This window comes from Amphritea pacifica, assembly GCF_016924145.1.
Classification (GTDB): domain Bacteria; phylum Pseudomonadota; class Gammaproteobacteria; order Pseudomonadales; family Balneatricaceae; genus Amphritea; species Amphritea pacifica.
The window spans coordinates 104598-147234 of sequence record NZ_JAFFZO010000008.1 but is presented as its reverse complement, the minus strand read 5'-3'; the positions used below and the strand labels follow the sequence as shown (position 1 = coordinate 147234).

45 protein-coding genes and 3 other RNA genes are annotated in these 42637 nt (G+C 52.7%); 27 read left to right on the top strand and 21 right to left on the bottom strand.

Annotation, left to right across the window (positions count from 1 at the left end):
- The 6 genes from JW499_RS06155 to JW499_RS06130 all read left to right on the top strand — a co-directional run.
- A partial coding sequence (locus JW499_RS06155) for an IS630 family transposase (RefSeq protein WP_205209769.1) occupies nucleotides 1–548 on the top strand: 548 nt, incomplete at its 5' end.
- A gap of 196 nt (nucleotides 549–744) precedes the next feature.
- The gene (locus JW499_RS06150; RefSeq protein ID WP_416135398.1) at nucleotides 745–969 is read left to right on the top strand and encodes a type II toxin-antitoxin system RelE/ParE family toxin; all 225 of its coding nucleotides are present in this window, start codon (nucleotides 745–747) and stop codon (nucleotides 967–969) included.
- A gap of 67 nt (nucleotides 970–1036) precedes the next feature.
- On the top strand, nucleotides 1037–1342 hold the full coding sequence (locus JW499_RS06145) for a HigA family addiction module antitoxin (RefSeq protein WP_205209768.1): 306 nt from the start codon (nucleotides 1037–1039) through the stop codon (nucleotides 1340–1342).
- Nucleotides 1343–1609: 267 nt separating this feature from the next.
- The gene (locus JW499_RS06140) at nucleotides 1610–2239 is read left to right on the top strand and encodes an alpha/beta fold hydrolase (RefSeq protein ID WP_269814539.1); all 630 of its coding nucleotides are present in this window, start codon (nucleotides 1610–1612) and stop codon (nucleotides 2237–2239) included.
- A gap of 537 nt (nucleotides 2240–2776) precedes the next feature.
- Nucleotides 2777–3142 (top strand): hypothetical protein, encoded by a 366-nt coding sequence (locus JW499_RS06135; protein WP_205209766.1) that lies wholly within the window; start codon nucleotides 2777–2779, stop codon nucleotides 3140–3142.
- 55 nt (nucleotides 3143–3197) lie between these two features.
- On the top strand, nucleotides 3198–3785 hold the full coding sequence (locus JW499_RS06130; protein WP_205209765.1) for a CBS domain-containing protein: 588 nt from the start codon (nucleotides 3198–3200) through the stop codon (nucleotides 3783–3785).
- A 233-nt stretch (nucleotides 3786–4018) separates the two neighbouring features.
- Here the strand turns inward: JW499_RS06130 and JW499_RS06125 are convergent, their stop codons facing one another.
- Complete coding sequence (locus JW499_RS06125; RefSeq protein WP_205209764.1) at nucleotides 4019–4879, bottom strand: AraC family transcriptional regulator; 861 nt, start codon at nucleotides 4877–4879, stop codon at nucleotides 4019–4021.
- 140 nt (nucleotides 4880–5019) lie between these two features.
- A complete protein-coding gene (locus tag JW499_RS06120; RefSeq protein WP_205209763.1) occupies nucleotides 5020–5514 on the bottom strand; it encodes a hypothetical protein in 495 nt (164 codons plus the stop codon).
- A gap of 505 nt (nucleotides 5515–6019) precedes the next feature.
- On the opposite strand from JW499_RS06120, the gene JW499_RS06115 reads away from it, so the two are divergent.
- From JW499_RS06115 to JW499_RS06105, 3 genes are all read left to right on the top strand, one after another.
- Nucleotides 6020–6391: a YacL family protein gene (locus JW499_RS06115; RefSeq protein ID WP_205209762.1), complete on the top strand. Its 372-nt coding sequence runs from the start codon at nucleotides 6020–6022 to the stop codon at nucleotides 6389–6391.
- Nucleotides 6392–6652: 261 nt separating this feature from the next.
- Nucleotides 6653–7399, top strand: a complete 747-nt coding sequence (locus JW499_RS06110) for a substrate-binding periplasmic protein (RefSeq protein ID WP_205209761.1) — start codon at nucleotides 6653–6655, stop codon at nucleotides 7397–7399.
- Nucleotides 7400–7450: 51 nt separating this feature from the next.
- The gene (locus JW499_RS06105) at nucleotides 7451–9889 is read left to right on the top strand and encodes a putative bifunctional diguanylate cyclase/phosphodiesterase (protein ID WP_232846258.1); all 2439 of its coding nucleotides are present in this window, start codon (nucleotides 7451–7453) and stop codon (nucleotides 9887–9889) included.
- Here JW499_RS06105 and JW499_RS06100 read toward each other — a convergent pair.
- Nucleotides 9884–10846, bottom strand: a complete 963-nt coding sequence (locus JW499_RS06100; RefSeq protein ID WP_205209760.1) for a DUF6635 family protein — start codon at nucleotides 10844–10846, stop codon at nucleotides 9884–9886. The genes JW499_RS06105 and JW499_RS06100 overlap by 6 nt on opposite strands.
- Nucleotides 10847–11206: 360 nt before the next feature.
- Here JW499_RS06100 and bufA2 point away from each other — a divergent pair, with 360 nt between their 5' ends.
- The 3 genes from bufA2 to JW499_RS06085 all read left to right on the top strand — a co-directional run bounded on the left by bufA2 (nucleotide 11207) and on the right by JW499_RS06085 (nucleotide 13430).
- Nucleotides 11207–11668 (top strand): BufA2 family periplasmic bufferin-type metallophore, encoded by a 462-nt coding sequence (gene bufA2 / locus JW499_RS06095; protein ID WP_205209775.1) that lies wholly within the window; start codon nucleotides 11207–11209, stop codon nucleotides 11666–11668.
- 83 nt (nucleotides 11669–11751) lie between these two features.
- The gene (bufB, locus tag JW499_RS06090; protein ID WP_205209759.1) at nucleotides 11752–12615 is read left to right on the top strand and encodes an MNIO family bufferin maturase; all 864 of its coding nucleotides are present in this window, start codon (nucleotides 11752–11754) and stop codon (nucleotides 12613–12615) included.
- Nucleotides 12612–13430 carry an HvfC/BufC N-terminal domain-containing protein gene (locus JW499_RS06085; RefSeq protein WP_205209758.1) on the top strand — a complete coding sequence of 273 codons (819 nt, stop codon included), beginning with the start codon at nucleotides 12612–12614 and terminating at the stop codon, nucleotides 13428–13430. The genes bufB and JW499_RS06085 overlap by 4 nt, the downstream gene beginning before the upstream one ends.
- A gap of 45 nt (nucleotides 13431–13475) precedes the next feature.
- Here the strand turns inward: JW499_RS06085 and JW499_RS06080 are convergent, their stop codons facing one another.
- The 4 genes from JW499_RS06080 to JW499_RS22630 form a co-directional block, all read right to left on the bottom strand.
- Complete coding sequence (locus JW499_RS06080) at nucleotides 13476–14612, bottom strand: GGDEF domain-containing protein (protein WP_205209757.1); 1137 nt, start codon at nucleotides 14610–14612, stop codon at nucleotides 13476–13478.
- A gap of 190 nt (nucleotides 14613–14802) precedes the next feature.
- Nucleotides 14803–15309 carry a hypothetical protein gene (locus JW499_RS06075; RefSeq protein WP_205209756.1) on the bottom strand — a complete coding sequence of 169 codons (507 nt, stop codon included), beginning with the start codon at nucleotides 15307–15309 and terminating at the stop codon, nucleotides 14803–14805.
- Between the two features lie 420 nt (nucleotides 15310–15729).
- Complete coding sequence (locus tag JW499_RS06070) at nucleotides 15730–15900, bottom strand: hypothetical protein (RefSeq protein WP_205209755.1); 171 nt, start codon at nucleotides 15898–15900, stop codon at nucleotides 15730–15732.
- A 495-nt stretch (nucleotides 15901–16395) separates the two neighbouring features.
- Nucleotides 16396–16518, bottom strand: a complete 123-nt coding sequence (locus JW499_RS22630; protein ID WP_269814538.1) for a hypothetical protein — start codon at nucleotides 16516–16518, stop codon at nucleotides 16396–16398.
- 618 nt (nucleotides 16519–17136) lie between these two features.
- Here JW499_RS22630 and JW499_RS06065 point away from each other — a divergent pair.
- Complete coding sequence (locus tag JW499_RS06065) at nucleotides 17137–17394, top strand: hypothetical protein (protein WP_091361132.1); 258 nt, start codon at nucleotides 17137–17139, stop codon at nucleotides 17392–17394.
- Between the two features lie 447 nt (nucleotides 17395–17841).
- On the opposite strand, the gene JW499_RS06060 is transcribed toward JW499_RS06065, so the two are convergent.
- The 4 genes from JW499_RS06060 to JW499_RS06045 form a co-directional block, all read right to left on the bottom strand.
- Nucleotides 17842–18312, bottom strand: coding sequence for an FKBP-type peptidyl-prolyl cis-trans isomerase (locus JW499_RS06060; protein ID WP_205209754.1), 471 nt, complete (start codon nucleotides 18310–18312; stop codon nucleotides 17842–17844).
- Entirely contained in the window at nucleotides 18313–18996 is a 684-nt protein-coding gene (locus JW499_RS06055; RefSeq protein WP_205209753.1) for an alpha/beta hydrolase, read from the bottom strand.
- A 20-nt stretch (nucleotides 18997–19016) separates the two neighbouring features.
- Entirely contained in the window at nucleotides 19017–19670 is a 654-nt protein-coding gene (pdxH, locus tag JW499_RS06050) for a pyridoxamine 5'-phosphate oxidase (protein WP_205209752.1), read from the bottom strand.
- A 65-nt stretch (nucleotides 19671–19735) separates the two neighbouring features.
- On the bottom strand, nucleotides 19736–20620 hold the full coding sequence (locus JW499_RS06045) for a fructosamine kinase family protein (RefSeq protein ID WP_205209751.1): 885 nt from the start codon (nucleotides 20618–20620) through the stop codon (nucleotides 19736–19738).
- Nucleotides 20621–20656: 36 nt separating this feature from the next.
- Between JW499_RS06045 and JW499_RS06040 the strand changes: the two genes are divergently transcribed.
- From JW499_RS06040 to JW499_RS06025, 4 genes are read left to right on the top strand one after another with little or no spacing between them, the layout of a single operon-like run.
- Nucleotides 20657–21292: a paraquat-inducible protein A gene (locus tag JW499_RS06040; RefSeq protein ID WP_205209750.1), complete on the top strand. Its 636-nt coding sequence runs from the start codon at nucleotides 20657–20659 to the stop codon at nucleotides 21290–21292.
- A complete protein-coding gene (locus JW499_RS06035; protein WP_205209749.1) occupies nucleotides 21285–21950 on the top strand; it encodes a paraquat-inducible protein A in 666 nt (221 codons plus the stop codon). The genes JW499_RS06040 and JW499_RS06035 overlap by 8 nt, the downstream gene beginning before the upstream one ends.
- Entirely contained in the window at nucleotides 21947–24589 is a 2643-nt protein-coding gene (locus JW499_RS06030) for a PqiB family protein (RefSeq protein ID WP_205209748.1), read from the top strand. The genes JW499_RS06035 and JW499_RS06030 overlap by 4 nt, the downstream gene beginning before the upstream one ends.
- Nucleotides 24586–25287 (top strand): hypothetical protein, encoded by a 702-nt coding sequence (locus JW499_RS06025; RefSeq protein ID WP_332874413.1) that lies wholly within the window; start codon nucleotides 24586–24588, stop codon nucleotides 25285–25287. The genes JW499_RS06030 and JW499_RS06025 overlap by 4 nt, the downstream gene beginning before the upstream one ends.
- A gap of 48 nt (nucleotides 25288–25335) precedes the next feature.
- On the opposite strand, the gene JW499_RS06020 is transcribed toward JW499_RS06025, so the two are convergent.
- From JW499_RS06020 to JW499_RS06010, 3 genes are read right to left on the bottom strand one after another with little or no spacing between them, the layout of a single operon-like run.
- Nucleotides 25336–25983, bottom strand: coding sequence for a DUF2959 domain-containing protein (locus JW499_RS06020; protein ID WP_205209747.1), 648 nt, complete (start codon nucleotides 25981–25983; stop codon nucleotides 25336–25338).
- Between the two features lie 20 nt (nucleotides 25984–26003).
- Nucleotides 26004–27002, bottom strand: a complete 999-nt coding sequence (locus JW499_RS06015) for a hypothetical protein (RefSeq protein ID WP_205209746.1) — start codon at nucleotides 27000–27002, stop codon at nucleotides 26004–26006.
- Nucleotides 27002–27868: an alpha/beta fold hydrolase gene (locus JW499_RS06010; protein ID WP_205209745.1), complete on the bottom strand. Its 867-nt coding sequence runs from the start codon at nucleotides 27866–27868 to the stop codon at nucleotides 27002–27004. The genes JW499_RS06015 and JW499_RS06010 overlap by 1 nt, the downstream gene beginning before the upstream one ends.
- Nucleotides 27869–28018: 150 nt before the next feature.
- On the opposite strand from JW499_RS06010, the gene JW499_RS06005 reads away from it, so the two are divergent.
- Together JW499_RS06005 and JW499_RS06000 are read left to right on the top strand one after the other, a co-directional pair.
- The gene (locus JW499_RS06005) at nucleotides 28019–29344 is read left to right on the top strand and encodes an efflux RND transporter periplasmic adaptor subunit (RefSeq protein ID WP_205209744.1); all 1326 of its coding nucleotides are present in this window, start codon (nucleotides 28019–28021) and stop codon (nucleotides 29342–29344) included.
- Nucleotides 29345–29347: 3 nt separating this feature from the next.
- Complete coding sequence (locus JW499_RS06000) at nucleotides 29348–32494, top strand: efflux RND transporter permease subunit (RefSeq protein ID WP_205209743.1); 3147 nt, start codon at nucleotides 29348–29350, stop codon at nucleotides 32492–32494.
- A gap of 68 nt (nucleotides 32495–32562) precedes the next feature.
- Here the strand turns inward: JW499_RS06000 and JW499_RS05995 are convergent, their stop codons facing one another.
- On the bottom strand, nucleotides 32563–32916 hold the full coding sequence (locus JW499_RS05995; protein ID WP_205209742.1) for a PilZ domain-containing protein: 354 nt from the start codon (nucleotides 32914–32916) through the stop codon (nucleotides 32563–32565).
- Nucleotides 32917–33094: 178 nt separating this feature from the next.
- On the opposite strand from JW499_RS05995, the gene dapC reads away from it, so the two are divergent.
- The 7 genes from dapC to JW499_RS05960 all read left to right on the top strand — a co-directional run bounded on the left by dapC (nucleotide 33095) and on the right by JW499_RS05960 (nucleotide 38501).
- Nucleotides 33095–34312: a succinyldiaminopimelate transaminase gene (dapC, locus tag JW499_RS05990; RefSeq protein WP_205209741.1), complete on the top strand. Its 1218-nt coding sequence runs from the start codon at nucleotides 33095–33097 to the stop codon at nucleotides 34310–34312.
- Between the two features lie 10 nt (nucleotides 34313–34322).
- The gene (locus JW499_RS05985; protein WP_205209740.1) at nucleotides 34323–34667 is read left to right on the top strand and encodes an ArsC family reductase; all 345 of its coding nucleotides are present in this window, start codon (nucleotides 34323–34325) and stop codon (nucleotides 34665–34667) included.
- A gap of 30 nt (nucleotides 34668–34697) precedes the next feature.
- Nucleotides 34698–35729, top strand: coding sequence for a 2,3,4,5-tetrahydropyridine-2,6-dicarboxylate N-succinyltransferase (gene dapD / locus JW499_RS05980; protein WP_205209739.1), 1032 nt, complete (start codon nucleotides 34698–34700; stop codon nucleotides 35727–35729).
- Nucleotides 35730–35822: 93 nt separating this feature from the next.
- Nucleotides 35823–36962: a succinyl-diaminopimelate desuccinylase gene (dapE, locus tag JW499_RS05975; RefSeq protein WP_205209738.1), complete on the top strand. Its 1140-nt coding sequence runs from the start codon at nucleotides 35823–35825 to the stop codon at nucleotides 36960–36962.
- A 5-nt stretch (nucleotides 36963–36967) separates the two neighbouring features.
- Nucleotides 36968–37804, top strand: a complete 837-nt coding sequence (locus tag JW499_RS05970; protein WP_205209737.1) for a putative RNA methyltransferase — start codon at nucleotides 36968–36970, stop codon at nucleotides 37802–37804.
- A 3-nt stretch (nucleotides 37805–37807) separates the two neighbouring features.
- Entirely contained in the window at nucleotides 37808–38122 is a 315-nt protein-coding gene (locus tag JW499_RS05965) for a hypothetical protein (protein ID WP_205209736.1), read from the top strand.
- Nucleotides 38115–38501, top strand: coding sequence for a hypothetical protein (locus tag JW499_RS05960; protein ID WP_205209735.1), 387 nt, complete (start codon nucleotides 38115–38117; stop codon nucleotides 38499–38501). Before JW499_RS05965 ends, JW499_RS05960 begins: the two co-directional genes overlap by 8 nt.
- 54 nt (nucleotides 38502–38555) lie before the next feature.
- Here the strand turns inward: JW499_RS05960 and JW499_RS05955 are convergent, their stop codons facing one another.
- On the bottom strand, nucleotides 38556–38990 hold the full coding sequence (locus JW499_RS05955) for a hypothetical protein (RefSeq protein ID WP_205209734.1): 435 nt from the start codon (nucleotides 38988–38990) through the stop codon (nucleotides 38556–38558).
- An 84-nt stretch (nucleotides 38991–39074) separates the two neighbouring features.
- Nucleotides 39075–40001 (bottom strand): LysR family transcriptional regulator, encoded by a 927-nt coding sequence (locus JW499_RS05950; RefSeq protein WP_205209733.1) that lies wholly within the window; start codon nucleotides 39999–40001, stop codon nucleotides 39075–39077.
- 114 nt (nucleotides 40002–40115) lie between these two features.
- On the opposite strand from JW499_RS05950, the gene JW499_RS05945 reads away from it, so the two are divergent.
- Nucleotides 40116–41102 carry a YeiH family protein gene (locus tag JW499_RS05945; RefSeq protein WP_205209732.1) on the top strand — a complete coding sequence of 329 codons (987 nt, stop codon included), beginning with the start codon at nucleotides 40116–40118 and terminating at the stop codon, nucleotides 41100–41102.
- Nucleotides 41103–41139: 37 nt separating this feature from the next.
- Here JW499_RS05945 and greB read toward each other — a convergent pair whose 3' ends face one another.
- The 4 genes from greB to JW499_RS05925 all read right to left on the bottom strand — a co-directional run bounded on the left by greB (nucleotide 41140) and on the right by JW499_RS05925 (nucleotide 42539).
- Nucleotides 41140–41616 (bottom strand): transcription elongation factor GreB, encoded by a 477-nt coding sequence (greB, locus tag JW499_RS05940; RefSeq protein ID WP_091361083.1) that lies wholly within the window; start codon nucleotides 41614–41616, stop codon nucleotides 41140–41142.
- A gap of 463 nt (nucleotides 41617–42079) precedes the next feature.
- Nucleotides 42080–42212: non-coding RNA, RtT sRNA (locus tag JW499_RS05935), on the bottom strand.
- 51 nt (nucleotides 42213–42263) lie between these two features.
- Nucleotides 42264–42384, bottom strand: a non-coding RNA gene (locus tag JW499_RS05930) — RtT sRNA.
- A gap of 41 nt (nucleotides 42385–42425) precedes the next feature.
- Nucleotides 42426–42539, bottom strand: a non-coding RNA gene (locus JW499_RS05925) — RtT sRNA.
- Nucleotides 42540–42637 lie beyond the last annotated feature (98 nt).

The following is a 42637-nucleotide window of genomic DNA, read 5'->3' as shown; positions in this document are numbered from 1 at the left end:
CGCTGGACCGCACTCAACCTGGGCTGCCGCTAAAGAAAGGTCGTGCGGCCACGATGACGCACGATTACAAGCGCAATGGCACAACCACCCTATTTGCCGCACTCAACGTGCTCGATGGCAAAGTGATCGCTCAATGCCAGCAGCGTCACCGCCACATCGAGTGGTTAAAGTTTCTGCGTAAGATCGACCGTGAAACGCCCAAGGATAAGGTGTTGCACCTGATCGCCGATAACTATGCCACCCACAAACACCCCAATGTACAGAGGTGGCTGGCCCGGCATCCGCGATTTCACATGCATTTCACGCCCACGTCTGCATCCTGGCTGAACATGGTTGAGCGATTCTTTCGTGACATCACGGTGGAGAGATTACAGCGTGGAGTATTTGCCAGTGTCCCAGATCTTATCGGCACTATCGATGAATACATTGCCCATCATAACAGCAATCCGAAGCCATTTATTTGGACTAAAAGTGCCCGAGACATTTTGGAAAAAGTTATTCGTGCCAACAGTCGCTTAAGCTCTAAACAGAATGCAACACTACACTAGGTGCTAGAAAAATCAAAGAGACAAACCTCATATCTCGAACTACTGCTTTTCCCTAGCAAGCGACGCAGTCGCGTCTAGCCACTAGCAGGAAACGAAGTTTCCGTTCTAGCCACTCTCGCGCTCTCTGCGAGCTTTAGGTTGCAGGCATTTAAAACACCACCTATAATTGTTACCAGATTGGTTACAGGGATTCGTAATGGCAATCAAGAGTTTCAAACATAAGGGATTAGAGGATTTCTTCTATGACGGTACGACTAAAGGCATCAACAGCAAACACGCGGACAAACTTGCCAACCGTTTAGACAGATTAAATGCAGCGCTAAGCCCTGAAGATATGAATCTTCCCAGCTATCGGTTACATAAACTGGAACCCAAAAATCTAATCGCTGGGCGATCAATGTTTCCGGGGCATGGCGGCTAACATTCAAATTCGAAGGCACAAACGCCGTCATCGTCGACTACCAACAATATCATTAAGGAGCAAAGGAATGAGTAGAGTACGCAATCGTAAACCCACCCATCCGGGTCAGGTGTTCCTGAATGATGTGTTGGTTCCACTGAAAACCAACATCAGTGATGCCGCCAGAAAGCTTGGGGTGTCTCGTAAACACCTGTCACTGTTCATCAATGGGCACATCCCCTGTTCCAGAGATATGGCAACCCGTCTGGGCAAAGCCACCGACACAAGCATGGAAAGCTGGCTGAACATGCAAACAGCACTGGATGTCTGGGAATCTGAACAAGAAGGCGTTGATGCAGAGAAATATGCAGGAATTGAAAAACTAACCGCATGATTCAGCTCTTACTTTTGCTTTTTTGAGCCACGAACAAAGAACAAGTCTTACAGCGATGTCCGAACCACGGCTCTTCCCTAGCAAGCGACGCAGTCGCGTCTAGCCACTAGCAGGAAACGAAGTTTCCGTTCTAGCTACTCTCGCGCCCTTTGCGAGCCCTTTGCGAGTCCTTTGCAAGCCCCCGCCGTGACGTTCGAGCTACTTGTCCCGCCCCTCCCTTAGTGCAAGAATACCGGCCCTGTTCATTAATCTATTCAGTGCCATTCGATGCCCACTATCCAGTTCACATCCCAGAATTCCACTCCAAAAGCCCTTATACTGATGTTTCACGGTGTGGGTGCCAGCCCTGAATCACTGAAGCCGCTGGCTGAGTTTTTGCACCGCAGTAACCCTGATCTGGAGATCCGTATTCCTGCCGGATTCTCTCCCTCTACAATCTCTCAACGGGGGTTTCAGTGGTTTGATGTGATCGGCGTGACGGAAGAGAACCGGCCAGCCAGAGTGCAGCAGGTGATGCCTGTATTTGATCAGTTGATTCGGCAACAGGCGGAATCAGCGGGCGTACCACTCGACAAAGTCGTGTTACTGGGCTTTTCACAGGGCACGATTATGTCACTGGAGTGGCTGAAACAGAGCCCTGATGCTGTGGCCGGTATTATCGGCATCTCCGGCCGCTTCGCCGAACTGCCACAACAGACACCTGCCTGCGCGATCCCGGTATGCCTGATTCATGGTGAAGTCGACCCGGTCATCAGTGTTTTCGAATCACAACAGAGCCACCAGCGATTATCAGGACTTGGAATCGACAGTGAACTCCACCTGATGCCCGACACCCCACACACCATTACCCAGGCGATGTATCCGCTGATTACAGATTTCCTTCACAAGGCTATCTGACCCACTCGACAACGCGGCAGGCTTTTGCCTGTCCGGGCCATGAACAACGCGCAAGCCTCGCAGCGACAATCAAGCTACTCTGCCGTTTTCCATCGCGGCGAGACGCCACTCCCACATAACCAACAAACAACAAACATCCAACAACCAGCGCGGCAGGCTTATGCCTGTCCGGGCCATGAACAACGCGCAAGCCTCGCAGCGACAATCAAGCTACTCTGCCGTTTTCCATCGCGGCGAGACGCCGCTCCCACATAACTAACAAACATCTAACAACGCGGCAGGCTCTTACCCTTTCGAGCGACAAAAAACGAGCTACAGCTCTTCTGGCAAGCGACGCAGTCGCGTCTAACCACTAGCAGGAAACGAAGTTTCCGTTCTAGCCACTCTCGCGCTCTTTGCGAGTCCGTTCTAGCCACTCTCGCGTTCTTTGCGAGTCCGTTCTAGCCACTCTCGCGCTCTTTGCGAGCGCCCCCAAAGCGATTCAAAATGCGAACCTGTTGATAATTTTTTTGTTGCAGGATTCCCCCGCTTCAGATTTTGGCCTACACTGAGATCATGAAGCACGCGGTCAGTATTTCCTCATCCAGCGCTATGCGCCACCCTCATCAACGGGGGGTTGCGTTATTACTTTTGCTGGTGCTGATGGCGATGCAATCACGGATACTGTTGCTTGAACCGTTGGCTGAACAACTCATTTCAGTCAATGACGGTATTGGCTATGAGCAGCTCTTGCTGACCAATAGTGCTGATAGTGGCGACCAGCCCTGTGACCTGCTGCCTGTCACTGAGATTAATACCGCTCTGCAAAGCCCCGGATTCTCCCTGCTTTCGATTGAAGCCCCCCTAACTTCCAGTGCTCGCTGGACAACCCCATCAACCAGAGCACCACCCGCTGTTAGCTAATACTCATCGTTTTTATATACCTGATGACAGGTCTTTTTTGAGACAGGATTATGCTATGAATAACTATAATGAACTAAAAACTATTCTCCTGGACGCTTCCGATCATATCGCCCGTCCGGAAGAGCTACTAGAGTATACGCTGGACACCCCGGCGGTCGAAGTGATGACCGACTTTGAAAAGGTTCAGCCGTTGATGATGGAGCAGGATGTATCCATCGATGAAGCCCGGCAGATGATGCGCAAGGTTCATGTGCGCTCAGTTCTGGTGATCGATAAAGATGAAAACTTTCGTGGTCTGCTAACCATTGCGGACCTGGAAAGCCGCTCGGCCATGAGTATTGCCACTTCCGCTGGCCTCAAACGTCACGATATCTCAATCAAAGAGGTGATGACACCCCGGGGAAAGTTGCATGCTATCCCCCTCTCTGAAATCACCCATGCCAGTATCGGCGACCTGTTGCGGACACTTCAGCACGCCGGGACCCCTCATATGCTGGTGGTAAACCCGCTGAATCACGAAATTCGTGGCGTCATCTCCTCCAGTGATATCGCCCGACGACTGAAGGTGCCGGTAGAGATTTCCAAACGGGCATCCAACTTCCGTGAAGTGGTGGATGTGCTGTTTGCCGGACGGGATACTTGATAAAGCAGTGGCAAGATCGTTGCTACGCGACTGGCCAGACGCGGCCTCGCCGCTTGTTAGTAGCTAGAAAAAACATAATAGACAACGCAGAAGACTCGCTTTGAAGGGGCTACTGTTCGGGGTGATGTCCGGACAGTAGTATAACGGGTCATGATCTGCATTGGCGTGAATGACTCGTTTATCAAAGCCCGGTTCTGTGACCGGGCTTTTTATTCGATAAATATCCGGCCGGACTATTTAAGCGGCAGAAAGATATCCGTTAACAGGTCGCATTCATCCACTTCATGGATGAAGTTCCGGTATTGAAAAAAGCAGGGATAGTCCCGCAGCTCCTCACCGCTATCGGGCAGCCAGTTGCGATACAGGTAATAGATACTCTCATCAATATTATCGTGACTGCCGCGATGTTGAACCACGGCACAGCGACCAGCCGGAATAACCCCGGACTTCACACCATAATCGTTTTCAGGCACTTCTCCCGCAAAAGAGCCACAGACATCGAAACGGAAATCTTCCGGTGCTGTAGTATTGGGGTCATTATAGGGTACGCCAAAAGTCCGACTGGTTTTCACCGGGGACAACCCGGTCTCTTTACGCCAGGCGACAAAGCGCCCCACCGTATCTAACACCTGCTCTCTGGGGCCTTTATGCTCAGCCAGGGCAACCGGTGTTTCGGTAAAATCTACAATCTCAACATTCATTTTCAGCTCGCCTCCTGAAGGCATATCAAACTGGAATTTAGAGTGCCATTCTGGCCACTCCGGTGATGCTCTGAATCCGCTGGGAGATTGTCCAAAGGTTCGTTTAAACGCCCGGGAAAATGCTTCAGGGCTGTCAAACCCCGCTTCATAGGCGATATCGATAATCCGCAGTTCATGCTCAAAGGCTAACCGGAAGGAAGCCCGTTTTAAGCGCATCAACTGGATAAAACGCACCACACTGACGCCAGTAAACGCCGAAAACAGTCGATGGAAATGATACTTCGACAGTGCGGCAACACCACTCAGTTGCTCTATCGATAGCTCAATATCCAGGTTCTGATTAATATAATCACACACCCGGTTGATGCGCGGGTCTTCCCTTTTCAGACTCATGCAAACTCCTCGGTATTCATTGCAGGAGAGATGATCGCACTGAGCCGGGACAGAATCCTGATCCCTGTTGCTGAATATTCAGAGCGGTGGCTAATCAGGAGGCTTCACCAGTAAGGGCCGTTGCCAAGCAACCCTCGCACTTACTGGTGGTTAGAAATAACGTTTTGGTTAACACGATCGACCTGCTTTACTCCCTGACAGTAAAGTTGCTGAAGCTCTGGAGCTGGTTGCAGCTGGCTATCGGTTTGCTTCAGCGTTTCACAGGTTTCACGAAAAAAACTGCCCGCTGCCTGCATACAGCGCGTAAGTTTAGCCTGACTGCAGAACTTAACCGCATAGCAGACGCTGTCAGGCTGCAGTTGCCAGTTATCATACTCAAAACTCACAATAGAATTATTATATCTCAATATAATACTTTGAGACTTTTGCAACGGTGGTGCCGAAGAGGATTGCTGCACCAGAGTCTTTTTGAAGGTATTGAAACTCTCAAAATATTCAGTGGCACTTAACGGCGCAGAAAAAAAAGCCGCCAGAGCACCGCAGGTCAGACTGAGTTTTGCCAGATAAAGAGTGTCTGCAGTGCGTTGACTCAGACGCGTCACCGCCTGCCAAAAATAACCGTTGTCAGAGTACATATCCTTTGTAACTCCCTATTGATAAGGCGATCAGCGCCTCTTGCCAAAGGTCTCCATGACCAACAACTGATTGACTGCCTACAATCTGGTGTAGAGTGTTGACCTTCAATCTAGCCCTGTCCTGAAACAAGCTCAAGATAAGGATTCCAGAATATTACTCAGAATGTGAACAGAAAAAAGCCGTTGCCAGAAAGTTGCGACACAACCTGCCAGTTGTTATATAAAGCGAAAAGCAGGATAGTGGCACTGCGTTTTTATCTATTTAATAACGGGCCAAAGTCCCCGTTTTTTTTGATCTTTTGAGCGACAATCTTGCCCAGCAAACGATGCAGTCACGCCTGACCTCAGGCAGGAAACGAAGTTTTCATTCTGGCAACTATCTTCTGGTTACCTGTGCTATGCTCCACATCCATTCCGACTAAACAGATGCTCGAGGGGTCACGCTGACTTAAGCGCGATCTGTGACTAATTTAATCAATAAAAACTAACGCTGGAGCGTAATACTGTGGACTACGACTTCACCCACGATATATACGGTGCTTTCCGGGCTGAGTTTTCGATGGGTCATGAAGCACTGGGGTATTGGCTGACCTATGAGTTACGCAGCCGCCAGGCAGTTATATCTGAACTGCTGAGGATTATCGCAGAGCTGCAAAACCATCAGCGCATCGATTATCTGATGGAGGGGGCGGAATACAATCTCCTGCTTACCCGGGATGAAGCGGTAGTGCGTGCTCATGCACTGGATTCAGCATTTGAAGAGCAACAACCGGAAGATAATCTGGTGTTCTATGACCAGCAGTCAACGGCCAGCTGTGGCCTGGATGATTTTATTGAGATTATTGATGGCTGGCAGCAGTTTACCTCAACAGAGTAAGCCCGGCCGGGCAACGGGTGTGGCTTACGCTGTTAATTCAGCCCCCTTAGGGCTTTGCATTCGCTAAAAGTCGCTTAAGCGACTATCCTCAAAGATCAGGTTGTAAACCCCGGGCAGACCAATATCGATGCAATGTATATAGTCTGTAGTAAACAGCCCATTCTGATCACTTTATAACCCGGTCAGTCTTGTTTTGTCATCAAAAGGCTCCGAATATATAGGTATAAAACAAGCATCTGTTTACATTTGAGAGGGATCTGAATGTTTTCATATTTACACAAACCGGTTTTAGCTGTTTTACTGACAATGCTGAGCTCCTTTGCCGCTGCCGACGGTCGCCGGGTAGAGCTTTATACGGTTAACTTCCCCCCTTATACGATTATTGAGCCGCAAAACACTATCCGCGGTATCGATGTTGAGGTGGTCACTGCGGCGTTTGCCGCGGTAGGGATCGAAGCGACCATTACCGAGGCCCCCTGGAAACGCATCCTTAAAAACATGGAGCACGGCAGAGTTGCCGGCACCCTTTCCTGTGCCCGAAATGCGCCCAGAGAGAAATTCATTCTGTTTAGCGAGCCAATCAGTGAAAATATCTGGGGAGCGGTAACCTCCCGGGACTTTGATTCCCGCAGCCTGTCTCACTTATCAGATGTTCAGCACTATGAAGTGATCGCCGTGGCTGACTGGGGTCAGTCTCAGCAGCTTAGCCAACACAACCTGCGCCATTCCGTCACCCCCGATATAGACAGCGGCATCCGTTCGGTGGTGTACCGCAATGTTGATCTGTTTTATAACGGCAAACTGCCAACCCTCTATCATGCCCAGAACCTCGGCCTGCAGGATAAGATTGCCTTCCACCGGTTTGAGGATATTGAAAGCACCCCCTTACACCTCTGTCTCAGCAGGCTTTACCCTGACAGCCAGACACTGTTAGAGCAGTTCAACAACGGACTCAATAAAATAAAACATTCTGGAGAGTTTGATGCGATATATAAAAAATATAACTGATCTGACGCTAAACGGGTTGGCAATTTTGCTGCTGCCAATACCGGGGGTGTAATGTTGCGTTTTAAGTTTATTCATCGTCTCGCCTTTAAGCAGGCAAGGTCCGTTTTACTCATCTCCTTAGTACTGGGGCTGATCTCCACCGGTTGGCAGATCTACAATGATTTTGATCTGGAAAAGCACCATCTCCAGCTCACCGTCTCGCAGATTACCCTGTTACATAAAGAGTCTGCCGCCCGGGCCGTATATAATCTGGACGACGACCAGGCAGAAGAGATTACTGCTACGCTGATAGCCAACCCCTTTATCTACCATGCTGCGATCATCGATGATTTTGGCGACAAGCTCGCCGAAAAGGCCCGTCAGCCAGTCGCGAAAACATGGTTAGCCTCACTGGGGAACCATCTGTTTCAGATCAACAGTCACATCGAGGAACCCTTACGCATCAACCCGTCTGATCAGGATGATGCCCGACTGGTAATTGACCTGGATACCGCCCATATCGCTAATAACTATGTTCGCCGTGCCATGACCAGCCTCTCTGTGGGCCTGATTTCAAGCCTGATCCTGGCAACTATTTTTTTACTGCTAATCTATCGTTATCTGTCTCAACCCATTCTGGATATTGCCAGCTGGGTTAATCAACTGTGGCAAAGTGAGAGCTGCCCGCCCCTGCCCTATGATAAACCCGACGAACTGGGTGAGCTGGCCACGGGTTTTGCCCGCCTCTGGGAGGAGCGAAAAGATAAAACGGATCAACTCAACGACACGATTGAGCGCCTCTCCAAAAGCGAACATCTGTCCCGTTCACTGATGGATAATGCCGGCGATGCGATGTTTCTTTGTCTACCGGATAGCTCCATCGTCCGGGCTAACCATCAGGCAGCAGACTCCCTCAAGTGTGACGAAGAAGCCTTTACCGGTCGCTCCCTGGCGGAATTCAGCAATAATTATTCAACCAAATCACTGCAAGCCCTGTTTACAACGATTGAAGAGAAACAGGTCAGTACCATTGAAGATATTCAGATCAGTACTCAGGGTGACACCTTCCCCATTGAAGCTCGTTGCATCCGAATGTGCTTCGATGATAACGACTATATTCTGATTCTGGCCCGGGATATCTCGGTCAGAAAAGAAGCGGAAAAACAGATCTATGAGCTGGCGTTCTTTGACACCCTGACCGGGCTGGCTAACCGCCGACTGTTTATCGACCGACTGAAAACCGCCATGAAATTCCATCAGGACAATCAGCGCTATGGTGCGGTGCTGTATCTCGATCTGGATCGTTTTAAAACCATCAATGACTCGCTGGGGCATTCGATCGGAGATACGATCCTTTGTGAGGTGGCAAAGCGACTGACTCAGATACTGCCTGAGAATGCGACCTGTGCCCGCTTTGGCGGAGATGAATTTGTAGCGTTACTGCCGGATACCGGGAGTTCAGCCGAACTCTGTGCCGAGACCGCCGCCAACTGTGCCCTGCAAATTCTGGCAGAGCTGGTAATCCCGTTTGAAGTGGATAATCACCAGCTATTCTGTAGCACCAGTATCGGCATCGCCGTTTTTCCGGATAAACATAACAGTGCGGCAGAAATCCTGCGCCATGCCGACACCGCCCTCTACCGGGTAAAAACACTGGGACGTAACAGCTTTCAGTTTTTCGACCCGGAGATGCAATCCTCCGCACAGGAAAGGCTGGAGGTGGAAAAAGGGCTGCATCAGGCGCTTAACAATCATGAGTTCGAATTGTGGTTCCAACCCCAGGTGAACAGCGCGGACCAGATTCTCGGCGCCGAAGCACTGCTGCGCTGGAGACACCCTGAAAAAGGTATTATTTTACCGGGATGTTTTATCCATATCGCTGAAGAGAGTGGTCAGATAGTTGAGATCGGTAACTGGGTTTTACTGCAAGCGCTACAACAGCTGGCGGCCTGGCGTGAGCAGGGACTGCCAGAATCATTCGGACGCCTGGCTATCAATATCAGCCCATTGCAGTTTATGCAGGTCGATTTTGTTGATCGTGTACTGGCGATGCTGGACCAGACCGGCATTCCGGGGCTGATGGTTGAGTTAGAGATCACCGAAAATATGTTGCTGAATAATTTTGAGATCGCCAGCAACAAGATGAAACTGTTAAAACAGCGGGGCATCTCCTTTGCGATCGATGATTTTGGCACCGGCTATTCATCACTGCGATACCTGCACTACCTGCCGCTGGATATCCTGAAGATTGATCGCTCTTTTGTCACCGGCCTGCGCCCCTCATCCGAACTGGCGGCGATTGTGGAAGTTATCATCGCCACCGCTGACCGGCTGAATCTGATGGTGATCGCCGAAGGCGTAGAAACCCTCAATGAAAGAAGCGCATTGATGGAGCTGGGTTGTAACTGCTTTCAGGGCTATCTGTTTTCCAAGCCTCTCGATGCAACACAGTTTTATCAGAAACTCTGCGCCTCAGTGGAATCTCAACTGTCAGAGTTAAACAACTTATAACACTCCTGCCCGAATCAGATCAAAACACTCCATAATCCGGGCAACATACTGATCTTTCGGGCGGAAGCTGTTGCTGCTCTGCTGCAACATGTCCTGCTCCATATGACCGAGCATCTTATTAAGCCGGTAACGATGCAGCCCGATGGCCGCCTGAACAGGATCGGAGATAACACCGGACAACGCAGCCAATGCCGACAACAGGGACAACACCCCGGCAATAGTGGCCACCGTCACCCCTAAGGAGGGTGATGGCGGGAATACACTGTAATAGAGATTGCCCAGGGTTTCACCCAGAATAAACTCACTGGCGGCCAGTTTTGTGCTGATAATCGTCGCCAGCATCAGCGCGATACCGATCCCTCCCGGGGTAAATTTCTGAAAGGCAAACGCTCCCAGCACAGTGCAGGAGAGTGTGTTAGTGATATCAGCCGACGCGGTGCGGGTGATGCGATACTGGGTCAGAGCTTCCTCGATAACCGGTTCCATCCGGGTATGAAACTGTTCAATATTGACACACGACAGCCCGCCCCGCTGATACAGTGTCCTCAGCTCTTCGGTTATGCACCAGCTCAGCGAGGCATGGGGCTGGTTGTGCTGTAACAGATCGCTAAGCACCAGCTCGCTGATATGGGTCTGCACCCGGGTGGTAAACCCTGCCGGGAAGCGTCCCAGCAAGCGGTATAACCAGCCTAGCCGGGGAGAACGACCGATACAAAAACGGATCAGACTCACCAGCGCAAACAGCGGTGCCCAGAACAGGTTGACCGGCGCTCGTAAAACATCAAAACCAAACGCCACCCGGTTGGTTGTTAACGCCGCCGGATAACTGAAATGTCGTTCGATAAAACCGGGCACCCGGTCCCGGCAATGTTGAAAGTACGTCTGGATACCTGCGGCAACCGCCTGCTGAATATCCGCTTCGCGTACTGCCTGCTTATCTGAGTCTGACGGTTGCATGATGCCCTGAAATTCTGATCACGTTGACACAAAAAACATCCGCAGTATTTCCAGATATTGGTCTGGGGGTGCTGATGCCCGCGATGTTAATCGGCTGGATAGATCGGTTAACTGATCGGTTAAATAGTGTAGCGACTTCAGATCACAAATACAGATCCCCGTGATTAAAAATTCATAAATCAAAATCTGTTGCCTGATTTTCAGGTTCATTTCAAGTTCATCTTCAATACTGGTCTGGCATCCATTGAAGGTGTCTGGATTTCACCGTTTGAGAAACTACTTTTTACGGGCCTCCGTGATCAGTGATCTGATCAGCCCGACCAGGCAGGAGGCCACCACAAAACCAGAGGAAGAATAACAATGATCACCAATATGAAAACCAAACTTTCCGGTGCCGCTATCGCCATGGCTGCAGCAGGTCTGGCCGGCTGTATGGGGGCGAATGCCGCAAACTCTTCCACCGCCGCGCCAACGGATACCGTTGAACTTGGGCATTGCTATGGGGTAAACAGCTGTAAAGGGCATAACGACTGCAAAACAGCTAACAATGCCTGTAAAGGGATGGGGTCCTGCAAAGGACAGGGTTTTGTTGCCATGCCCACCAAAGCCTGTACCGATGTTGGTGGCAAGGTACGGGATGACTGGCGGGATCAGATTGCGAAAGCCGAGCTGACTCAGTGCTTTGGCGTGAACGTCTGTAAAGGCCATAATGACTGTAAAACCGCTGATAACGCCTGCGCCGGTCACGGTTCATGCAAAGGCACCGGTTTTGTTATGACCACTGCAAAATCCTGTGCGGATATCGGTGGCACAACTAAGTAAGCAAAGAACTACGACTAAACGCGTTACCTGACGCCCCTTTCCCAACGAGTAAGGGGCGTATCTTGTTACCTGATGGAGTTGCCATGAACGATCATTTTCTGGGCTTTGGCCTGGGGCTGCGAACTCAGCACTTTAATGATGTGCTTGAAACCCGCCCCGACGTCGACTGGTTTGAGATTATCTCAGAAAACTTCATGGTTGCCGGAGGTAAACCCAAATACTATCTACACGCCATTCGAGAGCACTACCCAATGGTGATGCACGGCGTGTCGATGTCGCTCGGCTCCACCGAACCACTGGACAAAGAGTATCTGCAACGCCTGAAACTACTGGCCAATGAGGTACAGCCCCGCTGGCTCTCTGACCACCTCTGCTGGACCGGTCTGGAGGGTATCAATAGTCATGATCTGCTGCCGATGCCCTATACCGAAGAGGCGATCGATCATATTGCCGGACGAATCATGCAGGTGCAGGAGACACTGGGCAGGCAGTTGCTGCTGGAAAACGTGTCCAGCTATATCAGCTATACCGAATCAGCGATGTCCGAGTGGGAGTTTTACAATGAGGTGGTTGAACGGGCCGACTGTCTGATGCTGTTAGATATTAACAACATCTATGTCAGTTCTCGCAACCATAGCTTTGATGCACAGACCTATCTGAACTCGATCAACCCGGATCGGGTGCGCCAGTTTCACCTCGCCGGTCACAGCGACTACGGCACCCATGTGATCGATACCCATGATCATGATATCTGCGATCCGGTCTGGGAACTGTATCGTCAGGCCCTGCATCGCTTTGGTGCCGTCAGTACGATGATTGAAAGGGACGATAATATTCCGCCGCTAAACCAACTGGTCGAAGAGCTGCAGATCGCCCGCGATATTGCTGCCGGGATACTGCCCCGACAGCCGTCCGGGAAGCTGGTCGCAGAACGGGAGGTCCGATGAGCCACTCAACCAGCTTACATCTGCGTCAGCAACAGATGATGGCGGCACTCCTGACAGGCGATGAGACGATTACTGAACATATCGCCGGAGATCACAATCTCAATGCAGAGCAACGCCTGTCTATCTATCAAAGCGGCTACCGGCTGCGGCTGCGGGAAGTGATCGATAACGATCACCCGGTGCTGGGCAGCTATCTGGGTGATGATCTGTTTGAACAGATGGTCAGCGGATATATCGAAGCCGTCCCGAGCCGATACCGCTCGCTACGCCACTATTGTGACCCGCTGCCGGATTATCTGCAGCACGACTCATTTTTCAGCCAATACCCCCATATCGCTGAACTAACAAAATTTGAGCGCTGTTTACTGTCATCGTTCGATGCCCCGGACCGTGATACCGCGGCGGTCGGCACCCTGCAACAACTTCCCGCGGAGATCTGGCCTCAGCTGCAGCTGCGCTTTCATCCCAGCCTGCAGCTGTTCACCAGCCATTATAATAGTGTTGAGATCTGGCAGGCGATCAGGGCCGAACAGCGCCCTCCCGACCCAACACCACAACCGGCCTGCTGGGTTATCTGGCGCAACAGAGAGAGACTCACAGAGTTTCGCTCCGCGCCCCCTTTGGAACAGCGCTTAATACACAGCTTCTTTCAGGGAGACAACTTCACCACAGCGGCAGAACTCACAGCAACCGAGGTCGGCGAAGCAACGGCGGCCGCGGGGTTACTGAACATTTTGCTGCGCTGGCTTGAACTGGGCTGGATCTCTCAGCTAACCGATGAAACCACCCCGCCCAATCTTAAGGAGGTAGAATAATCGCAGTCAGAAACGGCGATGTGCATCCCCCCGGTAGTGATATCTTTAAGTCTGAGTCTCACTACCGCTTTGCACTGAGTTTGCAAGTGGATCATCACACGTCACCCTGTCCGCCAGAGTGATCCGGTTCCGTCCCTCCTGCTTACTCACATATAACGCATTATCTGCGCGCATAATGGTCTGCTCAATCGGCTCATCTGCAGACCATTGCGCTATCCCATAACTAAGGGTAACGGGCGAGTCGAGTATGTCATCATCAGCATATAACTGTTCCAGCCGCGGATAAACCTTCGCTAACAGCGCTTCTGCATCCCCCGCGGATGCATCAGAAAGCAGTATCAGAAACTCCTCCCCACCCCAGCGAATCAGTGCATCACTTTTTCGGATACTGTTTTTTAAAGCCTCGGCTATCTGGCACAACACGATATCACCGGCGGCATGACCATAACGGTCATTAATCTGTTTAAAACGGTCGATATCCGCCATAACAACAGTAAGTTGCTGCTTTTTTCTCTGCGCCTGCAGATAAGCCTGTTCCAGCAGCACTCCTCCCTGTCTGCGATTATACAAACCGGTCAGGCTATCGATGTCAGCCAGTTTTTTAAGTTCAGCCTGCTGGTTCAGATGAAGCCCCCGCATGATCATAATAGCGAGAATCGACAACATGCCCGACACAAGTATATTCATCAGTTTCATGTAGATCAGATACTGCGGAAACGGAAACTCAAACAAAGGCTCAAACAGACCAACATTCAGCAGTGCAAAAACCAGAACCAGCAGAATCGCAGTGATAAACACCCGAATACGGCTACTACTGGTATCCATAACAGCGAGAGCTGACATCGACCAGAGATAATACTGAAAGCCGGGATCTGGCCCCAGGTAATAGGATACAACCACCGAATGCAGCAATACTTCACAGCAGAAAATCTGGATCGCCCGATTAATCCGGTACTGCCTGCTCAACCGGATGCCGTAAACCCATAGCAGAACACTGATACAGTTCAGACCTGCCAGTATCTCAACGCCGGTAAAATAAAAAAAGGGGACTAGCAGGATATGCACCAATGCAGCTATCGGCGCAATAAAAAGGATAACCTGTAAACGATGATAATCTGTCTGAGTCGAACGATTATAGTTCGGGCTCTGAAACAACTGCTTAACACCATCAATCACATGCATCAGGACTCCAGACCATTAAATATTATGGCTTTTGCCAGCAAGTGACATTATCGGTGTCCCGCCAGCCTATAAGGAGTGAGAAGAGTAACCTCTACAACAGTTACCTTTAATCAAAGTAATAATGTCAAGGGACAAAGTCAATTCAAAACACAGCCACAGCGATCAGGCAGAGCCTTGCCTGATGCCCTGATTATGGTGCCACCAGCAGGTAGCGGTTTACTGCTGCCTGGTCTGCGGTCAGCTTTTGCAGCACCTGCTGTTCCAGCTTCCAGTCTTTTTCAAGCAGACTGTGTTTCAGGTGGACTGACAACTTGTGCAAACCGAAAAACAGATCGAACAGGCCATCAAGCTGATGCCGATAGATGTAGGCTTTCTGCTCATAGAACCGCTTTTCATAGGCACTCTTGTTAGCGATATATTCCGGAGTCCAGTGGTTATTCCGGTAAAGCACAAAACCATCGGCATCGTCTGTAGCCTTAAACTGCTGATATTGATTCTGCAACTCATTGCTCAATAGCAGATACGTTCCCACCATTTGGCGGACAAATTCGCGCTGGTTCGATGGATCAATCGGCCCCACACTGACGCCAGGGGTTTCAACCGATGGTTCTTTATCGCAACCGGTCAGCATGCTGCCAGACAAGCAGATCAACAGAAACGGGATGACAGTGGCCAATAGCCTGCCAGCAACATTCATCGGACACACCCTGAGTTCAAGCGTACCTCCCCTGTGATAATAAACGCCGACCGGAACTGCTTCATCTTCGAATACCCTGTTCAAACAGATGTTCACACTATACCCCGAATATATAATCCGGAAATAGACGATCGTCCAACCATTACCCAACTTGGGTAATCATACTGAATCGCTTTAATATGCCTGAGAATCGTCTCGATTAACCCCCCGAGTAACAGCATGAAGACTGGTTTCATACAGATACGCAGACCAATTATCCGCACCTAAGGTGTATGGCCTGGATATTCGGGATACAACGCTCTATAGCGCCGGATTAAAAAATAAAGCAATTATCTTGCCCGGATATTGGCGGAATAAATGCCCCTGATTTGTTCTGATTTTGAACATGCCTGCCCCATTCCTATTGTCGCCCCATTCCTATTATTGTCCCATCCCTATTGTCGGCTGATCCGCAGGGTTGATACAGCCACTGCTGAAGCTACTGCGTTTCAGCGCCCGCTCGATGGTGGTGCGCAACAACAGTGATTCCCGCTCTAGCCCGGATGTTTGCAGCTCGCCATTTTGCTGGCTGACAACTGGTGAGGTGACCATGCATGCATCATTGCGCAGCAGTATCAACCGGCCGGTACGGATAGCGTTTTCCAGCGGTTAGATCGTTGCCGTCGCATAACTGAGCCTGTCCATGGCGTGTAGCATGCTCACTGTCCTTGTGAGGCTGGTTTCTGAGGAGTGCAGAAAATAACCGGTTTGAGGTTAAAGAAAAATCATTCTGCTACATTTTTTCTAACAACTTTGCCGGTGAAATCTACATTCACAAAGACAGGCACAACAGGAGATTCATAATTGATGATTTTGGATCAATGACTCTACCACTTTGGGTACCAGCGGTACGCTACCTGGTTGTGAAGACTCATCACAGAGAACGCGGAGAGCACAGAGATAAAGCGATAACAGATGGTTGTATTTGAACTGAAGGATTTAAAGCTCTACGCAGCCTGCAGTCCCCTATGCGAACAGAGTCTAACTCTAAAATAGCAGACATTAAAAAGGCCGCATTAGCGGCCTCTTTACTGTCGATATAACGAATTACTTCTTGCTGTCTTCGCTCATCAGTTTGCGAATTTTGATAAACGCCCAGATCATGGCGCCAGCCATTCCGGCAACCCCCAGCAGACTGGGCCACAGCGTTTCGAACAGATACGGATCCATAACAGTTACCTTTTTTGTGTTTCAAACTTGGTATTGATACTACTCCTGATGCGATTCACGAATATTGATATAACTCAATAAGTAGATTGATTAACCACTTTCCTCAAACGCCCCTAACGAGCGGCCCGGCTATCCCCTGCCCTCAGGTCACTCTTTCAGACAGGACACGTTATAGAGCGTCCCGCTATACACGACACTGCAGTCCCGGCGACCGCTGCCTGATATTCAAAACACAGCAATTCAGCCTGGCAACTTCAGACAACAACCGCACTGGCCGGCAGAGTGGTCGCCGAACTGCTCAAATCGACCGCTAACAATCCATATAAATTAATGACTCATCAATAATAATTATTAAATAGTCAATTTATATATTTAATTATATATAAATAGAAAAATACAATCACAACACTCTCCCAGCCTAAGAAATAAAACCCAATAAAATCAATATGTTAAATACAATAACCGGGTTACCAACAACACTCTGAAAAATAAAAATAAAACCTTTAAAAAACAATAACTTAAGAAGACAAAAAGAGTGAAAATAGCTTTTGAATAATCATAAACTGTTATATAATGATCTTATTCTATTTTAGAATTTTCAATAAAAGGGTATTGATCATGCAAGAGAGAGAAATTAAGCTTCTGTTTAAAGCTGGAGTGTTTGATTCCTGTCAGGCAGCTCCGGTCTCTATTGCCCGGGGCTGGCGCCTGAAATTCATTACCAAACAGAACGAGGTGCTCACCCTTGACCTGCAACGTTCAAGAAAAGAGCGGGAGTTCAAAAGTCTGGATGGGGCGGCAGCAGTGGCTAAACGTATCGGATTTGAGTGGCTAAACGTTCAGATCGGTGAAATGGAGTGGCAGGAAAAAGTATAGTTTGCCAAACCGTCGCGTTCAGAGACGGTTAGCACAATGCAGTCTCCGGGAATGGCGGATGCCGTCCTGTTAACCGGCGTACAGGTTTGCCAGGCAGATCTGACGCTAAACCAGCAGGGGAAGGGGCCCGGAGGACTGTAGATGGCCCGGTACCTCAATAATAACGAGATATAAAGAGGTACCGGCCCGCGGAGGTAACCCGCAGGGGCCTGCGACGGTTATTTGTCGCCGGGGGCGGACTCTGTTTTTTTATCGGTATTGTACTGACTCAGGGCGCAGACCGACCAGATCGCAGCCGGTACCCAGCCGACCCGCGTTATTTGCAAGACCAGACAGATGATACCCGCGAAGGGTCGGCCTATGGTGAAGAACTGAGCCAGGTCAGCGCAGCGTGAACAACAATCGCATCATTAGAACGCCTTTTTCGCTCACTCTGTGCAATGAATGTTAACCGGTTAAGCCGTCACGCAGCTCCGCTTCTGTCGCAGCACGCACCTGCATCACTTCGACCGAAAAGTTCAGTATCTGACCGGCAAACGGGTGGTTTGCATCGATCGTCACTTCACCCTCTTCTTCATCGATATGGGTGATTGTCACCAGTTGAGGCTGACCATCTTCACCCTCAATCTGGCACAACAACCCCTCCTCGATCTTGTCAAAACCGGCAAAAGACTCAGCATCGATAATGCTGACCTTATCCTCATCCCGCTCGCCATAGCCCAGTTCAGGCTTGATTGTGACGCTGAATTTATCACCGGCAACACGCCCTTCCAGCGCCTGCTCCAGGCCGGGAATGATATTTTTCCTGCCATGGATATAAGGCAGTGGTTCGCCGCCCTGAGAGCTATCCACCACTTCGTTACCCTCGTTATTGAGGGTGTAGTGGATCTCAACATAGCAATTGTCGCTGATCTTCATTTAGTTAGTTTCCATGGTTAATATGTTTGTCAGCCAGATACCGATTGCCTCTACCTCAGGCAGACACAGACCGTGATCAACTGGCCAGCGATGCCATTGCGGCTGATATGCCAGCTGCTGCAACAGTTCAACGGCCTGTACCCCCAGGGCGATGGGAACCACATCATCTTCACTGCCATGATGGATGGCAATGGGTATCGCCCGGTTAGCATCGCTTTGATGCTGTTTAATCAGCCCGGCGGTGGCCACATAGGTAGACAGGGTCAACAGACCCGCCAGCGGTTTGCCGTAACATAACGCAGTATGGTACGCCACAGCACCGCCCTGAGAGAAACCGGCCAGCACAATCCGCTCTGAGGGAATCCCCCGGGCAATTTCGCGCTCAATCAGGGCTTCAATCTGGCTGACAGAGTGAAGCAGACCCTGCACATCAATCTTACGCTCCAGTTTCATCTCCAGAATGTCATACCAGGCGGGCATCTCCCAGCCCCCATTCACGGTAACCGGTTGCACCGGTGCATTGGGAAATACAAACCGCACCGGCAGGCTATCCGGCAGGTTCAGCGCCGGCACCACCGGCTCGAAATCATGCCCGTCAGCGCCCAGCCCGTGCAGCCAGATGACAGAGGCAGTAGCGGGTTGTGATGGTTCAACTTCGACACAGGGCAACAGTTGTTCAGTCATTGTTTATATTCCGCTTCAGGTCAGGGAGAGAGTCGGTCGATCTGCCACTGGCCGTCGATAAGGGTGTAACTGAAACGATCATGCAGACGACTCTCACGCCCCTGCCAGAACTCAAAATGACTCGGTATCAGGCGGTATCCGCCCCAGAACTCAGGATAGGGGATATCACCGTCAGGATGCTGATGGTGCAGATCAGCGACCGCCTGCTCCAGCGTCTCCCGACTATCAACCACCGCACTCTGATGCGATATCGCTGCACTCAGCCGGCTACCCACGGGACGTTCGTTAAAATACTTACGCCCCTGCTCAGCAGAGAGCTTTTCAACCCGTCCCTGGATCCGCACCTGTCGCTCAAGGCCATACCAATAAAACATCAGTTCCGCCTGAGGGTTTTCCGCCAGTTGCTGGCCTTTGTGGCTGCGATAATCGGTATACCAGGCAAACCCCTCGGCACCGAAGTGCTTCAGCAGAACGATCCGTGCTGAGGGCATCCCAGAAGCGCTGGCGGTTGCCAGTGTCATCGATGTGGCATCATCGGGGCGGTAATGGGTGGCGGTCTGCATCCAGTCAGCAAACTGCTGCACCGGATCGTCCGCCAGGTCTGACCGGTTAAGGGGTTGCGCCTCATACTCGCGGCGCAGGGCTTTAAAATCGCCCTGATCGGATTGACTCATAGATAACCTGAAAATTAATTGACGGTGTCATCCCCCTGTTATCAGACCAGGCTGATACAGGCACTTCAGCCACTATAGTACTTCACAATGCGTTCAACATCACGGTGATACCCACTGCCAAACAGCAGCAGATGATTCAGATAATGATAGAGATTATAAAGCTCGACACGGTCTCGCCAGTCCGGCAGAACAGCACTATGAGCCTCGTAGACCTGATAGAAACGCTCACTGAAACCACCAAACATCCGGGTCATCGCCAGCTCCGCTTCTGCCCAGCCATAATACACCGCCGGATCGATCAACGCCGGTTCGCCCCCGGGACCACAGATAACATTGCCCGACCAGAGATCCCCATGCAGCAGCACCGCAGGCTGACAGGGCACCAGTTCAGAGAGCCTGTCGCTAAGCCGTAAAATCATCTCAAACAGCCTTGGGGAAATGCGGTTACGTTGCAGATTCTGCTCTGCCAGAACCTGATAACGCTGTTGTGCGTAGAAAACCGTGCCATCCACCTGCCAGCGGTTGGGTTGCCGGGTGCCGCCACAAAAGGTATCGGTATCAAAGCCAAACGTCCTGTTTACACTGCCTGACCGGTGCTGCAACGCCAGACCTATCCCCAGCTGAACCGCAAAATCCTCAGCCGGAGCGGCCGCCGGGAGGTATTCCAGCAGCAAACAGTTGCCCTCCTGCCATACCACCTCAGGCACCCTTAGAGCAGCGTCATCGGGCAGACGAAGCGTCTGCAAACCGGACGCCTCTGCCGCCAGCTGTTCCGCTGAGCCGCCCGGCATCTGCTTCAACACCAGCTCAAGACAGTACCCCTGCCGACTGTGCAGAGTGAGTTTGCGAATATCGGCAACACAACCACCCGTCAGCGCCTGCGCTGATATTAGCTGTAACGATTGCTGCTTGATCCATTTGACTATGGGTTCAGGTAATAAATCTGGCATACTCTGAGTTCTGTTTTAGTAACGGTCTAACCCCCTATGCATGGCACACCTGAACAACTGATCGCATGCCACGAATGTGATCTGCTGCTAGAGCGGGTCGCGAGTCAGCCCGGCGAGGATGTTATCTGTCCCCGTTGTCATGCCCGTTTATATTACACCACCAACAACTGCATTGAACGCCTGCTGGCGCTGTCCGTTGCTGGCCTGATTCTGTTTATTCCCGCCAACCTGTTCCCTATTCTCAGCCTGCAGGTATTTGGCCAGAGCCAGAGCGAAATTATTCTCCAGAGTGCGATGTCCCTTTACGAAGGCGGCCTGCCACTGGTGGCCCTGCTGATTTTGCTGTTCGCGGTGGTGGTGCCCCTGTTCCAGTTAATCGCCCTGTTCTACATCAGTTTCACTCTGCACTACCGATGGCAGGGACGACTGTTACGGCAGGCGATGCACAGCTATCAGCATCTGCGGGGCTGGGGGATGCTGGAGATCTTCCTGCTAGGAGTGCTGATATCCATCATCAAACTGAAAGATATCGCAGATCTGGATATCGGCCTGGGGCTTTACAGCCTCGGCGCACTGATTCTGGTGATCACCCTCAGCAGTATTTTTTTTAACCCCCACCAGATCTGGCATGAGATCCATCAGCACCGCCAGCAGGACGATACCGATGGCTGAGCATCTGCCCCAGTACCATTCCGCCCGTGAGCGTGGTTATCTGCTGTGCACCGATTGTGAAAAACTGCACAGTATCAGCCTGGAGGGGGGGCACTGTGATCGCTGCGGAGCCCGGTTGCACAGTCGTATTCCTAACTCATTGAGCCTTAGCTGGGCCAGCCTGCTGGCCGCCGTATTGCTGTTCCTGCCCGCCAACCTGTTACCCATCATGACCTTCAAATCCTTCGGCCAGGGCGAGCCAAACACCATTCTCGGCGGTATACTCCATCTGCTGGAACAGGATATGCTGCTGATCGGTCTGGTGGTGTTGATCGCCAGCATTGTGGTGCCGGTATTGAAGATTATTGCCATGACGATTTTACTCTGCACGGTTCAGTTTCGTTTGCAGACCAACCTGCGACAGAAAACCATTATGTTTCGTATCGTCGAGTGGATAGGCCGCTGGTCAATGCTGGATATTTTTGTTATCGGTATACTGGTCGCGCTGGTGCAACTGGGCAACATTGCCCATATTGAAGGTAACGATGGCGCCACCGCCTTTGCCGTCGTTGTGCTGCTAACGATGTTTTCTGCACTCAGCTTCGATACACGGCTGATTTGGGATAACAGGAAGCCGGACCTGCCCTCCGGTGTGAGCGATAAAAAGGATGAACAATGAGCACCCCTCAAGCGGATAATGCGCCTGTAACGCCATCAATAAAGCGCCACCGTGGCCCCTCTGTGGTCTGGCTGCTGCCCTTCCTGGCTGCCATTATCGCCGGCTGGCTGGTAGTAAAAAACTATCAGGACGCCGGTATTATGATTGAGGTACAGTTTGAAACGGCTGAAGGTCTTGAGGCCGGTGTTACCAAAGTGATGTACCGGGGGCTGCCAACCGGTAAAATTAAAAGCCTGAAACTGAATGAAGACCTGAAAAGCGTTACCGCGATCATCGAGATGGAGAAGGAGGCAGCGGAGATCCTGGTCGATGGCACCCGTTTCTGGCTGGTCAAGCCGCAGATCTCGCTGAGTGGTGTAAAAGGCCTGGACACGCTGCTGTCCGGCTACTATATCGAGTTGCAACCGGGTCAGGGGAATGAGCGTTTCCGCTTTGTCGCCGATAATGAACCCGCTCCCCCGCTCAAGGACCGCCAGGGGCTCTACCTGTCATTATTAGCCGATTCCGCTCAGTCGATACAGCGGGGCGCGAAGGTCTATTACCGCCAGATAGAGGTCGGCGAGGTGATCAATTTCGGTCTCACCGACAATGCCGAACAGATCCGCATCGAACTGTTTATCGAGCCGCCATATAGTCATCTGATCACCGATAACACCCGTTTCTGGAACGCCAGTGGTATCAGTCTCAAAGCCAACCTGTCACGGGTAGACCTGCGCTTCGGTTCCCTGGCAGCCATTATCGCCGGAGGGATCAGTTTCTATACGCCACCGGATGACACATCGGTGCTGACGCCGGCTCATGAGTTCCATTTGTTTGCCGATTTTGAAGCGGCAGAGGATGGTATTGTGGTCAATGTCCAGTTTCCGGCGCGCACCAGCGTACATGAGGGCACCCGGGTTATCAGCGAGGGGATTCAGATTGGCCGGGTGCAGCGTCTGCAGCTGAGCGAAGACCTGCAAACCCTCAATGCCCGGCTACTGATCGATCCCAGAGCCAGACCGCTGTTACGCTCCGGCAGTCAGTTCTGGCTGCCGAAACCCAAGCTGTCACTCACCCGGTTGCAAAACATTGGCGACCTGATTCAGGGGTCCGCCATCATCCTGCAACCGGGCACCGGTGAAGCGCAGTTTAGCTTCACCGCCCTGAATACGCCGCCTGCCCACCGGCCCGCGATCTCCGGCCTCAATATCCGCCTGGAAAGTGACCGGCTGGGGTCCCTCGATTATGGCTCTCCGGTGTTGTACCGTCAGATTCCGGTGGGTGAAGTGAGCGGCTATGAGCTCAATCCCGATGGTACCAAAGTGCAGATCTATGCCACCATCAAAGAGCAGTACGCTGATCTGGTTAAGCACAACAGTCGGTTCTGGGAAGAAAGCGGCATCCACCTGAAAGCGGATGTTGATGGTGTTGAGTTCGAAACTGGCTCGCTGAGCAGTGTGATCAATGGCGGCATCGGATTTTTTACCCCCGATACCAAAGATCAGCAAAGCGTCGCTCAGGAGCATTCGTTTCATCTGTTCCGCAACTTTGACAATGCCAGTCAACAGGGACGGCTGCTGTATAAAGAGAATGCGGATAAGCTGGCGATTCGGGTGCAGGCCGATACACTCGGCTCGCTCACCAGCGGAGCACCTGTGCTGTACAAACAACTCCCTGTCGGCACTATCAGTTACTACGCGCTGGCAGATGATGACAGCGTCATTATTCACCTGTTGATCGATAAACCCTACCGCCACCTGGTCACCGACCAGAGCCGTTTCTGGAATGCCAGTGGCGTGGATGCCAGCCTCAGCCGCAGCGGCGTAAAAATACACAGTGAATCGATGCAGACGCTGCTGCGGGGCGGAATCGCCTTTGACAATCTCAGCGACCATGGCAAAGCCGCCACCCACCGCCAGCTGTTTAAGCTTTATAACAAACGCAGTAAAGCGCTGCAAAAAGGCCCCGATATCACCGTGACCTTCCCAGCAGGCCCCAACATTACTGTTGGCGCGAATGTCTACTTCAAAGGCCTGATGATGGGCCGGGTCGAACAGGTCCGGCTGCTCGATAGTCAGGGCAGCGCTGAAACGAAGATCGCTCTCACCGAAGAGGGAGCGCTGCTGGCCCGCCAGGGTTCCCGCTTCTGGATCGCCGCCGCACGGATCAACCTGTCCGGCGTGGATTACCCGGAAACCCTGATTGCCGGAAACCATATCGAGGCGCTACCAGGCAGCGGCGAACGGCAACTTAGCTTCACCGGTTTGCCGGAGAGCCCGGCGGAGCGCAACCTGCCGGGCCTGAACATTGTGCTGCAAACGGAACAACTCGGCGCCATCGATATCAATAGCAATATCTACTATCGGGGTATGCCGGTCGGTTATGTCTCCGGCTATGAACTGAGCGATGACGGCCACCGGGTGAAGCTCTTCGTAAATATTAAAAGCCGCTACAGTAAGCTGGTCACCCGGGCCAGCAAATTCTGGAATATCGGCGGCATTGATGCTGAGTTTGGTATTTTTAAGGGATTAAAAGTGGAAACCACTAATCTGGAAAGCTTTGTTCAGGGCGGAATCGCCTTCAGTACACCGGAGGATAATGCTCAGCCGGTCAGCTCCGGCCACCAGTTTGAACTGTTTGAAGAGGAGCCGGACACGTGAGACTTCACTCACTGCTACAGGCCTGCCTGATCTGTTCGCTACTGCTACAAGGCGGCTGTGCAAGCAACTCTGCCAGCCACTTCAAACTCAGTAATCTGGCGAAAAGTGATATCGACAGTGTCACCGACATGCATATCAAAGAGATTCACAGACTCTGCCGTGAGCTGACGATAAAGTTGTATAAACGTAATCCCCGGGAGCTGGCCAAAGCACCACCGGGCACCACGGTGAAAAAGCGCTTAGGGCAGATTTTCAGCAATCAGCGTATTCAGGGGTTTCCCGAGCTCGGAGGCATTAAAGGTACAAGCGCAATTACCCTGAGTTTCAGTGAGGAGTACCGGGGCGACCGGGTCTTTGCGCTGATGGCCGGACTCAGTAGCATGCTGTTTGCCGCCTACAACTATCAGGATGAATTTTTCCTGCTTGACGAAATTGATCAACAGAAGCTGTACAACAGTGCCCGGAACCTGGAGACAGTTGCCTGGCAACTGAACAACCGCAGAAACAGCGCGGGGGAACGCTATATTCTCAGTAATGGGGTTTCTGAGAATGGTATCCGCAATCTCAGTTATGAGCGTCTGTTTGGTAAGCTGATCAGCCTGCAGGATATGATGGCGCTGCTGATTGCAGACACCACCAACCGTAATATTACCCGGGTGGTGCAGAGTGCCGCGTCAATGACCTTTCTGCCTATCTGAGGGGTGTATAAAGCGCACAGCATCCCTTTCACGCACCGACAACGGCGGTTATTGCTGCATCTCTCGGATGAACTGATCTGATGCCTTAATGGAGCGTTGCATCTCGGCCAGCAAGCGGTCGATATCCCGTTTAATGCCACCAAACTCCCCTTTCAGCGAGCCAATCGCCCGGGCATTGAGGTTATGCTTGAGGAACAGGGTGTTGTCTTTCAGGGCGGCCAACACCGGCTGCATCTTGGCTTCCGCACGTTTAAGACTGGTATGCAATGCGTTATAACGGGATTTGGTCTCTTTCAGGGTCTGGGCACTCTGGTTGCGCAGTTTGGTATTGGTGTACTGATCCAGCTCCCCCTGCCACTCATCAAACAGCGCTTCGGCAACATCCTCTACCTGACGGATATTATCACTGACCGACTCCGCCGCCGCTTCACTATCATCATAGGCAGACTGCATATCGTTATACACCGATTCCAGTTCACCCCCTTCAAAGTTCACCACGGTACGGAACTGCTCCAGTGCAGCGACAAACTCCGCCTGAGCATCATCCTGAGCCGCCCGGGTATCTTCAACCCGGTCCACCAGAATATCCCGTTTATGAATCCCCACTTTCTCCATCGCCGAATAATAGGCGCTCTGGCAGCCACTCAGTACGAGCGGTGGCAGAAGCAACACACAGGCCAGCACAATACGTTTCATCTGATTCCCTTAACGCTGTTTTACAACGGTTTGTTGATGCGGATATTACCGATTTTATGGTTCTGATTCAGCTCCAGACAAACATCGGCCCGGCCCGGCATCTCTTCCAGCATATTGCGGGTGAGTCGTTCATAGTGCTGAATAAAGCGCCGGATCTCCCGCTCGTTCATAATCCGCAGGTGTTGTGTGGGTTGCTGAGTATCGTAAAAATAGCGCACTCTTTCCGCCAGTTTTTTCTCCTGCTGCGAGCGCCACTCAAACACCGACTCCATGCTCGGCACTTTCAGCATAATCAGCACATCGATCATACCGAACAGCTCTTTGTAGCTGCTCTCCAGCTGCTGATTAACATAGCCCCGCCAGAACCCCAGCGGATCTTCACTGCGCTCCAGATCGTTAACCGATTCGGCCAACTGGCTCTGCGACTGGGCGGAGGCACCGACACACCAGCCCTCCAGCACGATAACATCGGCTTCCCCCTGCCACTCCTGCCATAATGCAGTTGGGCAGCGGTCATCTATCGACTTATCGAAGACCGGAATTTTGACGTTGCGGCCGTCATCGCCAAACTCACCCTTCAACCCGCGAATCAGTTCGATACCCAGTTCAACATCGTGGGTGCCGGGCACGCCGCGGGTTTTAAGTAATGGATGTACCGCATGGGCAAGTGCTTCGCGGTCCTCCCGGGTCTTATAGAGATCATCGATCGACAGACCCACCACTTTCAGATCGAAGCCCTCTTCAAGAATCACCTCGAGCAGATTGAACAGGGTGGATTTACCGGCCCCCTGGGCGCCATTGATACCCACCACCAGCGGTCCCTGCTGCTGATTTTTGCGCGCCACCAGCCAGGCGCCCAGCGGCACATAGATCGATTCCAGCAGTTCAACCAGACCGATATCGACCTTAAGTGATTCCAGCGTCAGGGCGAACGCTTTTTCAACCCGACGCACAGCCTGCTCCCGGGCCTCCGCTGTCAGGCACAGCTGGTCCGATGGCCAGCTACAAAGTGAACTCATTATGTTGCTCCCTGATGTTTAATCCGGTTGTCTCGTAACCACTGCTGTATCGCGTTTATCTGTTCACTTTCCATCAGTGATGGCGCATGGGTCATCCCCTTAATCCGGTACAGATGAAGATCAGGACGCAGCTGCTGCATCCGTGTCACGGTCTTGGCGGTCAACACATCCGACTGATCGCCCCAGATCAGCATCTGAGGACAGTTTACCTGACGCCAGATGGGCTCCAGATCGATATCCTGGTCCTCTATCTCGCGGCTCTGCTCTGCAATCCTGGGATCGTAGTGCAGCCCGTACTGATTTTCTGCCAGCGTCCGGTGACCATAGCGAACCAGATGCTGCCACTGCCGGTCACTCAGCCCCCGGTAAGCGGTATAGGTGGTGCGCATATACTGTTCCAGCTCTGCCAGCGAGCTGAAACGGTGATCACCCAGATACTGAGAAATCCGTTGTAGTGCGGCTTTGCCAATAAAACATCCCACATCATTCAACACCAGCGAACGGATCGGCGAATCAGGCAGTGCCGCCAGACAGGTACCGATTATGCCCCCCATTGAGGTGCCAATCCAGTCAACCTGGTCGACATCCAGCCGGGCCAGCAAGGTCGTTATATCGCTCATGTAACGGGGGATATCATAATTGATTCCCGGTGCCAGCCAGTCGCTTTCCCCGCGCCCTGGCATATCCGGGCACACCACCCGGTAGTCCCGTGCTAACGCCCGGGCCAGCTCATCGAAATCACGGCTGTTACGCGCCAGTCCATGGACACACACCAGCACCCGGTCATTATCAGCACTGCCCCATTCGTGATACACCACCCGGTGAAACCCCTGAGGGTTGAGCGCCATTACTGATCGGGTTCGCATAACTCTCTCCTGTCATCTGAAACGCAGCCAATAACGTAAAGCTAACATCTGGTAAAGAATTGTAAAGAGCCACACAAACCTGCTTACTGACCAGAACAGATGTATTATGATTTGCTAATCTAACAACCACGGCTTACAGATGGACGGGTAATGGCTGAACAGCAGACACAATCGTTTTACCAAAAACACAAGCACTGGCTATTGTCTGTGCTGATTCTGCTGGGTGCTGTGGCGATATTTCTGACGCTGATACTCACCAGACCAACCGCCCCCTCCCGCCCGGCCAAAGAGAAGGTCTGGACGGTCAGGGTTATCGAGGCGCAACCCGCACGCTACTCACCCCAGCTGTCACTCTATGGCCGGATAGAATCGCCCTCCAGCAGCACCCTTTCCTCATCGATTAACGCCTATGTGGAACAACGCCTTACGGCCGAGGGGGACGCAGTCGATGCGGGGCAGTTACTGATTCAGCTTGATAACCGCGATGCATCATTACTGCTGTCGCAGAAACAGGCCGAGGTTGACCGGATTGAAGCGCTGATTGACGCAGAAAAGGTGCGTTACCAGGCCAACCTGAAAGCACTGAAAATAGAGCAGGAACTGGTCTCGCTTACTCAGCGCACCCTGGAACGCTATCAGGACCTCAGCAGCCGCAGCCTGGCAAGCCAGAACCAGTTGGATGATGCCCGCAGAACCAAGCAGCAGCAGGCGCTGTCGCTTAACAGCCGTCAACAGTCAATCGATGACTACCCTAATCAGCTGGCCCAGCTGGAGGCCCAGTTGAAGCAGGCAACCGCACAGCGAGACAGTGCCGCCCTCGACCTGGAACGCAGCCAGATTACCGCCCCCTTCAGCGGCCGCGTCGCTGAGGTTAACATCGCCGCCGGCGAGCGGGTTCGCAGCGGAGACCCGCTGCTGACACTGTATGCCACTGACACCCTTGAAGTGCGTTCGCAGGTTCCCAGTCGCTATCTGCCGCAGTTACACCAACAGCTGAAACATGGCAAACAGATTATCGCCACAGCCACCCTCGATGGTCAGCCCCTTAAACTGACTCTGGCGCGTTTTGCCGCCGCAGTCGAGAGCGGCAGTGCCGGGGTAGACGCGCTGTTCCGCATCGATTCCGGGGATTATCGTGGCGAGCCGGGGCGCTCTCTGTCGCTGAGACTGACCATGCCTGAGCAGGATAACCTGCTGGCACTGCCGCCGCAGGCGATCTTTGGCACCGACCGGATCTACACCGTCAAAGACCATCGCCTGCAGGGCGTCACCATTGAACGGGTAGGTGATCTTCGCGACAGTCAGGGCGAGTCAAAAGTGCTGGTGCGCAGCGCGACGATCCAGCCCGGCGAACCGATACTGGCCACCCAGCTTCCCAATGCGATGACCGGACTGCTGGTTGAGGTTGCAGGCAGTCAGGCTGCGGCTGAGCCAACGCCTGATACCAAACCCGCATCAGCCACCGGGACGGAGTAAGTTATGCCGACCAGCCAGGGGCCACTGAAAAGCCTGATCACTCTGTTTACCGAACACCGGGTGGCCGCCAACCTGTTGATGATGCTGATGATACTGGCGGGCGTCTGGGGATTAAAAAAGCTCAATACCCAGTTTTTTCCCACTTTCGAGCTGGATATTATCACCATAGCGGTGCCCTGGAGTGGTGCGGCCGCAGAAGATGTGGAAAGCTCGATCATTCTTCCCATAGAGCGGGAGCTGAAATCGGTTAACGGTATCGATGCAATCTACTCAACCGCCACGCAGGGGTCTGCCTCCATCCGCCTGGAGCTGGAGGAAAACAGTGATGTCGCTTATATTCTTGATGAGATAAAACAGAAGGTCGATGGCATCACCAACCTGCCGTCGGATGCGGAAAAACCGATCGTACAGCGGGTGATCCGCTATGATGATATCGCCCGGATACTGATCACCAGCGACAAAGCGTCCGCACAGGAACTACGGATTCTGGCACGTCAGTATGAACGGGAACTGCTACAGCGGGGTATCCGTAAAATCGATTTTGTCGGTTTACCAGAAGAGGAGATCGCCATTCAGATCCCCTCCAGCCGCCTGCATGAACTGGGGCTGAGTCTCAGCGATGTCGCCCAGATTATCAATCAGCGCAGCGTCGATCTGCCTGCGGGAACCGCTGCACAAGGGGATGGTTCCCGTCAGATCCGCAGTCTCAGTCAGCAGCGCGATGTTGAAGGCTTTAGTCAGCTACCCCTGATTACCGCCAAAGATGGCCGGTTGTTGCGTTTGGGGGATATCGCCACCCTTGACTGGCGCAACCGGGACAATCAGACCTATCTTACCTATCGCGGCCAACCGGCAATCCAGCTACTGCTGCGACGCACAGAGCATGAAGATACCCTGAAAGCCGCCAAAATAATGCGCGACTGGCTCAGTGAGCGGCAACCCACACTGCCGCCGGATATCCAGCTCATCGCCTTTGATGAAGGCTATGAAGCGATCCAGGACCGCATTAACCTGCTGATCAAAAACGGCGTGGGCGGCCTGATTCTGGTGATCGCCACCCTCTTTCTGTTTCTCAATGCCCGGGTGGCCTTCTGGGTGACGGTAGGGATTCCCGTCTCCTTTATGGCCACGCTGGCGGTCCTCTATGGTATCGGTGGCAGTATCAATATGATCAGCCTGTTCGGTATGATCATGGCACTGGGTATTATTGTTGATGATGCCATTGTGGTCGGTGAAGACACCCTGACCCATCTGCAGATGGGTGAGCCGGGACTCAAGGCAGCCATCGGCGGAGCCCACCGGATGCTGGCACCGGTCATGGCCTCGTCACTCACCACCATCGCCGCGTTTCTGCCGCTGCTGTTAATTGGCGGCATTATCGGCAATATCCTCATCGATATTCCCACGGTGGTTATCTGTGTCATCATGGCGTCGGTGGTGGAGTGCTTCCTGATTCTGCCCGGTCACCTGCACCACAGCCTGCATAAAGCGGCCGATCTGCACCCCTCAAAAACCCGCATCAGACTCGATGCAGCATTCAATAATTTTAAGAACGGCCGGTTTCGCAGCTGGGTTGAAAACGCCATCCGTTTTCGCTGGGTGACGGTCACAATCGCCCTGGCGGCGTTTATTATTGCCATCGGGCTGGTGGGCAGTGGACGGATAAAGTTCACCTTCTTCCCGGCGGTTGAGATGGAAACCCTGAACGCCAACATTCAGTTCACGTCGGGCAGTAGTCCTGATCAGGTGGATAAGTTCCTGCAACACCTGGATCAGACGCTGCGCCAGACCGAGGAAGAGCTGGGCGGCAATCTGATTAAGATGGCACTGCAGATCCACCGTAAAACCAATAGCAGCCGCACCAGTCAGGGGTCCAGTCAGGGCGATGAATTTGGTGCGCTCTATGTACAATTGACCTCAATCGACAGCCGGGAGATCACCAACGGGGAGATCATTAAAAAGTGGCGCAGTAAGATCATACTGCCCGCCGGCATTGAAAAATTCACCATCGACCTGAATCGTTCCGGCCCACCCGGTAAATCGCTTGAAGTTAAACTGGTCGGTTCCGATGTTGAACAGCTGAAGCGTGCCTCGCTGGCGGTTCAGGACACACTGAGTCAGTACAACGGCGTCAGCAACGTCGATGATGACCTGCCCTTTGGTAAGTCTCAGCTGATCTACCAACTGACACCGGCAGGCAAGACCGCCGGACTGACTCTCAACTCGGTTGGCCGTCAGCTACGCTCCTCTTTTGATGGCCAGCTGGTACAGATATTCAACCGGGGAGAGGATGAGGTCGAGGTCAGAGTGGTACTGCCAGACAGCGAAAGGGATCGTTTCAGCGCTCTGGAAAACCTGCCGATTCTGCTTCCCAATGGCGAGACTGCGCCGCTGGCCAATGTGGTGCAGTTTACCGACAAGCAGGGACTTGACCGGCTACAGCGGGTCGACGGTCAGTTGGCGATTAAGGTGACCACCGATCTTGATGAAGCGGTCGCCAATGCCAATGAAATTATCGCTGACCTGAACGCCGGCAAACTGCAGCAGATCACCTCGGAATATGGCGTTCAGGCCAGTTTTGAAGGGCGCAACAAAAACCAGCGGGAAACCCTGGCGGATATGAAGATGGGGCTGTTAATAGCACTGTTGCTGATCTTTATTATTCTCAGCTGGGTGTTCTCATCCTACAGCTGGCCTCTGGCAGTGATGCTGGCGATCCCCCTGGGACTGACCGGAGCCATCGCCGGACACCTGCTAACGGGGCAGAACCTGACCATACTGTCACTGTTTGGCTGCTTTGGCCTTTCTGGCATCGTCATTAATGATTCCATCGTATTGATCACCTTTTTCCAGAAGTTGCGCAAAGAGGGGATGAGTGTGCACAATGCGATAGTGGAAGCGGCCTGTCAGCGTCTGCGGGCGGTGCTGCTGACCTCTCTCACCACCATTGCAGGCCTGACACCCATACTGTTTGAAACCTCGCTGCAGGCGCAGTTCCTGATTCCCATGGCCACCTCACTGGTATTCGGGCTGGCGTTTGGCACCATGCTGATTCTGCTGGTGGTACCAGCCCTGCTGGTGATGCTGGAGAATGGCAAAGAGTTGTTCAGATCGGCTATCCGCCGTGAAAAGGCGCCCCTGCAGTCCTGATAGCGATGCAAGGCAGAGAGCCCGGCGATCATCTCACCGGGCAGTGATTGCGTTACTGTTCTGGCAGATCAGACCACATGGCGGTCAACATAGCTGGCGATGATCTGCTCATCCTGCGGGTTCAGATCGACAAACTTCATACCAAATTCAAACCGGCTCTGAGACAATCGCCGGATATGGATTAACCGGCAAACTTCAGTCAGTTCACCGTCAGGCATGCTAAAACTGACCACATGCTCACTCACCCCTTTGGGATTAGCATTGTCGTTTTTTAACACCTGCACCAGCGCCTGGCTACCCTGAATGGCAACACCACCCAGACTGATATTGATAATCCGGGCACCGGTATTATCGCCAGGGATGCCCACCCGGACCTCAAAATCAGCGTCAACCCTAGGGTGTAATCGACTATCTGTAAGCACGCTTACCAACTCCCCCGTTTGTTCCTGTTTCTTAAGGTTATGTCGTAGACGGCAGAATGTCACTTATCTCATCGGCCATTACATATAAACGTCAATAGATGGTGGCTTTCATTGGCCTGTTGGCTTCCATCCGGTATAATTTCCGCTCTTTTGTCAGCGGCAATTACAAGGCATTTCAATGAATTCAGATCTGCAGAAGCTTCAGCCATACCCATTTGAAAAACTGGCTAAGCTGAAAGCCGGGGTAACCCCTCCCACCGAGCTTGAACATATCGCGCTCTCCATCGGCGAACCGAAGCACCCGTCTCCCGCTTTTGTGATCGATGAACTGAGCCAGAATCTGGACAAACTGGCCAACTATCCAACCACCGCCGGCACAATTGAACTACGTCAGACCATTGCGGACTGGGCCAGCCGGCGTTTTAAGTTGCAGCCTGGCAGCCTGACCGGTGCCGATAATGTACTGCCGGTGCTCGGCACCCGGGAAGCGATCTTCGCCTTCACCCAGTGTGCCATCAACCGGGTGCCTGCCACCGAGGCAACACCGCTGCTGTTATCGCCGAACCCGTTTTATCAGATCTACGAAGGCGCGGCCTATCTGTCCGGTGCCGAACCTTATTATCTGAGCTGTACCGCTGAGAACCACTTTGTGCCCGATTTTGATGCGGTGCCCGAAGCGGTCTGGCAACGCTGTCAGTTACTGTTCCTCTGCTCGCCAAGTAACCCCACCGGGGCAGTTACAGACGCCGCGACGCTGGCTAAACTGATTGCACTGTCTGACCAGTATGATTTTATTGTCGCCTCCGATGAGTGCTATTCAGAGATCTATTTCGATGAAGCCAATCCGCCGGTAGGTCTGCTGGAGGTCTGCGCCCAGCTGGGCCGTCACGACTATAAAAACTGTGTTGTGTTCCACAGCCTGTCGAAACGCTCTAACCTGCCGGGCCTGAGATCAGGATTTGTCGCGGGCGATGCCCGTCTGATTGCCCCGTTCACCAGCTACCGCACCTATCATGGCAGCGCTATGTCAATTCCGGTGCAGCTGGCCAGCATTGCGGCCTGGAACGATGAGACCCATGTGCTGGAAAACCGCGATAAGTATCGGGAGAAGTTTGCCGCAGTGCTGGAAATTCTTGAGCCAGTCATGGATGTCAGAATGCCCGATGCCGGTTTCTATCTCTGGGCCGCTACACCGATTCCTGACGACCAGTTTGCTCAGGGACTGTTTGCCCAGCAAAACCTGACGGTATTGCCAGGCAGCTATGTCTCCAGAGAGGACCAGACAGGCGAACTGCCGGGCGCGGGCTTTGTGCGGATGGCACTGGTCGCAACCCTGGAAGAGTGTGTCGAAGGCGCACAGCGGATTCGCCGCTACGTTGAATCACTGACAGCCTGAGGAGCAGAACATGACAACGCTATATGGTATTTCTAACTGCGATACGGTGAAGAAAGCACAGCGCTGGCTGACAAGCAACGGGGTGAATTTCAGTTTTCATGATTTCCGCAAAGACGGACTGACAGAAGCCCAGTTACAGGAATGGGTTGCCAGCCTCGGCTGGGAGGCGCTGTTAAATAAGCGCAGCACCAGTTGGCGTGCTCTGGATGACAGTATAAAAAACAGTATTGATGAAACCACAGCCATTCGCGAGATGCTGGCCACTCCGACGCTGATCAAGCGGCCGGTGCTGAACCTTGGCGACCGTATTCAGGTGGGTTTCAAAGAGAGTGACTACAACGCTCTGTTCAAATAAATTCTTAAAAGTTCTATGGAGTTACAAACAATGAGTACATTTGCATTCGGCCTGGGTATCGGCACAAAGTCATCAGAGGGCGAGTTACTGGAAGTTTATTTTAACAGCCCTCTGCTGAATCCATCCGCGCAACTGATCACTGCAGTTAAGGATATCGCAGGCTATAGCGGTGGTAATCAGGCAATTGAACTGACAGTTTCTCAACTGAGCGAACTGGAAGCGGCTTTTCTGGCAATCGATGCAGAGGATCAGGCGGAGATCGTTGAGATCTGTAAAGGTACTCAGCAACCGATGATTCTGACCATTCTGGAAACCGATGCTGACCCTGAGTCCACTGCGGAGGTTTACCTGAAACTGACCCTGCTGTCTCACCGTCTGGTGCAGCCTCACGGTCTGAACCTGAACGGCATGTTCGGCAAACTGCCTAACGTTGCCTGGACCAGCGAGGGTGCCATCTCCCTGGCGGACCTGCCTAAACGTCAGCTGGCTGCCCGCGCTCAGGGCCGGATTATCGATGTCCACTCGGTTGATAAGTTCCCGAAAATGGCAAACTACGTTATTCCTGCCGGCACCCGGATCGCAGCGACCTCCCGCGTCCGTCTGGGGGCTCACGTTGGCGAAGGCACCACAGTGATGCATGAAGGCTTTATTAACTTTAATGCCGGTACCCTGGGCGTGAGCATGGTCGAGGGTCGTATCTCAGCCGGAGTGGTGGTCGGTAACGGATCTGATCTCGGCGGCGGTTGCTCCACTATGGGAACCCTGTCCGGTGGCAACAATGTCGTGATCTCAGTGGGTGAAAACTGTCTGCTGGGTGCCAATGCGGGCCTGGGTCTGCCGCTGGGTGATCGCTGTACTATTGAAGCGGGTCTGTATATCACTGCCAGCTCCAAAGTGACACTGCTGGATGACCAGAACAACGAGGTCAGCACTGTGAAAGCCGCCGAACTGGCCGGTAAGCCGGATCTGCTGTTCCGCCGCAACTCTCAGACCGGTCGCGTCGAAGTGAAGACCAACAAGTCTGCAATCGAGCTGAACGAAGAGCTGCACGCGCACAACTAAGCCTGGCGTTCTCCGTCCAGTGTCAGGGTGCTGCTCACCGCAGCACCCCATTATCCACCCCTGCAACGGCCATCCGGCGTTAAGGTAACCTCCATGTCTCAACTCAGTGCCACCCTCGAACTTGCCAAACAACTGATCTCCCGTCGCTCCGTCACCCCCGAAGACGACGGTTGTCAGGAGCTGATGATCGAACGGCTGGAAGCGCTGGGCTTTCATATCGAACGCCTGCAGTTTGAAGAGGTGACAAACTTCTGGGCACGCCGGGGCAGCAAAGGGCCGCTGTTCTGTTTTGCCGGACACACCGATGTGGTACCCACCGGCCCGGAAGCCAACTGGGACCATCCACCGTTTGATCCGGTAATAGAGGACGGTTTTCTGTGTGGTCGTGGTGCCGCCGATATGAAGGGCAGCCTGGCGGCGTTTATTACCGCGCTGGAACGCTTTTTGGAGCATCACCCCGACCATGATGGCTCGATCGCCCTGCTGATCACCAGCGATGAGGAGGGGCCGTTTGTGAATGGCACCACCCGGGTAATCGATCACCTGGAAGCACGCAATGAAAAGATCACCTGGTGTATTGTTGGCGAACCCTCCAGCACCGTGAAGGTCGGCGATGTAATCAAAAATGGTCGCCGCGGCTCAATCAGCGGTGACCTGACCATACGCGGCGTGCAGGGCCACGTTGCCTACCCTCATCTGGTGGAAAATCCGATCCACCTGGCCGCTCCGGCACTGAACGACCTGGCGTCTGAAGTCTGGGATGAGGGGAATGAGTTTTTTCCGCCAACCAGCCTGCAGATCTCCAATATCCATGCCGGTACCGGTGCAACCAACGTGGTCCCGGGCCATATTGATGTGCAGTTTAACCTGCGTTTCTCCACCGAAGTCACCGCAGAGCAGATCAAAGAGCGGACCTATGCGATTCTCAACCGCTACGGCCTGAATTTTGATATCAACTGGACCCTTAGCGGTAACCCCTTTATTACCGACCGCGGTGATCTGGTAGACGCCTGTATCGATTCAATTAAAGCGGTTACCGGCCTGGAGACAGAGCTTTCCACTTCCGGCGGCACCTCTGATGGCCGTTTTATCGCCCCCACCGGCGCCCAGGTTGTCGAGCTGGGACCGATCAATGCGACTATCCATAAGGTCAACGAGCGGGTTAAGGCTGATGATCTGGACACCCTGTCATCGCTGTATGAAAACATTATGGCAAAACTGCTGATCCGGTAAGCGGAATGAACTTTGACCTGAACTGCCCCGTCTGCCTGCAACCGTTATCAGGCGATAGCAAGCACCTCGAATGCCCGGATCGCCACAGCTTCGATGCCGCCCGGCAGGGCTACTGGAATCTGTTGTTAGCCAATCAAAAACGCTCTAAGGACCCCGGCGACAATGCCGAAATGGTGCAGGCACGGCGCAACTTTCTTGCCCTGGGGCATTATCAGCAACTGGCTGACACTATCGCCAGCCGGTTGGCTGAGCGTGCCGCTGAGCATCAATCACCCCGCATTCTCGATATGGGCTGTGGTGAGGGTTATTACACCTGCCGGATGGAGCAGCAGCTGCAACAAAGCGGCGCCAATTATCAACTGGCCGGACTCGACATTTCAAAACACGCCGTCAAAGCAGCCTGCAGTCAGAGTAAAGGCATCACCTGGATGGTCGCCTCCGGCGCCCGGATGCCGGTAGCGGACCACTCTCTGGAACTGATCTCAGTGCTGTTCAGCCGGCTGATGTCGGATGAGTTTAGTCGCACGCTGAAATCAGGCGCGGAGCTGCTGATCGCCTACCCTGGCGAAGACCACCTGATCGAACTGCGCGAACTGATCTACGCCGAGGTGCGTCACTCAGGCTTTGATCCGGCAACGGTGCTCGGCGAACCGTTTGAGCATATCACCACTGAAGCGATCAGATATCGCTTCTCCCTGCCCGACCAGACCCAGATCAGCCAGTTACTGGCGATGACGCCCCACGGCTGGCGAATCAATCAGAGTGCCCGTGAACGGCTGGCTGCGCTGAGCCAGTTAGAACTGACTCTGGATGTCTGCCTGGCGCGTTTCCGGCGGATTTAAGCGATGCGCCGGGGCAACTTAAAACAACGCCTGCGCTTACGTCTTATCCGCCGTGCCGACAACGTCAAACAGAACCTGACCATTCTGTTGCTCGGCATCGGTCTCTTTATGATCGGCTTTATCGCCCTGGCGATTGCCCAGTTCCTGCTGGCACAAAGCCTGCCGCGGGAGATTCTCGCACTGGTCGGGCTTATTATCGCAATTTGCGGAGCAATAACCGCCGCCTTCGGCTATATTAGCCTGAGCATTCTGCGGATTTTCCGCTTTCTGCTAACCGACAGCCAACCCGACCTGAAATCTGACCAAAGCCATGACTGAAGACCAACGCCACCCCGATATTGAGATCTACATTAAAGACCGCTCTCTCGAACGTATAACCCAGTGGCTGGAGAGCCTCTGCGAATCGCTGCAGCGGGATTTTGAGCAGGGCCAGGTGCACCACTTCAACGCCAGAATTAATGGTTGCGAGATCCCGGTGATGATCCATGAAAAGGTCTCAGGCAAAGCCTGGAGCAGCATCTGGTTTAACTCCGACCAGACTCCCTGGATCAAAGATCTGGACTGTGCACAACAGGCTGCCCACGAACTGGAGACCGAAATACGCTGTATTGCCAGCAGCTGGACCTCAGGGGATGACCCGGATGAGTGGTGGCGGATCGAGGGGAATACGGTTGAAAAGATTCACTGGCGTACGTAATACTGCCAACGCTCAGTATAACGTGGTTGCAGCTCCAGCCAGCGACACGAGCCCTCAGGCCCGGGCGCTGAACTGCTGACCGGAACGGTCGATCTCATCCAGCATCAGGCGTCCCGCAGAAGCCAGCCCGATCCGGGCAAAGTCATCCGCCGCAGACACACTTCTGACCGGTGTATTCGCCTGCACCGAAAGATGACTGAGCAGGTAGGCGAAATCCCCCGCATGATGTTCACTGACCGCACTGTTAAGACGGCTTACCACCTCGGCGGTATGCAACGAGTCAGTATCAGGGTATTCCAGCGTCTCGGGTTCCGGCAGGCGAAACCCTTCGGACGCGGTCCGGCCCTTCTGCGTCTGATATTCGGTGGCAGTGATCAGACTTAACAGCATAGAGAACTGTGCGCCACGCCCCTCATTAACCGCATGGGTTAACGAAGAGGTGTAGCCCTCAATTCGCTGTTCTAACTGTTCAAGCCGTTCTATCTGCATCTGAAAACCACAATACCCGGGTTACTATCGCGTCAGTTATAGTTCGGCCTGAAGCGGTATTTCTTGAGTATTTTCTGACACTTATTATCGGCTTATCGGAGCAGACGATGCCACCGGATGGGTCTGAAGCGGCGCAGCCTCTGGCAGCTGCAGAAAGTGAAGGAATGCCTGAACCAACGGGTTGCTACAGGTGTCGCTGGTCACTACCACTGATAACTGCCGGGACAGCTGCAACGGCGTCTGTAACACCACCAGCTCGCCCCTGCGAAGCTCCTCAGCAACCGCCAGCCGTGACAGACAACCGATCCCCAAACCCGCCTTAACCGATTGTTTAATCGCCTCCTGGCGGTTAAGCGCCATCACCATAGTGACATTCCCATTCACCTGCTGCAGTGCCCGGTCAAAAACTTCGCGGGTACCTGACCCCTGCTCCCGCAGAATCCAGCGTTGCTGCAACATCTGTTCAACGCTCAGGTGACCTGCCCGCGCCAGCGGATGGGTTTGACTGCAGAACACCAGCAACTCATCGCTACGCCAGGGGATAATCTGCAGCTGCGGATGGGAAGCCGGCCCTTCGATCAGACCGATCTGTGCCTGCCCCTTCTCCAGCCCTGCGATCACCTGCCGGGTATTAGCGATCTGCAGATCGGGTTCAACCTGTGGGTACTGCCTGATAAAGTCTGCCATCAGTGGTGCAAACAGATAACTGGCGATAGTGACACTGGCCGCTACCCGGAATGAGCCACTGATCCCCCCGCCCTGAGGGGTATTAAGGCGTTCAACATTGATCAGAATATCCCGTACCCGGGGCAGAATATCCCGTCCCATCTCAGTTATCACCAGTTCACGACTGTTACGACTAAACAGGCGGTATCCCAGCGACACCTCAAGTTCTTTGAGCGCCTGACTGGCCGCGGACTGGCTCAGCGCCTGCTCATCAGCCGCCGCAGTCAGCCGCCCCAGACGCGCAGTTGCCTCGAATATTCTCAGTTGTCTCAGGGACAGGCTCATTGTTCGGTTTTTCTTATACCTAATGTTAGAAACATCCATTTTACTTAAGATTATTAAAATTGGAAGATAGTGCCTGTCACAGCCCTTGCACTAACAACCAATCTGAGCCCGACTATGCCACGATCTTTACTGCTTCCCATTATTGCCGCGCTGGCACTCGGACTGGCGCACCTGGAACCTGTCGCCAGTATCGGGCTCAGCGCGCTGCCGCTGGCCATTCTGATGGGCATGATCTGGGGGCATTTCGATCACCGCGTGCTCAGCTTCGCTGACAATCGTTTTACCCTGTTCTGTCAGCAGCGTTTATTGCGCACCGGCATTGTACTGTTTGGTTTTAGTCTGAGTCTGGAGCAGATACTCGCAGTTGGCTGGCAGGCACTGTTACTGGATGCGGTAACCATCCTCTCCATCTTCAGTGTCGGCACCTGGATCGGCATACGGTTTTTCAAACTGCATCGGGACGTTGCCATCCTCACCTCGGTTGGCAGTGCAATCTGCGGTGCGGCAGCGGTGCTGGCGACAGAATCGGTACTCAAGCCTAAACAGCAGCATGTCACAGTGGCGGTAGCCACCGTCGTCCTGTTCGGCACGCTGGCGATGTTCAGCTACCCGCTGATCTATCAGTTTGCCGGCATGAGTGAATCTGCATTTGGTATCTATATTGGCAGCACCGTGCATGAAGTCGCTCAGGCGGTGGCAGCGGGAGGATCGATCAGTGGCGAGGCATTACAGACTGCTGTGGTGGTGAAACTGATCCGGGTGATGCTGCTGGCCCCTTTTATTCTGTTGCTCAGCGCACACTTAAGCCCCACTACTGATGAAAAGGCTAAAGGCGGGACGATCATTATTCCCTGGTTTGTCTTTGGCTTTATCGCGGCAACCGCCGTTAACAGCCTGACGGCGATTCCTGAGCCTGCGCTACAGCTGATAAAGCTGAGCAGTCAGTTCAGTCTGGCGCTGGCAATGGCCGCACTGGGATTACAAACCCGCTGGGCCACCATCAAACAGGCGGGAGCGAAACCCCTGCTGCTGGCGCTGATACTGTTTCTCCTGCTGATTGTCGGCGGCTATTTTCTCAACCTGTTGCTGATCAGACTTTAATACAACCGCGCTACTGGCCCGAGCGCTGTCGGTACCGTCAGGATTGAATATACTCAATCTTATTAATATACCAGTACGCCTCACCGGCCGGCGTTCTGATCAGCACCTCGTCACCCACCTCTTTTTTCAACAGGCCTCTGGCCATTGGTGAATCGATAGAGATGTAGTCTTTGCGCTCAAAAATTTCATCATAGCCGACAATACGAAAACGTTTTATCTCACCGGCATCGTTCTCAATCTCAACCCAGGCACCGAAGAACACTTTGCCCTCCTGCTCCGGCGCATAATTGACAACCCCCAGTTCATCAATACATTTACGCAGGTAGCGGACCCGACGATCAATCTCCCGCAAGCGTTTTTTATTGTACTGATAGTCTGCATTCTCGCTGCGGTCCCCCAGACTGGCCGCCCAGGTAACCTTCTGAGTCACTTCCGGGCGCTCCTTACGCCAGAGAAAATCCAGCTCTTCCTTGAGCTTATCGTAGCCTTGCTGGGTAATTAATCTTGCTCTCATAGGTTTTTCCGCACCCTCACATCAATAACCTCTAACGCGTCACAGAATCATAAGCCAGACAGCTACATTGACTGACTGGCTCAACGATCAGAGATAAGGAGAGCATTTTTACCACAGAGGACTCTTAGAACACAGAGAAAAGAGTAATGAGGCATGAGGCAGGTCCGCATCATAATTATCGGATCCACAGATAAACAGTGAACGCACAAAATTCAGACGAGAAAAACCTTCTGATCTCCGATCAAGAGCAGCGGTTTACTTTAGAAGTCAGAGATCTTATTTAAGTCTCGTATGGATTACTGCGCCCTTTGGGCCATCGTCGCAGGCTCCGATGTTTTCTCGCCAAAAAGCGGCTCGAATCGAACCCTATTTCTTAAAAACAGGTTCTCATCCTATACGATCAACTTCATATTACTTTTCTACAGACGCAAAAAAACCGCAATTAAGCGGCTTAATTTAGAAGTGGTGGGTCGTATAGGATTACTGCGCCCTTCGGGCCATCGTCGCAGGCTCCGATGTTTTCCCGCCAAAAAACGGCTCGAATCGAACCCTATTTCTTAAAAACAGGTTCTCATCCTATACGATCAACTTCATATTACTTTTCTACAGACGCAAAAAAACCGCAATTAAGCGGCTTAATTTAGAAGTGGTGGGTCGTATAGGATTACTGCGCCCTTTGGGCCATCGTCGCAAGCTCCGATGTTTTCTCGCCAAAAAACGGCTCGAATCGAACCTATAGGTTCTCATCCTATATGTGCCACAAATTTCAGGCGTAAAAAAACCACCCTACGGTGGCTATTTAGTAGAAGTGGTGGGTCGTATAGGATTACCACGCCCTTCGGGCCGCCGTCGCAAGCTCCGGCGTTGTCTCGCTTCGCTCGGCTCGAACCTTAGGTTCTCATCCTATACGATCAACTTCATATTACTTTTCTACAGACGCAAAAAAACCGCAATTAAGCGGCTTAATTTAGAAGTGGTGGGTCGTATAGGATTACTGCGCCCTTTGGGCCATCGTCGCAAG

Excerpts from the sequence above, each read along its gene's own strand:
- JW499_RS06145 (WP_205209768.1), top strand. The coding sequence starts at position 1,037 with ATGAGTAGAGTACGCAATCGTAAACCCACCCATCCGGGTCAGGTGTTC.
- JW499_RS06125 (WP_205209764.1), bottom strand. The coding sequence starts at position 4,879 with ATGAGTCTGAAAAGGGAAGACCCGCGCATCAACCGGGTGTGTGATTAT.
- JW499_RS05985 (WP_205209740.1), top strand. The coding sequence starts at position 34,323 with ATGACAACGCTATATGGTATTTCTAACTGCGATACGGTGAAGAAAGCA.
- JW499_RS06060 (WP_205209754.1), bottom strand. The coding sequence starts at position 18,312 with ATGAAGATCAGCGACAATTGCTATGTTGAGATCCACTACACCCTCAAT.
- bufB (WP_205209759.1), top strand. The coding sequence starts at position 11,752 with ATGAACGATCATTTTCTGGGCTTTGGCCTGGGGCTGCGAACTCAGCAC.
- JW499_RS06110 (WP_205209761.1), top strand. The coding sequence starts at position 6,653 with ATGTTTTCATATTTACACAAACCGGTTTTAGCTGTTTTACTGACAATG.
- JW499_RS06055 (WP_205209753.1), bottom strand. The coding sequence starts at position 18,996 with ATGACTGAACAACTGTTGCCCTGTGTCGAAGTTGAACCATCACAACCC.
- JW499_RS05955 (WP_205209734.1), bottom strand. The coding sequence starts at position 38,990 with ATGCAGATAGAACGGCTTGAACAGTTAGAACAGCGAATTGAGGGCTAC.
- JW499_RS06140 (WP_269814539.1), top strand. The coding sequence starts at position 1,610 with ATGCCCACTATCCAGTTCACATCCCAGAATTCCACTCCAAAAGCCCTT.
- bufA2 (WP_205209775.1), top strand. The coding sequence starts at position 11,207 with ATGATCACCAATATGAAAACCAAACTTTCCGGTGCCGCTATCGCCATG.
- JW499_RS06075 (WP_205209756.1), bottom strand. The coding sequence starts at position 15,309 with ATGAATGTTGCTGGCAGGCTATTGGCCACTGTCATCCCGTTTCTGTTG.
- JW499_RS05950 (WP_205209733.1), bottom strand. The coding sequence starts at position 40,001 with ATGAGCCTGTCCCTGAGACAACTGAGAATATTCGAGGCAACTGCGCGT.
- JW499_RS06010 (WP_205209745.1), bottom strand. The coding sequence starts at position 27,868 with ATGCGAACCCGATCAGTAATGGCGCTCAACCCTCAGGGGTTTCACCGG.
- JW499_RS06030 (WP_205209748.1), top strand. The coding sequence starts at position 21,947 with ATGAGCACCCCTCAAGCGGATAATGCGCCTGTAACGCCATCAATAAAG.
- JW499_RS06015 (WP_205209746.1), bottom strand. The coding sequence starts at position 27,002 with ATGAGTTCACTTTGTAGCTGGCCATCGGACCAGCTGTGCCTGACAGCG.
- JW499_RS05970 (WP_205209737.1), top strand. The coding sequence starts at position 36,968 with ATGAACTTTGACCTGAACTGCCCCGTCTGCCTGCAACCGTTATCAGGC.
- dapC (WP_205209741.1), top strand. The coding sequence starts at position 33,095 with ATGAATTCAGATCTGCAGAAGCTTCAGCCATACCCATTTGAAAAACTG.
- JW499_RS05965 (WP_205209736.1), top strand. The coding sequence starts at position 37,808 with ATGCGCCGGGGCAACTTAAAACAACGCCTGCGCTTACGTCTTATCCGC.
- JW499_RS06120 (WP_205209763.1), bottom strand. The coding sequence starts at position 5,514 with ATGTACTCTGACAACGGTTATTTTTGGCAGGCGGTGACGCGTCTGAGT.
- JW499_RS05945 (WP_205209732.1), top strand. The coding sequence starts at position 40,116 with ATGCCACGATCTTTACTGCTTCCCATTATTGCCGCGCTGGCACTCGGA.
- JW499_RS22630 (WP_269814538.1), bottom strand. The coding sequence starts at position 16,518 with ATGGATCCGTATCTGTTCGAAACGCTGTGGCCCAGTCTGCTGGGGGTT.
- JW499_RS06100 (WP_205209760.1), bottom strand. The coding sequence starts at position 10,846 with ATGCAACCGTCAGACTCAGATAAGCAGGCAGTACGCGAAGCGGATATT.
- JW499_RS06000 (WP_205209743.1), top strand. The coding sequence starts at position 29,348 with ATGCCGACCAGCCAGGGGCCACTGAAAAGCCTGATCACTCTGTTTACC.
- JW499_RS06070 (WP_205209755.1), bottom strand. The coding sequence starts at position 15,900 with ATGGTCACCTCACCAGTTGTCAGCCAGCAAAATGGCGAGCTGCAAACA.
- JW499_RS06150 (WP_416135398.1), top strand. The coding sequence starts at position 745 with ATGGCAATCAAGAGTTTCAAACATAAGGGATTAGAGGATTTCTTCTAT.
- JW499_RS06045 (WP_205209751.1), bottom strand. The coding sequence starts at position 20,620 with ATGCCAGATTTATTACCTGAACCCATAGTCAAATGGATCAAGCAGCAA.
- JW499_RS05960 (WP_205209735.1), top strand. The coding sequence starts at position 38,115 with ATGACTGAAGACCAACGCCACCCCGATATTGAGATCTACATTAAAGAC.
- dapE (WP_205209738.1), top strand. The coding sequence starts at position 35,823 with ATGTCTCAACTCAGTGCCACCCTCGAACTTGCCAAACAACTGATCTCC.
- JW499_RS06105 (WP_232846258.1), top strand. The coding sequence starts at position 7,451 with ATGTTGCGTTTTAAGTTTATTCATCGTCTCGCCTTTAAGCAGGCAAGG.
- JW499_RS06080 (WP_205209757.1), bottom strand. The coding sequence starts at position 14,612 with ATGCATGTGATTGATGGTGTTAAGCAGTTGTTTCAGAGCCCGAACTAT.
- dapD (WP_205209739.1), top strand. The coding sequence starts at position 34,698 with ATGAGTACATTTGCATTCGGCCTGGGTATCGGCACAAAGTCATCAGAG.
- JW499_RS06035 (WP_205209749.1), top strand. The coding sequence starts at position 21,285 with ATGGCTGAGCATCTGCCCCAGTACCATTCCGCCCGTGAGCGTGGTTAT.
- JW499_RS06005 (WP_205209744.1), top strand. The coding sequence starts at position 28,019 with ATGGCTGAACAGCAGACACAATCGTTTTACCAAAAACACAAGCACTGG.
- JW499_RS06040 (WP_205209750.1), top strand. The coding sequence starts at position 20,657 with ATGCATGGCACACCTGAACAACTGATCGCATGCCACGAATGTGATCTG.
- pdxH (WP_205209752.1), bottom strand. The coding sequence starts at position 19,670 with ATGAGTCAATCCGATCAGGGCGATTTTAAAGCCCTGCGCCGCGAGTAT.
- JW499_RS06085 (WP_205209758.1), top strand. The coding sequence starts at position 12,612 with ATGAGCCACTCAACCAGCTTACATCTGCGTCAGCAACAGATGATGGCG.
- greB (WP_091361083.1), bottom strand. The coding sequence starts at position 41,616 with ATGAGAGCAAGATTAATTACCCAGCAAGGCTACGATAAGCTCAAGGAA.
- JW499_RS06130 (WP_205209765.1), top strand. The coding sequence starts at position 3,198 with ATGAATAACTATAATGAACTAAAAACTATTCTCCTGGACGCTTCCGAT.
- JW499_RS06065 (WP_091361132.1), top strand. The coding sequence starts at position 17,137 with ATGCAAGAGAGAGAAATTAAGCTTCTGTTTAAAGCTGGAGTGTTTGAT.
- JW499_RS06020 (WP_205209747.1), bottom strand. The coding sequence starts at position 25,983 with ATGAAACGTATTGTGCTGGCCTGTGTGTTGCTTCTGCCACCGCTCGTA.